This is a genomic window from Nonomuraea typhae, assembly GCF_009760925.1.
In the GTDB taxonomy this organism is placed as follows: domain Bacteria; phylum Actinomycetota; class Actinomycetes; order Streptosporangiales; family Streptosporangiaceae; genus Nonomuraea; species Nonomuraea typhae.
The window spans coordinates 1-56,434 of sequence record NZ_VRLV01000026.1 but is presented as its reverse complement, the minus strand read 5'-3'; the positions used below and the strand labels follow the sequence as shown (position 1 = coordinate 56,434).

Annotated in this window: 50 protein-coding genes and 2 pseudogenes (1 of these 52 cut by a window edge); 27 read left to right on the top strand and 25 right to left on the bottom strand. The window is 68.1% G+C overall.

All coding sequences use genetic code 11. The features are described 5' to 3' along the window. Together FVE25_RS52375 and FVE25_RS52370 are read left to right on the top strand one after the other, a co-directional pair. Positions 1–310, top strand: the 3' portion of a protein-coding gene (locus FVE25_RS52375) for a hypothetical protein (protein WP_157254911.1). It extends 17 nt beyond the left edge of the window; 310 of the gene's 327 nt are visible here — the last part of the coding sequence; the start codon falls outside the window, past its left edge; the stop codon is at positions 308–310. Positions 311–1,066: 756 nt separating this feature from the next. Continuing rightward, positions 1,067–1,282 (top strand): hypothetical protein, encoded by a 216-nt coding sequence (locus tag FVE25_RS52370; protein WP_157254910.1) that lies wholly within the window; start codon positions 1,067–1,069, stop codon positions 1,280–1,282. 130 nt (positions 1,283–1,412) lie between these two features. Here FVE25_RS52370 and FVE25_RS52365 read toward each other — a convergent pair whose 3' ends face one another. Beyond that, the gene (locus FVE25_RS52365; RefSeq protein ID WP_157254909.1) at positions 1,413–2,177 is read right to left on the bottom strand and encodes a GntR family transcriptional regulator; all 765 of its coding nucleotides are present in this window, start codon (positions 2,175–2,177) and stop codon (positions 1,413–1,415) included. A gap of 391 nt (positions 2,178–2,568) precedes the next feature. On the opposite strand from FVE25_RS52365, the gene fxlA reads away from it, so the two are divergent. The 4 genes and pseudogenes from fxlA to FVE25_RS54790 all read left to right on the top strand — a co-directional run bounded on the left by fxlA (position 2,569) and on the right by FVE25_RS54790 (position 5,375). Continuing rightward, complete coding sequence (fxlA, locus tag FVE25_RS52360) at positions 2,569–2,703, top strand: FxLD family lanthipeptide (protein ID WP_219826037.1); 135 nt, start codon at positions 2,569–2,571, stop codon at positions 2,701–2,703. Continuing rightward, positions 2,654–4,350 (top strand): annotated as a pseudogene (locus FVE25_RS57310) (lantibiotic dehydratase family protein). Before fxlA ends, FVE25_RS57310 begins: the two are co-directional and overlap by 50 nt. Next, positions 4,337–4,552, top strand: coding sequence for a hypothetical protein (locus FVE25_RS54795; protein WP_219826036.1), 216 nt, complete (start codon positions 4,337–4,339; stop codon positions 4,550–4,552). Before FVE25_RS57310 ends, FVE25_RS54795 begins: the two are co-directional and overlap by 14 nt. 577 nt (positions 4,553–5,129) lie before the next feature. Next, complete coding sequence (locus FVE25_RS54790) at positions 5,130–5,375, top strand: transposase (RefSeq protein WP_219826035.1); 246 nt, start codon at positions 5,130–5,132, stop codon at positions 5,373–5,375. 128 nt (positions 5,376–5,503) lie between these two features. Here the strand turns inward: FVE25_RS54790 and FVE25_RS52340 are convergent, their stop codons facing one another. The 3 genes from FVE25_RS52340 to FVE25_RS52330 form a co-directional block, all read right to left on the bottom strand. Further along, the gene (locus FVE25_RS52340; protein ID WP_157254905.1) at positions 5,504–6,751 is read right to left on the bottom strand and encodes a hypothetical protein; all 1,248 of its coding nucleotides are present in this window, start codon (positions 6,749–6,751) and stop codon (positions 5,504–5,506) included. 123 nt (positions 6,752–6,874) lie between these two features. Further along, positions 6,875–7,393 carry a hypothetical protein gene (locus tag FVE25_RS52335; protein WP_157254904.1) on the bottom strand — a complete coding sequence of 173 codons (519 nt, stop codon included), beginning with the start codon at positions 7,391–7,393 and terminating at the stop codon, positions 6,875–6,877. A gap of 662 nt (positions 7,394–8,055) precedes the next feature. Beyond that, positions 8,056–9,138, bottom strand: coding sequence for a hypothetical protein (locus FVE25_RS52330; RefSeq protein ID WP_157254903.1), 1,083 nt, complete (start codon positions 9,136–9,138; stop codon positions 8,056–8,058). A 426-nt stretch (positions 9,139–9,564) separates the two neighbouring features. On the opposite strand from FVE25_RS52330, the pseudogene FVE25_RS57305 reads away from it, so the two are divergent. After that, a pseudogene (locus FVE25_RS57305) lies at positions 9,565–9,690 on the top strand (N-acetyltransferase); the annotation flags it as partial. Positions 9,691–9,781: 91 nt separating this feature from the next. On the opposite strand, the gene FVE25_RS52325 reads toward FVE25_RS57305, so the two are convergent. The 3 genes from FVE25_RS52325 to FVE25_RS52315 form a co-directional block, all read right to left on the bottom strand. After that, positions 9,782–10,552 carry an excalibur calcium-binding domain-containing protein gene (locus FVE25_RS52325; RefSeq protein WP_219826034.1) on the bottom strand — a complete coding sequence of 257 codons (771 nt, stop codon included), beginning with the start codon at positions 10,550–10,552 and terminating at the stop codon, positions 9,782–9,784. 214 nt (positions 10,553–10,766) lie between these two features. Further along, on the bottom strand, positions 10,767–11,039 hold the full coding sequence (locus tag FVE25_RS52320) for a hypothetical protein (RefSeq protein WP_157254902.1): 273 nt from the start codon (positions 11,037–11,039) through the stop codon (positions 10,767–10,769). A 538-nt stretch (positions 11,040–11,577) separates the two neighbouring features. Further along, entirely contained in the window at positions 11,578–12,432 is an 855-nt protein-coding gene (locus FVE25_RS52315) for an SAM-dependent methyltransferase (protein WP_157254901.1), read from the bottom strand. Between the two features lie 265 nt (positions 12,433–12,697). On the opposite strand from FVE25_RS52315, the gene FVE25_RS52310 reads away from it, so the two are divergent. Further along, positions 12,698–13,870: a helix-turn-helix domain-containing protein gene (locus FVE25_RS52310; RefSeq protein ID WP_157254900.1), complete on the top strand. Its 1,173-nt coding sequence runs from the start codon at positions 12,698–12,700 to the stop codon at positions 13,868–13,870. On the opposite strand, the gene FVE25_RS52305 is transcribed toward FVE25_RS52310, so the two are convergent. Further along, entirely contained in the window at positions 13,867–14,694 is an 828-nt protein-coding gene (locus tag FVE25_RS52305; RefSeq protein ID WP_157254899.1) for an alpha/beta hydrolase, read from the bottom strand. The two genes, FVE25_RS52310 and FVE25_RS52305, sit on opposite strands and share 4 nt — an antisense overlap. Positions 14,695–15,919: 1,225 nt before the next feature. Here FVE25_RS52305 and FVE25_RS52300 point away from each other — a divergent pair. Further along, on the top strand, positions 15,920–16,990 hold the full coding sequence (locus FVE25_RS52300) for an AfsR/SARP family transcriptional regulator (protein WP_157254898.1): 1,071 nt from the start codon (positions 15,920–15,922) through the stop codon (positions 16,988–16,990). Between the two features lie 50 nt (positions 16,991–17,040). On the opposite strand, the gene FVE25_RS52295 is transcribed toward FVE25_RS52300, so the two are convergent. Continuing rightward, complete coding sequence (locus FVE25_RS52295; RefSeq protein WP_157254897.1) at positions 17,041–17,430, bottom strand: hypothetical protein; 390 nt, start codon at positions 17,428–17,430, stop codon at positions 17,041–17,043. A 284-nt stretch (positions 17,431–17,714) separates the two neighbouring features. Between FVE25_RS52295 and FVE25_RS52290 the strand changes: the two genes are divergently transcribed. Together FVE25_RS52290 and FVE25_RS52285 are read left to right on the top strand one after the other, a co-directional pair. Next, positions 17,715–18,443, top strand: a complete 729-nt coding sequence (locus FVE25_RS52290) for an ATP-binding protein (protein WP_157254896.1) — start codon at positions 17,715–17,717, stop codon at positions 18,441–18,443. A 17-nt stretch (positions 18,444–18,460) separates the two neighbouring features. Further along, positions 18,461–19,138 carry a hypothetical protein gene (locus FVE25_RS52285; protein WP_157254895.1) on the top strand — a complete coding sequence of 226 codons (678 nt, stop codon included), beginning with the start codon at positions 18,461–18,463 and terminating at the stop codon, positions 19,136–19,138. A gap of 1,119 nt (positions 19,139–20,257) precedes the next feature. On the opposite strand, the gene FVE25_RS52280 is transcribed toward FVE25_RS52285, so the two are convergent. Then, positions 20,258–21,700 carry a hypothetical protein gene (locus FVE25_RS52280; protein WP_157254894.1) on the bottom strand — a complete coding sequence of 481 codons (1,443 nt, stop codon included), beginning with the start codon at positions 21,698–21,700 and terminating at the stop codon, positions 20,258–20,260. Between the two features lie 450 nt (positions 21,701–22,150). On the opposite strand from FVE25_RS52280, the gene FVE25_RS52275 reads away from it, so the two are divergent. From FVE25_RS52275 to FVE25_RS52250, 6 genes are all read left to right on the top strand, one after another. Beyond that, positions 22,151–23,374: a hypothetical protein gene (locus tag FVE25_RS52275; protein WP_157254893.1), complete on the top strand. Its 1,224-nt coding sequence runs from the start codon at positions 22,151–22,153 to the stop codon at positions 23,372–23,374. 298 nt (positions 23,375–23,672) lie between these two features. Next, the gene (locus FVE25_RS52270; RefSeq protein WP_157254892.1) at positions 23,673–24,677 is read left to right on the top strand and encodes a DUF932 domain-containing protein; all 1,005 of its coding nucleotides are present in this window, start codon (positions 23,673–23,675) and stop codon (positions 24,675–24,677) included. Positions 24,678–24,926: 249 nt separating this feature from the next. Next, a complete protein-coding gene (locus FVE25_RS52265) occupies positions 24,927–25,385 on the top strand; it encodes a hypothetical protein (protein ID WP_157254891.1) in 459 nt (152 codons plus the stop codon). A 139-nt stretch (positions 25,386–25,524) separates the two neighbouring features. Further along, on the top strand, positions 25,525–26,139 hold the full coding sequence (locus FVE25_RS52260; protein ID WP_157254890.1) for a hypothetical protein: 615 nt from the start codon (positions 25,525–25,527) through the stop codon (positions 26,137–26,139). A gap of 65 nt (positions 26,140–26,204) precedes the next feature. Next, the gene (locus FVE25_RS52255) at positions 26,205–26,759 is read left to right on the top strand and encodes a hypothetical protein (RefSeq protein ID WP_157254889.1); all 555 of its coding nucleotides are present in this window, start codon (positions 26,205–26,207) and stop codon (positions 26,757–26,759) included. After that, positions 26,756–27,190: a ParB N-terminal domain-containing protein gene (locus tag FVE25_RS52250; protein ID WP_157254888.1), complete on the top strand. Its 435-nt coding sequence runs from the start codon at positions 26,756–26,758 to the stop codon at positions 27,188–27,190. Before FVE25_RS52255 ends, FVE25_RS52250 begins: the two co-directional genes overlap by 4 nt. 84 nt (positions 27,191–27,274) lie before the next feature. On the opposite strand, the gene FVE25_RS52245 is transcribed toward FVE25_RS52250, so the two are convergent. The 10 genes from FVE25_RS52245 to FVE25_RS52200 all read right to left on the bottom strand — a co-directional run bounded on the left by FVE25_RS52245 (position 27,275) and on the right by FVE25_RS52200 (position 39,647). Further along, positions 27,275–28,006 (bottom strand): GIY-YIG nuclease family protein, encoded by a 732-nt coding sequence (locus FVE25_RS52245; RefSeq protein ID WP_157254887.1) that lies wholly within the window; start codon positions 28,004–28,006, stop codon positions 27,275–27,277. A 207-nt stretch (positions 28,007–28,213) separates the two neighbouring features. Then, entirely contained in the window at positions 28,214–29,269 is a 1,056-nt protein-coding gene (locus FVE25_RS52240) for a C40 family peptidase (protein WP_157254886.1), read from the bottom strand. Next, positions 29,266–30,240: a replication-relaxation family protein gene (locus tag FVE25_RS52235; RefSeq protein ID WP_157254885.1), complete on the bottom strand. Its 975-nt coding sequence runs from the start codon at positions 30,238–30,240 to the stop codon at positions 29,266–29,268. Before FVE25_RS52235 ends, FVE25_RS52240 begins: the two co-directional genes overlap by 4 nt. 114 nt (positions 30,241–30,354) lie before the next feature. Further along, positions 30,355–32,919 carry a type IV secretory system conjugative DNA transfer family protein gene (locus FVE25_RS52230; RefSeq protein WP_157254884.1) on the bottom strand — a complete coding sequence of 855 codons (2,565 nt, stop codon included), beginning with the start codon at positions 32,917–32,919 and terminating at the stop codon, positions 30,355–30,357. After that, complete coding sequence (locus tag FVE25_RS52225) at positions 32,916–34,778, bottom strand: VirB4 family type IV secretion system protein (protein ID WP_157254883.1); 1,863 nt, start codon at positions 34,776–34,778, stop codon at positions 32,916–32,918. Before FVE25_RS52225 ends, FVE25_RS52230 begins: the two co-directional genes overlap by 4 nt. Further along, positions 34,775–35,740 (bottom strand): PrgI family protein, encoded by a 966-nt coding sequence (locus FVE25_RS52220; RefSeq protein WP_157254882.1) that lies wholly within the window; start codon positions 35,738–35,740, stop codon positions 34,775–34,777. Before FVE25_RS52220 ends, FVE25_RS52225 begins: the two co-directional genes overlap by 4 nt. Further along, positions 35,737–37,209, bottom strand: coding sequence for a TrbL/VirB6 family protein (locus FVE25_RS52215; RefSeq protein WP_157254881.1), 1,473 nt, complete (start codon positions 37,207–37,209; stop codon positions 35,737–35,739). The genes FVE25_RS52220 and FVE25_RS52215 overlap by 4 nt, the downstream gene beginning before the upstream one ends. A gap of 266 nt (positions 37,210–37,475) precedes the next feature. Beyond that, positions 37,476–37,874 carry a pilin gene (locus FVE25_RS52210; protein ID WP_219826033.1) on the bottom strand — a complete coding sequence of 133 codons (399 nt, stop codon included), beginning with the start codon at positions 37,872–37,874 and terminating at the stop codon, positions 37,476–37,478. 312 nt (positions 37,875–38,186) lie between these two features. Continuing rightward, positions 38,187–38,993 (bottom strand): hypothetical protein, encoded by an 807-nt coding sequence (locus FVE25_RS52205; RefSeq protein WP_157254880.1) that lies wholly within the window; start codon positions 38,991–38,993, stop codon positions 38,187–38,189. Positions 38,994–39,359: 366 nt separating this feature from the next. Then, the gene (locus FVE25_RS52200; protein WP_157254879.1) at positions 39,360–39,647 is read right to left on the bottom strand and encodes a hypothetical protein; all 288 of its coding nucleotides are present in this window, start codon (positions 39,645–39,647) and stop codon (positions 39,360–39,362) included. Positions 39,648–40,316: 669 nt separating this feature from the next. Between FVE25_RS52200 and FVE25_RS52195 the strand changes: the two genes are divergently transcribed. The 4 genes from FVE25_RS52195 (at position 40,317) to FVE25_RS52180 (ending at position 44,498) form a co-directional block, all read left to right on the top strand. Then, on the top strand, positions 40,317–41,312 hold the full coding sequence (locus tag FVE25_RS52195) for a hypothetical protein (RefSeq protein ID WP_157254878.1): 996 nt from the start codon (positions 40,317–40,319) through the stop codon (positions 41,310–41,312). Further along, entirely contained in the window at positions 41,312–42,193 is an 882-nt protein-coding gene (locus tag FVE25_RS52190; protein ID WP_157254877.1) for a TRM11 family SAM-dependent methyltransferase, read from the top strand. Before FVE25_RS52195 ends, FVE25_RS52190 begins: the two co-directional genes overlap by 1 nt. A 324-nt stretch (positions 42,194–42,517) precedes the next feature. Next, on the top strand, positions 42,518–42,802 hold the full coding sequence (locus FVE25_RS52185; RefSeq protein ID WP_157254876.1) for a helix-turn-helix transcriptional regulator: 285 nt from the start codon (positions 42,518–42,520) through the stop codon (positions 42,800–42,802). Positions 42,803–42,968: 166 nt separating this feature from the next. After that, entirely contained in the window at positions 42,969–44,498 is a 1,530-nt protein-coding gene (locus FVE25_RS52180; RefSeq protein ID WP_157254875.1) for a site-specific integrase, read from the top strand. Between the two features lie 1,374 nt (positions 44,499–45,872). Here FVE25_RS52180 and FVE25_RS52175 read toward each other — a convergent pair. The 3 genes from FVE25_RS52175 to FVE25_RS52165 form a co-directional block, all read right to left on the bottom strand. Further along, positions 45,873–46,082: a hypothetical protein gene (locus FVE25_RS52175; RefSeq protein WP_157254874.1), complete on the bottom strand. Its 210-nt coding sequence runs from the start codon at positions 46,080–46,082 to the stop codon at positions 45,873–45,875. Between the two features lie 371 nt (positions 46,083–46,453). Next, positions 46,454–46,663: a hypothetical protein gene (locus tag FVE25_RS52170; protein WP_157254873.1), complete on the bottom strand. Its 210-nt coding sequence runs from the start codon at positions 46,661–46,663 to the stop codon at positions 46,454–46,456. Between the two features lie 65 nt (positions 46,664–46,728). Next, entirely contained in the window at positions 46,729–47,253 is a 525-nt protein-coding gene (locus tag FVE25_RS52165) for an ATP-binding protein (protein ID WP_281367995.1), read from the bottom strand. 419 nt (positions 47,254–47,672) lie between these two features. On the opposite strand from FVE25_RS52165, the gene FVE25_RS54190 reads away from it, so the two are divergent. From FVE25_RS54190 to FVE25_RS52145, 4 genes are all read left to right on the top strand, one after another. After that, positions 47,673–49,118, top strand: coding sequence for a helix-turn-helix domain-containing protein (locus FVE25_RS54190; RefSeq protein ID WP_181019992.1), 1,446 nt, complete (start codon positions 47,673–47,675; stop codon positions 49,116–49,118). Positions 49,119–49,134: 16 nt separating this feature from the next. Beyond that, positions 49,135–50,028 carry a phosphotransferase gene (locus tag FVE25_RS52155; protein ID WP_157254871.1) on the top strand — a complete coding sequence of 298 codons (894 nt, stop codon included), beginning with the start codon at positions 49,135–49,137 and terminating at the stop codon, positions 50,026–50,028. 349 nt (positions 50,029–50,377) lie between these two features. Further along, the gene (locus FVE25_RS52150) at positions 50,378–51,520 is read left to right on the top strand and encodes a serine hydrolase domain-containing protein (protein WP_157254870.1); all 1,143 of its coding nucleotides are present in this window, start codon (positions 50,378–50,380) and stop codon (positions 51,518–51,520) included. Positions 51,521–51,629: 109 nt separating this feature from the next. Beyond that, the gene (locus FVE25_RS52145) at positions 51,630–51,818 is read left to right on the top strand and encodes an AfsR/SARP family transcriptional regulator (RefSeq protein WP_157254869.1); all 189 of its coding nucleotides are present in this window, start codon (positions 51,630–51,632) and stop codon (positions 51,816–51,818) included. Positions 51,819–51,918: 100 nt separating this feature from the next. Here the strand turns inward: FVE25_RS52145 and FVE25_RS52140 are convergent, their stop codons facing one another. After that, a complete protein-coding gene (locus tag FVE25_RS52140) occupies positions 51,919–52,869 on the bottom strand; it encodes an NADP-dependent oxidoreductase (protein ID WP_157254868.1) in 951 nt (316 codons plus the stop codon). Between the two features lie 82 nt (positions 52,870–52,951). On the opposite strand from FVE25_RS52140, the gene FVE25_RS52135 reads away from it, so the two are divergent. After that, positions 52,952–53,524 carry a TetR/AcrR family transcriptional regulator gene (locus FVE25_RS52135; protein ID WP_157254867.1) on the top strand — a complete coding sequence of 191 codons (573 nt, stop codon included), beginning with the start codon at positions 52,952–52,954 and terminating at the stop codon, positions 53,522–53,524. Between the two features lie 184 nt (positions 53,525–53,708). Here the strand turns inward: FVE25_RS52135 and FVE25_RS52130 are convergent, their stop codons facing one another. Further along, complete coding sequence (locus FVE25_RS52130) at positions 53,709–54,098, bottom strand: YunG family protein (protein WP_157254866.1); 390 nt, start codon at positions 54,096–54,098, stop codon at positions 53,709–53,711. A gap of 351 nt (positions 54,099–54,449) precedes the next feature. Between FVE25_RS52130 and FVE25_RS52125 the strand changes: the two genes are divergently transcribed. Continuing rightward, the gene (locus FVE25_RS52125) at positions 54,450–56,267 is read left to right on the top strand and encodes an IS481 family transposase (RefSeq protein ID WP_219826032.1); all 1,818 of its coding nucleotides are present in this window, start codon (positions 54,450–54,452) and stop codon (positions 56,265–56,267) included. Positions 56,268–56,434: the final 167 nt, after the last annotated feature.

The following is a 56,434-nucleotide window of genomic DNA, read 5'->3' as shown; positions in this document are numbered from 1 at the left end:
CTCATTTCCCGATGAGCTGTCCCCCGTCGACAGGGTCGCCCATCAGCTCCATACCGAGCTCTACACCGCGCACAGACTCGTCTCCAGGGTGCACATCATGGGGGACGTGGCGGTCCTGCTCGTCGAGGGGATGCTGGTCGTCTATGGACACAGCTCGCTGTGGCATTGGTGGAGCGGTGAGATAGAGCAGAACGGGCGATGGATGTACCACACCGCCCCGATCGCCAACGCGGGCGCCTCGGCCCGATTAATCACCGCCCGCTTCACCGAACTCATCGCCGCCCAGCCTCACGAGGTGGGACGGCGATGAAGACGCACGGCTGCCTGGTCTCCGCAGCCCACCCCGTTGCGGTACGAGTCGACCCGCCCCCGGGGTCGACTCCCGGGCAGCCGTCGCCACCTCCCCCAGTCGCACCCTCCGATTCACAGGCAGGCCCCATGAACGCGATCATGCTCCTGGCCTCCCAAGGCCTCCCGCCACGCATCGCGCCCGACTGCCCGCCCCTTGGCGTCCAGCCGCTGGCGCGACCGTCTGCGGCTGAAGGTCAGGAGCGCCAGCCTTCCACGGCCCTCGCCCGCCGGGGCTACCCGCCACCCCCACCAAGCTCTCCAACGTCACAGTCGCCAGCAATCGAGTGGAAGGTTCTGCCCGCGCCCGACGCGTCTTGGCGAACAGACAGTCAGGTGCTTGAGCTGGTCTTCGACGTCGTTGCGGACCGAGGGCCCGAGGAGTCTGCGCGGGTAGCGCTCACCTCGCTCGGAGAACAGTTCGTCCGCGATCTGGCAGCCCAAGGGCGGGAAGTGGCAGAGCCAGCGCGCTTGGACGTCCGCTACTTCCGCAGGTCAGCCGGGCAGTGGGAGTCGTGTCGGCCAGAGGAGGCCAGTCGGGGCACCGCGTGCATTCGGGTGCGGACCAGGCTCGTGGGTCACGAGCCGCAGCCCAGCCTCGGAAGCCGGGCCATCCACCTATGAGAGGAGCGAGAGTGATGGAGCAGGCATGGAGGAGCTCCCATCGGGGCCGGGACGCCCCAGCTGCCTCGCCGGCGGGACGTGCCGGTATCCGGCTATGGATCCTCGCTTAGCCCTCGTCCTGGCCATCGCCCTGCCGCTCGGGTTCCTGCTGGGTGTGGCCTTCGGTGACCGCAAGCGCGCCATGGCCGACCTGAAGCGGACGGCGGACGCGCTGCCGGTCCTGGAAGCCTTACTGAAGTCGCACAAGCGCAGGTTCTTCATCCTGGTGGTGGCCATCCTGCTCCTGGTCTGGGTGCTGCTTCATGTGTAGCGGCACATGCCTGTGATGGCCAGAACCTATGCCGAGGCGCCTCGTGGGCGTGGCGGCGCTCCCGCACCAGGTGGATGCCGATGGCAAAGGAGGTTCGATGTTCGTATGGGGCTGGATCGACCACGACAACTCATCGAGGGTCGACCGGGTAGCGGTAGCGCAGCCGCCATTGGTGGGTCGGCAGGACGTAGATGTTGACCTTCACCGCGCGATCGTCCTCAGTAGACCCGATGTGGAAGACCTCGTACACCCGCTGGTCGGGTGTCATCCGAAGGAACCGCGCTTCCTCGGACGTGGGCGGCCGGACGTCGATGTCCTCTTGGATGTCGGCCTGCGCGTGGCCGAGTTCGGCCAGGCGGCTGCTGATCCCGCCCACGCCTGGGTCACGTTCGGCCATCGGGGTGCCGTCCGCGATCGAGCATGGGAGGTATGTGGTGACGATCTGGATTGGCCAGTCCTCGGCGTACATGCGCCGGGCCCGGATGATGACGCTGTCGCTGTCGGGGTCGACGCCGAGCACCTGGGCGACGGCGGCGGGTGGGCGGCCGGGTCCGATGGTGGTCTGGTTGTCCATGGTGTAGCCGAGCTGTTCGAGTTCGCTGGCAAACGCCCCCCGTACGCCGTCGCGTTCGCGGTGCGCACGGCTGTGCCGTACCGCGGCGTCGCGCAGCAGAGGTGGCAGCTTATGGACGTAGGTCCCTACCCCCATGTGCACGTAGAGCAGTCCCTCCGCCTTGAGGATCTTCAACGCTTTGTTGATCGTGGCCCGGTGAACGCCGAGGTCGGTGGCCAGAACGTCTTCATTGGGCAACAGCGAGCCGCGCGGGTAAAGGCCGTCGTGGATGGATTGGCGGATGGTGTCGGCCACCTGGCGGTAGCTGGCTGTGCTCGTCACACCCTCACCCTACCGATAGTACGTACTACTTACTCATTGACCTCTCCCGGTCAGGCAACTATGAAGTATGTGGTACATATTCAGGTTTGGCGGCTCCACTGCTTCTCGGAACATCGCTCACGCTGCCGGGGCCGCCGAAGCGAAACCCGCACCAGCAAGCCCAACACCAGGCCAGCGGACATGAGCGCACGATCGTCGAGCACAGCGCCACCGAGCCGTCGCATCGGCGAGCTGGTACCGCCCGGTGGACGCCGGCTCCTGCTCTCAGCCGCAGCCAGAAGGGAGCTCAACAAGCCCCCGCCGTAGGCCCACCCCGAACCAAAGGACCTTGGGTGGCAAGACGACTCCGGCGCTCCACCGCGCCGGCCATCCCCACTGAGTGGAGGACCTTGTGACCACCCTGATCAACGATCCGTTCCGGCTGAACGTCGAGCTTCTGGACTTCGCCGACCCCGAGGGCAACGTCAGTCCGACGGATGACGGTTGCACCAGCACCTGTGGTGCGTGCGTCACCGGCGCGGCATAGGCATCAACCCTCATACCCCCATCCCCTGAGCAGACGGAGGCACCAGGTGAGTCGGAAAGAGTCTTCCCCCACCGGGTACAGGGCGGCGCGCACTGTCATGCTGCGCGCCGCCTGCCTCCAGGTGGCGGCACCCGCCGGGCCAGAGCCTGATGTGGAGGGCGAGGTCACCGCCGAGGCGTTGGCCGGGTGGGTACAGTGGCTGCGCGCTGTCTGGACGGCGGCCGAGGTGGAGGAGGCGTTGGAGCACGCCACCCCTGCCCTGGCCGATCAGGTGTGGGCGCTTCTCGCCGACCCAGCACCACCAGCGCCGAAGGTGCGGCGTGCGGTGCTGTCGACGGCCCGCTATTTCAGACGGATGCGCCGACCGACGCCGTTGGGGTTGCTGGCCGGGGTCAGCACAGCGACGTTCGGCCAGCGGTTGAGCTTGCGCTGGGGAGAGCATCACGAGCCGGTGGTGCGCGCGAACGCCGAGTGGCTCTCCCAGGTGACCGCGAGACTGGAGGCCCTGCCGGGCGTGGTGGCTCGCCTGGAGGTGGTGGCGAATTCCAGTGTGACGGTCCGCGGTGGCCGTTTGATCGTCCCTAACCGAAGCGCGGGAGGTCCGTCAGGACCAGTCGCCGAGGCGTGCCTGGACTACCCGGTAGGCATGCAGGCGGCGATGGAGGCGGCCCGTTGCCCGGTCCGGATGAGAATCTGGCCGCCAAGCTCCACACCCGCTTCCCGGGCGCCGACGCGAGCCACATCGCGGCGATGCTGAACGGGCTAGTCGCCCATGGAGCGCTGATCACCTGCCTGCACGCACCAGGCACCACTCCCGACGCGTTCGTGCACCTGCTCACCGAGCTCCACCGGGCGGGTGCTGGCACTGTGGTTGAGGTAGCCGGTCTCATCGAGGAACTCGGCCGCATCCATGACTTGCTCGCTCCGCACAACCAGCAGCATTCGGGCCCGAGACGTGAGAGTGAAAGCGAGGCAAGGGCGCGGCGTTGCGAAGCCTCCAAGCGGATGCGTTCCCTCTCCTGCGGGCTGCGCAGGCACCCGTTGGCGATCGACAGCCGCTTGGACGTCGACGCCGTCCTGCCGGCCGAGGTCGCCGCAGAGGTCGGACGCGCCGCTGAGGTGCTGACACGGCTCTCCGCCTTCCCCGTTGGGGTCGCCGTTTGGCGCGACTACCATCAGCGCTTCTACGAGCGGTACGGGATCGGCTCGCTCGTCCCGGTCCTGGAGATGGTCTCCGGCGCCGGGATCGGCTGGCCGGACGGCTATCCCGGCACCCTCACTCCCGAGCCCTTGCCCGTGCTGTCGGAGCGCGAACACCTGCTGCTGGGCCTGGCCCAGCAAGCGGCGCTGGACGGCCTGGAAGAAATCGCCCTCGACGAGACGCTGATCACCGCCCTGGAAGGCGACGAGGCTCTGCGCCGGCCGCCGCATCTGGAGGTCGGCATCCGGGTGCACTCTGCGTCTGCCGACAATCCTGTCCGGGCAGGTCATGGCCTCGCGGAGCCCGCAGATGGCATGGACGGTCTCTACCCGTCCGTGGAGGAGCACCGGTGCGGCATGATGATCGTTTGTGCTTCCTCGTCTGGCCTATCTGGCCGTCACGAACGCCTTCGCCGCCTTGCGGTTACTGCCGATGAGCGATCGTGACAAGGATGTCGAGATTCTCGCTCTGCGTCACCAGGTCATGATCCTGCAACGACAGCTCGGCACCGATGTACGGGTGAGATTCACCTCCGAAGACCGCCTCTTCCTGGCGGCACTTCTGACCTCGCTTCCCGCGCAGTCTTGTGTCGACTCCGGCTTGTCGTCCGCCCGGACACCATCCTGCGCTGGCACCGCGAAATCGTGAAACGGCAGCATGCCCGGACCCTGCCGGCCGAAGCGGCGAGGGCGCCCGTCCACGGTCCGCTCCATCCGCGCCCTCGTCCTGCGTCTCGTCCGGGAGAACCCGGCCTGGGGATATCGGCGGGTGCACGGCGAGCTCGCCACGCTCGGCATCAAGGTCGCGCCGTCCACGGTCTGGGAGATCCTCAAGCAGGAAGGCATCGATCCAGCACCCGAGAGAGCCTCCACCACCTGGGCCGACTTCCTGCGCTCGCAAGCCGACGCGCTCTTGGCCTGCGATTTCATCGAGACCGTCACCCTTACCGGGCAGCGCCAGTACATCCTGGCCGTCATCGAGCACGCCACCAGGCGTATTCGTGTGCTCGGCACCACCGCCCATCCGACCGCGGGCTGGGTCAGCCAGGCGATGAGAAACCTCGTCATGGACCTGGAGGACGTGAGCTGCCAGGCACGCTTCCTGATCCGCGACCGGGACGGCAAGTTCCCCGCACTCGTGAACGAGATCCTCGCCGAAGCCGGCATCCAGACCGTGCTCACCGGTATCCGGATGCCGCGAATGAACTCCGTCATGGAACGGTGGGGTGCAGACCTGCCGCCGCGAACTCCTGGACCGCTGCCTGATCTGGAACGAACGTCACCTACGCCACGCCCTGGCCGAGTACGAACGCTTCTACAACGAGCATCGCGCTCATCAGGCCCTCGACCAGGCGGCACCACTCCGCGCCGTCCCCGACCCGATCACCGAACCGGCGCGCCTCATCGCCCTGAACGTCCGCCGACGCGACCGGCTCGGCGGAATCCTCCACGAATACTCACACGCCGCTTGATCTGCACGGACGGAATTTTCGGCAGGCGCAATCTTGCTGCATTGAAGATCACTCAACGCCACCACCGAATACGGGCCAGAGCCCTTCGCGGCGCTGAACACTCCCCCCGGGACATCCCTCAGAGAGGTTCAGCGAATCGCAGCGAGGTTGAGGACAGTAAGTTCCTCACCACCGCCAACGAATCTGGTCCCACAGCGTCTAGCGCCAGGATCAAGGCTGGGCACGGGCCGTTGAGGTTCAGCTTTAGATTCGTGTGTCGTGCTTGAGCCGGTCTCCTCGGCAGGAACTTGAGGGGCGGTTGAACCTGCCGCTGGAGAGCAAACCTGTGTCCGCTTTATATCCGCGTCCCAGTAGATAACTGAGGCGAGCGATGAAGAAGCTCCGAAGGAGAACCCGGACTCAGTGCCGACACCGCCAACCGCTCCACTTGGTGGGTGAAATAGTATAGCGGAGAATTCTTCTTCTTGAGAGGCGTCTGATGTTGACTGCGACTTACCTGAGCGTCCTCTTATGAGCCCGAAGTCGTTACCGAGCGGCTCCATTCCTTGGCGTGTACGTATCATGCCCAGGACCTGTCTCGGTGCAGCAGTCTGTGGCTGGATATTCAGCTCTCCAGAATTGGACGCGAAGCTGCACCATACTGGAGTGCACCGTATACCCTGAGCATCGGATAGTACGCTGATCGGGGCCGCTTGCCCCGAGACGAGATTTACCAACCTTGTTTGTTTGGAACTGGCTGTGCTATGCCTGGGAACGTCGGTGGCCCACGGCCATGAGAGTATATGCAAGCCCTCGCTTCCGAGGATCCTGTGCGGAGCTCCTCCAGCGATACCTATCTCATATACGCCCCCAGAAGAAACGGACCAGACGATCGTTTCTTCGAGGACCTCCAGTCGTTCGATATCACCGGTCATGCCGCTGGTCTCGATGACCTTTGAGGGTACTCCTCCAGAGCGGGGCATAACCCAAACATCTGCCCACTGCTGGTTTGTATTCGGGGTGGCACCCCACCAGGCTATATATTTGGGCGAGACTGCTACATCTTGCACGAAGTAACTGTCTACTCCGCCAGGCTCAGGCATTTTGGCAAGAATGCGACTCTTGGCGGTCTTGACGTTGAATACCTCTAGGCGTCCCGTTTTCTCGAAGGAGGATTCAGCTGCCAGGAGGATCTCGTCAGGCCCGAAGCCTGTGATCGGCCGATACTTCCAGCCGTCGGGAGCCGTGGCAGGTATCTTCGCTACGGCTTGGGGCCACACCTGCGCTGCTGGCGCGATGGTAGGAGAAGCTCCTATTGAACTTCCTGTCGTCACGCGGTCTGCATCGGAGCCGCGGAAGGAAACCAGCAGCGTTGTTGCTGTGATGACGGTGAGCACGCATGCTCCCACGAGCATCGCGGATCTTCCTCGATGTCGGTCGGAGGATTCCCTTAACGGTGCTAATGGCATTGTGGTGCCCTCCTTGCTTGGTGGCGAGTCTACGTGGATTACAGGTCAGCTTTAGCGGAATCGCGGCATCAGCCAGTCCCACGTGCATCGACGGCTTGCGCCTGCATCGCTTGTGCACAGGTTAAAGTACAACTGCCCCGGGTAGTCGGTTCGGCTAGAGAAGTCGATCCATTCGTAGATCGCCACTGAACAAAGGTAGCCGCACGTCACTTCCTCGATCATCGAGTGAGTCACATCCCCGCCCGACCATGTCTCCTCGCTGAGCCAGACCTCGCCGCGGCGTCCGTCCCGTTCTGTGTCCTGGATGTAGCTGCCACTGCCCCGATACCATTCGGCTGTGTCGGCACCAGCCGAACATTTAAAGAAGGCCGTGTCCAGCTCGGTCTTTGTACCAGTCATCGAGCCGGCAGCGAAGTCGGCATAGTAAGTATCTGCTCCGTCCCTGCATGACGCGACCTGGGCAGTTGAGCTGGTTGACGCTAAGGCAGTGAAGGCGCCGAGGGGGAAAATCGAAACAAGGAGCATAACAAGTAATGCGAGACTATTCATTCGCTTGTGGATAAAGTTCAACAGGTACAGCTCCCTTCGCTATTCGTCTTTCACGAGTTGGCCGGACCGGGTTGCGGTCAACCACGAACCCAAGCCGCTACGTGAGTAAGCCAGATGCACATCATGATAGGTGTAGCCGTTTCCGTCGCGTCAACCCGCTCAGCGCCAAAGCTAAGCGGAGAACCGGGAGGTTGAGAATGACACTAGGGAGTCGCGCATTTAATCCATACCATTATGTTTTGCTCTGGAGCGTCCTCGGTAGATCGGACGTGAATTGTTGCCAGTTCTGCAGGAATGGACGTCTTAAAGCGCAGATCTTCGGGATTTGCCGACGTCCGACGAAGGCACGGCGGTATGCTGTCGTTACGATAGGTCCTGTCAATAGGACCTATCCAAGCGGGCCGTAGGTCAAGCGTTGAGAGCTTCCCAGACTCTTCCTTGAAGGTGAATTGTCGATCAACTAGATCGACGGCCGTCACGGTTACTTGCCGGACCTGCACAGGAGCCAACGGGCGGATAAGACCGCCGAGCAAAAAGGCGCCGCCGCCTACGATAGCCAGCGCAGCTATCCAGAGGTAGGTCGCTTGCCGGGTGCCCATGAGCCATTCCGATCTGTACGATCGGAGGTGCGCGGTCAGGCCATGAACGCGCACCCCACGATGCTTGTTCATCCTACGTGCATCTTATGGATAGCACGTCCGGGACGTGTTGTCCGATGAACAGGTCCAATGGCTTCCCCAGTAATTCTCGGTTTCGACGAACTGCCAGCTGCGCGTGTTGGGATTGAATCCGTTGTTGACAGCGAAACCGTTCGTCATCTCTAGGCCCCGCCCACGACTTAGGATCTGGGTGGGGTTTACCAGCCAATTGAGCTGGTAGTCTCCAGTCCCGTTCGTTTGAGGCGTGATGGAGTTGCACTCCAGTGGGAAGGTGATGGTGAACTCAACGACTAGGCTCAGCCCGGCATTGATGTTGCCGCAGTAGTTCGTGGCGCCTTCCGTCGGCCCCCACCGGTGGTACCTGATATTGGATACGGTCGTAGCGTCGGCGTAGCTTCTGAGTTTCATCTGCCGAACGAGGTGAAGCGAGTTTGCCGGCTGAGCGTTGCCCCAACGATAGTACGTGAAGTAGTCGCGCGTGGAGCTACCGTCATCGCGGAGCTTGTATTTCTCTGTGCCGGTATAGAAGGTAACCTGGCCGTCGATCTTCACGGTATAGTTCGCCGTGAAGATCGGTGATCCCTGTGCCCAATCGGGGGCTGCGATGCCGTTCTCGCCAGCGGGCCCGGCCGGCAGAGAGCTTCTGCCGGGGACAGGTTCGCTCGACTCCACTTCGAGGCCGGTGATGGCCCGCGCTTCCTTGGTGCTTCCGCTCCCCCTGTGCTCGACGAGCTGGGTGACCTTGACCTGCTCGACGTCCAGGTCCCGAGGAACAACGAAGTGAAGGTCTCGGTCCAGGTCGATGTACTCGATCTCCTTTGAGGAGACTTGATAACCCAGTTCCCGTTGCTTCTTGATGTGCTCTTGTTTCAGGGCTTCTCGCTCACCGGCGCGTGCATCTGCGATACCTGACCGCTGCTGAGCGGCTTCTTGATCGCGTGCAGCAGTACGGGCGACTTGGAACTGACTCTTGGTGTAGATCCATTCCCGATACCCTGCCTTCGGTAACCAAGGCTCTTCACCGGCCGCTGCGGGCGTGGGTAATCCGAAGGCCATCAGCAGCAGGGCGGCTGCGGATGGTAACCAGAGACGTTTGAGCGCCATCACGGTAGACTCCTCCTTGCTCTTCGGAGCCCCATGGGCAGGCATCATGATCTGCCAGAACCTGGTCCTGCCCGTGGGACTATCTGGCTTCCCCGGCTCGCCGGGCCATCCGCCCCTCGCCGCTAACGAGCCATCCAGACGGTATCAAACGAGGACGTGACGATTCAATGAACATGCATCCTTGACTTCTATGCCTGCCTGTAATATCGCCTTCTATATATTCTCTACATGCCAAGATTGAATCTTAGAGTGAAAATCCAAATTTTCACTTGAGCTGGGTGTACCTTCGGGTGCTTTTCGCTGACAGTAATTGACCAATGACGGTTAATGTCCAAGTTGCCGACTTGGTCCATCGGCAGGGCTGTTGCGTTCTCGCCTGGTGAGACTGCTGCACTCCTGAGCCGGATGGGCACGTAGGGCGCCTGGTGGATCTGGGACATCGTGAGCGACGCCGACAAGCGGGGTCGGGGCTTGGGGCGAAGGGCGATGGTCCTCGGCGAGGAATACGCCCGGGCGGAGGGCGCTCATCCCCTCGGTCTCAGTGTCTTCGGGTTCAACCCCAGCTCGCGCCAGGGCGGTGACGTTGACGATCAAGCGCTGACATGCGAAAGCCCGCCCCGATGGGGCGGGCTCGTCGTGAAGGGGTTCAGTGTTCGCAGACGACGCCGTCGCCGTCGCGGTCCTCGTACCAGGCGCACTCCGGGTCCTTGCCCTTGTAGTAGGGGCCGTACCCCGCGTTGTTCGCCTGCTCGCACGTCTCGAACCTGGGATCGGTCGGGTTCCCAGGCGAAGGAGTCGGGGTGGGGGTCGGGCCAGGCTTGTCGTCGTCTCCGTCGTTGGAAGGCTGATCGTCGCAGGCACCCGACCAGATCCGGAGCTTCTCCTGCTGCGCCTTCTTCTGCTCCGCCCGCATCACCTTGATGTAGAGGTCGTTCGGCTCGAACAGTACGGCCTTGCCGTACCCGTACCGGACGAGGTTGCGGTTGACGAAGACGCCCTTGCCGCTCCACACGTAGAACAGCCTGTCCGTTGCCAGAACTGATGCAGAGGGTCTGACCTGGCCTTCTAGGCTTGGCTCTCGTGCTGTTTCGACTTCTGACAGCATCAAGTCTGCCGACTCATCGTGCAGGAGTAGGACGTCGATGGAGGCGAGCAGCGTGTGATCGTAGGCGTCGCCGGCCTTGGCGAGCATCGCCGGGGATCGGTCCACGCCGATGCGGGTGAGCTGCGGTAGGGCGGTGGCGAGGAGTTGGCCGCCGATGCCGGCCCCGGCGCCGAGATCGACGGCCACTGCGCCCTGGTGCGGGCGCGTGTGCATGGCCTCGGGCAGGATGCCGGCGCGCCAGGTGTGGTCGGCCAGTTCGCCGAGCAACGTGTGATAGTCGTCGGCCAGCGCTTTGTAGGGCTCTGCCGTCATGGTCTGCTCCTTGTAGCCGAGCCAGCGCATCAGAGGGTAGACCCAAGGGTGTTGTGGGCCGCTGGGGACGTAGAAGGGGTGGGTGATGAAGGGATCCAAGGGGGTTTCCTTCGTTGGCAGGGCAGCTGTGGGACGACGTGGGGCGTTCTGCCGTCCCGCGGCTGGGGCCGCCCTGGACCGGGCGGAGGCGAGGGCGGCGCCGGAGGCAAGCGGGTTACCTGCCTTCAGGTGATGCGGGCGCGGCGCGGAACATGTGGGCGAGGTGCTGCTGACAAGACAGCGCAGGGGTCAGCGTCTGGCAGTCGGGGGCGCGGATGACGGATTTGACGCCCGCCTCCTCCATGGGCTTGGTGATCGTGAAGTGAGGCACGGCTCGCCACACCTCGAGGCCGTTCTCGCGAATGCGCATAATGTTCCAGCCCGGGTACTCGCGGCGAAGGGCGCGAAGTTGCAGGTGCGCCCGTGTGGTCGGGTTGTCTCGGCCCATATGTGATCACCGTTTTGTGCTCGTGGCGCGGAGGATGCTGGATTCGGCCATGGGACGGCGGATGAGCGGAGGCAATCGCCGTCCCATGGCCCCTTCACCCCGGCTGGGGAGAGCGCGAGATGAAGCTGCGGCGGATCCGAGACGGGGGATCTCGGCCGTGGCTGAGCGGTCCAGGCTGCTGACGTCAAGACGCGAGGTAGCTGCCCCGGCTACGAGCGGGGACGTTTGCTCGGCCGCGTCTCTCATCGCCCGGCCGCCCTCCACAGGGCTTGGGGAAGCTCTTCACTCAGCACAGGAGGCACAGGCCGTACGCCGTTCCTGGCCGCCCAAAGCCGGCTCTGGTGCTGCGTCTCGCGGATGCACGCCCACAGCGGCTCGGGGTCGTGCAGGTTGCCTGAGTGGTAGACCCCAGCCGTGTTCCAATACCCCCGGTAGAACGCGATGACCAGTTCCTCAATCTGGAGAACAAGCCACCAGCAGCCGGTCTCCAGCTCAAGCTGGTCGGCCCACGCTCGGCCTGTGCGGTCGCGGACCTGCTTCACGGCGCCTCCGCCAGGGATGAGGAGAGCGGCCCGAAGGTCGCAACGGCGGCGAGGAAGTGGGCGCGGCCGACGTCGAGCGACACCGCACTATCGGGTCTCCACACGGACGCCTCCACCAGGCCCGGCTCAAGAAGGTCCAGACCGTCGAAGAACATGGACCTGATCACGTCCATGGAGCGCGGGTAGATGTCGGCCGTGGGCTTATAGTCGGCGATCAACGTGGCCCGCTCCTCCGACGAAAGGAGATCGTCCCGAGCGTGACTGAAGATGAAATACACAGATGGGAAATGGGCCATGTAGCGGCGCAAGATGCTGGCGGGACGTTCCTCGTCCGGTAGGAAATGCGCGAGCGCTGTGGCGATGAGCCCGATGGGCTGGCTACGGTCGAGCAGGCCGGCCTGCTCGTGGTTGAGTACCGCGTCCACGTCCCATGCGTCGCCTTCGATCACGTCGGTGGCGTCGCTCACATGCAGCAGGGCCCGGCCGTGGACCATCACGTGCGGGTCGTTGTCCACGTAGAGGACGCGAGTGTCCTTGTGGTGCCGGATGGCCGTGTCGTACGTGGTTTCGCAGCCGTGCTGCGGCAGACCACATCCCAGATTAAGCCACTGGCGGATGCCGTACTCCGCCGCGCCCATACGGGTAGCGCGGGTGACGAATTGCACGTGGGCGCGGGCGGCCGTGCGGATCTGCTTGGCGGTCTGTTCCAGTTGGTCCAGCACATCGCGATCGGTGGCCAGGTTGTCCTTGCCGCCGGTGGCGGCGTTCCAGACTCGGGCGATGGACGGCCTGGTGAAGTCGTAGAGGCGTTCTTCGGACGCGCTACGCGAAGCCCTTTCGCCGGGGCTCATGAGACTTCCTCGTAGCGGTGCCGCGGGGGCGGGATGGCTTTACTCTTCTGCATGGGTCAGGACCTCGATTCCTGATCAAGGCCCCGGAACTCCCCCCGGTGTTCGCGCGCCGGGGGCCGGGGCCGCCTTTTGTCGTGAGGGCGCTGGTAGAAGCGACCCGCAGGAGTAGCGTCGTCAGTGCCGCCAGTCAGGTCTAGGGGTGGACTGTCCGCAGAGCCGTACGCAAAATTGCGGACAATCATGCGGACAGGACAAGGAGCACCGCATGGGCATAGAGACGTTCGGCGAGGCGCTTCGACGCCTGCGTGCCGGTATGTCCCTTCGTGAGTTGGCCGGCTTGGCCCACTGCAGCAAGACCCATATCGCCGATCTTGAGAGCGGGCGGCGCTTCCCGAGCATGCAGGTCGCTGTGTGTCTTGATAAGGCGCTCGGGGCGGACGGCCAGCTTGTTGCCCTGGCTGACCGGAGGCAACGTGCTGTTCTGTGGCCGGCGGCGAGCATCGCCGCGCTACCACCTGTTGCTGCGCTCCTGGCTGACCTTCGCCGCCTCGTGGATGGCGACGTGGTGGAGGAACTGCGCGTTCAGCTCGAAGCGAGCAAGGCCGAAGACGGCGCCCTCGGCCCGTCAGCGGCTCTGCCCAGGGTGCAGTCCGTGCTCGCGGTTGTACAGCACTCTGTTTGCGAAGTTCGGACTCAGGCTCGGCCCCAACTACTGACTGTGGGAGCGGAGACTGCGGAGTTCGTCGGCTGGTTGTATCGGGATCTTGGAGACCTGTCCACGGCAACGTATTGGTACGACCGGGCAATCGAATGGGCGCAAGAGGCGGACAACGGCCCGATGCAGGGCTACGTGCTGCTGCGGAAATCTCAACTCGCCTATGACCAGCGCGATGCCATGAAGGTGCTTACCTTGGCTGAAGCCGCTGGGCTCGAGCGCTGGCAGTTGCCAAATCAGGTCAGAGCAGAGGTCGCGCAACAGCAAGCCCGTGGCTACGCCATGGTCGGTGAACCGATGGACAGGGTGGAGCGGGCGCTCGGCGAGGCCATCCGATGGCTTGACAGGTTTGAGAGCGACCCTGACAAAGGTGGCACCCAACTAGGCAGCAACTACAGCCTCATCGATCTGAATCTACGAGCCGCTAGTTGCCACATAGAGGCCGGACAACCGGCGCGGGCGGCTGAGCTGTACCACGAGGTCTTGAAAGGCGAGTCGCTATCTCGACGCGACCAGGGGTACTTCCTGGCCCGCTGCTCCTACTCTCTGGCGCTGGCCGGGCAGCCCGATGATGCCGCTGTCGTTGGAATGGAGTCGGTGCAGCTTGCCAACGCCACGAATTCCCTGCGTACGAAACGCGAGCTGGGGCGCGCCGTTCGAGCCCTTGCCCCCTGGGCTACACGGCCCGGGCCGAGGGAACTGGATGAGGCGTTGCGTGCCTAGTGGCGCTTTTGCGTTAGCCACTCGGCTACCGTCCGGATGACGAAGGCTTGCCACTGCTGGCTCTGCGGGTTGAGATATTGCGGGTCATCGTGCACGGCGAAGCCATGCTGTGCACCTTCGATCTCGACCAGCCGGCATGGCGCCCGGAACTGCGGAACCGCAGTTTTGGACTCTTCCACTGGTACGAAGGTGTCCTTCGTGCCGTGCACGATGAGCGTCGGCGCCTTTATCTCGCATAGCACTTCGTGGGGACGTAGCCAGAACACCTCGTTGTAGATCGCCCGTCCGTGCTTGAGAGTGGACGAGTGGAAGAGGTAGCCCTGGGCGCTGAGCTGTGCGGCCGCCTCGTCTGTCAGATAGTCGTTCTGCCAGAAAGGACGGCTGTCGATGGTGCGCTCTTTGTAATTCAGCCGAGGGTTGAGTAGCACCAGGCGGGAGATCTCGTCCGGGTGCTTGGCTGAGTAGTAGGCGGTAACTCCGCCGGTGAAGCTTGTACCGAGAAGGCTCAGACTGGGGGCTCCGATCGTGTCACGGGCGTGTCGCAGCGCGACCCGGATGTCGTTGAGGATGGCTGAAAGCGTCAGTTCTTCCTGCTTGCCCTCGCTCTCCCCGTGACCGCGCAGGTCGAAGCGTAGAGACGCTATGCCGAAGTCGCTGAAACCGGCAGCCAGTCGGTTGAAGAACCCACCCTCGTGGCGCGTCACTCCGCCGCCGTGGACCAGGACGACGGCGTGCTCTGGTGGTTCGCCTGGTGTGACGAGCGTTCCGGCGAGATGGAGGCCGTCGAGCGTACGGAAGGTGATCTCATGCTCCGTTGAAGTCACCTACAGCAGCATAGGCGCGGCCCTGAACCGGTGAAAGCGTTCGCATCGGCGGAGGGAAGAGGCGCTGTTCAGGGCTAGATAAGCGTACGTGCTGGTTCACGACGCGGTCGCGCCGTGGGTTCGCTGGAGGGTTCACCAGCTCGAAGTGACTCCCACGCTCGTCACGGATGATCGTGTGGACGGTCAGCAATATCCCCACCATGACGATCTATATAACGCGAGTGATGTCGCGGACCGGTGCCCCCCTTGCTGAGGTCGAAGAGGTTCGTCTCGGCCTTCTAAGGGGCCGGATGGCCATACTGACGTCGGCGTAGCAGGTGCTCGAGTCGATCCGAGACAGCACTAGTTCCATACGACCGGGATGGTGGCGTGGAGCGGCAGTCGCACAGAGAACAGCAGCAGGGCACTCTTCGCCGAAATGGCGGGGCAGGGGTAGGTAAATCACGCAAATGCAGGCCCCGTTGATCTTGATCATTTATGTTCTCTTTTTGGAGTCTAGCTAGAACGACATAGCGGTAGGTCGGAGGTATATTTGTCAACCCCCTCCGGAGGTTTCCTGATGATTCGGGAGGATCATTCACAAGACGGAATAGTGCGTGGAATCGGGCGATTGCTTCCGTATGCACGTCCAGCAGCCGCAGTCGCAGTCGCGTTCTTCCTCACTGCCTGCCCTTCGACTGGAGCCGCGGCTGAAGCGGAACCGTACTGTCCGCCGGTGTCCCGGCAGGCGCACGAGATATACGACATCGACCTATGGTGTGCCTCGGTGAACGGCGATCTGGACGAGGGCCGTGTGCCGAATTTGGGCGAGCGGCTGGAGCAATCACGCCGCAAGCCCGTGGAGGCGTCGCCCGTTCCGCAGCCCCGGGAAACCTCGAAGTCAGGCGATGCTGTTTCTGAGATCAGGCAGCCCGAGCCCGGGACGCCAGCAACGACAAACGGCAAATCAGGCAAGCCTGATGATCGCACCAAGACGGGCCGGGCACCGGATCTGACGACCGATCCAGAATCCCGCGGGCTGGGTGATCCACAGCCGGAGACGCATGTGATCCCGGTGGCGACGGGAGCTCCGACGCCTGGTCCGGCAACACCGTCCCCTTCCCCTGCTCCCTCGGCGTCGCCCTCGGTTCCGGCACCTTCTCCTGCGCCTCCGCCGGGTGCTGGGGCGGGGCGGCCTGCTGCAGGGCCTCGCTCCGGGGTGACGGGGCCATTGGGGGCGGCGCTGGTGTTCGGTCTGCTGGTGATGGTGCTGGCCGTTGCGCTGATCGCCCAGGTGAGGTCCCGGCTCAGGTCGGCGGGCGTGGGCCCCACAGCGGGCGATGGTCTGCTTCGAGGCGGCCGGAGCGAGCGGGCGACTTCGCAGGTCGGGCTGACTGCTGGTGCTTGCGCTCCTGCCGTCGTACCTGGCGAGGTAAGCACGGCCGGCGACCTGGCGAGCCTGAAGACGGACGCGCCTGCGCCCGCGCAAGGCGGCGAAGGGCCGCAAGCACCCACTCCAGCGGCCGACGCTGCGATAGAGGCAGCGTCGCTCGCGCCGGTGGCGTCGGGCTTCGTGGCGGCGCCCGGTAAGGCCAAGGTCGAGGTGTTCGGGGTGCCGCGGATGGCCTGGGCCGGGAAGGAAGTGGTGTTCGGGCGGGCGGAGGCGCGGGATGTGTTCGCGCTGTTGTCGATCTCGGCGGACGGCGTGCCGGCGGAGGCCATCGTGGAGACGTTGTGGCCGGGTGATGGGGAGCGTGGCGGGCGCCGGTTGGAGTCGGCGGTGCGGGAGATCAACCAGGCGATGCGGCAGGCGAGCGGCTGCGCAAGTGGGGTGCGGTTTGTGATGAAGTCCGGTGAGCGGCGGCTGCTGCCTGCGGCATGGTTCGATGCGGACTTCTGGCGGTTCGGCGAGGCATACCAACGCGCCTCCACCGCGGCTGACGACGTGACCCGAACGGCGGCTTTGCACGAGGCGCTGGCGTTGTATCGGGGGCCGCTGCTGGAGGGTAGCGATGATCTGTGGGTGCTGCCGATACGGCAGGCCGCTCAACGGCAAGCGGTGGATGCGGCCGAGCGGCTGGCCGAGCTGGTGCGCGCGGATGATCAGGGCCGGGCGTTGGACGTTTTGCGGCTGGCGGTGGAGCGCATCGATCCGTACGACGAGATGTTGTGGTGCGAGCTGATGACGATCCAGGCAGAACTCGGTCGTCTGCCTGCGGTCAGGCGCTCGTTCGAGTTGTTGAAGGCGCGGCTGGCGGAGATCGATGCTGTGCCGAGTGCGCAGGCGCGGCAGGTGTATGAGCGGCTCCTTCGCTGATCAGGGCGCGGGAGACAGAGCCAGTGGGTCTTGGTGGCGACGACGGGACCTCACCTGTCCTCGCGCAGGGCGCGCTGGTCTCGTGTCAAGTAGCCCGCGAGCATCTCGGCGGTGAGCAGGTGGATCGGCTGGGTGTCGTAGATGCGGGCCAGCATGCGCAGGGTGGAGATGGAGGGGCGTCGGCCTGCCTGGGGCCAGTTCTCGTAGTCGTAGAGGCGGGACTCGCGTAGTCCCGCGCCGGTGGTGCCGGAGAGCCGGTGAAAGGTCTCGACGGTCTGTGCCGCGGTGAGCCCTGCGGCGTAGCGGTGCAGGCGGAGCGGGGTGGCGGGGTGGTCGAGGGCGAGGATGAGGGCGATCTGGCCGGTGGTGAAGCCGTGCTGGCGTAGGTAGCGGCTGCGGCGTCGGCAGTCGAGCAGGGTCTGGTATCCGGTGCCGGACATGGCCTGGTGTCCCTTCGCGTAGGCGCATAGTTGTGCGCGGCGGCCCCGTGCCTCGGGGTTGGGGGACGGTAGGCGGCCTTGTGGGAGGGGCTCCAGTCTGGGTGTGGGGTGGTCGATGTGCCGGTCGTCGTGGGGGTGGCGGCTGTCGTGGTGGTGTTGCCGCAGGCCGGGGCGGTGTCGGCGTCGGGGGTCGGGTTGGGGGTGTGATTCGGGCGGGGAGGTGGGTGATCGTGATGGCCGCTCCCGGCATCGGGCCGGGATGCGGACCGGAAGGGACACCCTGCATGGACACGCATACGCAGCACACGAGCCTGGCCGAGCTGAGCAGCCCTCTCCATTCGCCGGCCTTCCTCCTTCACCGGCAGGAGCCGGTCGGCGAGGAGTTCCCGGACCTGGCGCCGGGACTGATGATGTCCACACTCCGGGCCGCGCGCTTGTGGGGCGGGATGGCGTGGCGGCGGGCCTTCCCCGGACGCGGCGACCAGTCCGCTCTGGCCCGCGGCATGGTGGGCCAGTTGCTGGCTGACACCGCTCGGGTGGAGGACGCGGTGTGGGTGACGGCTGAACTGGTCAGCAACGCGCTACAGCACTCCTGCTCGGGCCGGGAGCGGGGCTTCTTCGTGGTCGAGGTGCTGCGCGGGGCGGCGTCGGTCCGGATCGTGGTCTATGACCTGGGCGGCGGCCCTGCCCCGGACTTCTCACGGACGCTCGGCACGCTGCCGGAGGCTGAGGAGGGGCGGGGACTGGCAGGGGTGGCCAAGCTCGCGGCCCGGACCGGGGCGGCGGGTGACGAGGTGACCGGGCGTGCGGTCTGGGCTGAGCTGGCCTTGGCCGAGCAAGCGAGGGGATCGGCCTCGGATGTTACGGCGGCCGGTGTCACAGCCGGGCACAATGCCGACGCGCAAGAGCGGGGCGGCACCCGGGAGTTGCTACCCGCCGAAAGACCGGGCTCCGGCCGTCGGGAGGAGGGTGTCCGCCTGGACCCTTCCGCGGCTCTGCGGGAGGCGAGCTGAGGAAGAGGGCGGACCAGGTGTCCGCGTTCGGGCAGGAGCCGTGGGCGCAGGAGGCGCTCGCCGAGCTGCGCCATGACTGGCCCGACTGGGCCTTTCTGGTGGTGGGTTACCGGTGGCTGGCGTTGCGCGGCAAGCAACAGGTGATCAGCGCGAGCGGGCCCCAGGAGTTGCGGTACGCCCTGCCACCCCTCCCGCCGGAGCGACCCGAGCCGGGTTCGGCCGAGGCGGTTCCGGCGTTCGGCTCGGCGTCGCCTGGCCCGGTCGATCATGGTGTGCCCGGGCCCGGACAGGTGAGGCTGCCGACGTTGGCCGAGCTGCTGCACGGTGCGCCCGGCGTGAGCTGGACCAGGGCGAGCACGCCACCCTCGACCACGGTGCCCACGTCAGGCGCGGGCGCACACCCGGATGATGCGGGTGGGGGCGATGGTGCCGGTGCGGGGCTGAGCGGCCCGCTGACAGCCGCAGCGCCGCCGCCGGGGGTGATGACGGCGGAACGGTCGGTGACGGATACGTGGGCCGTTGCAGGCATGGGCGTGGGCGGGGCGCGGGTGGCGTGGTGGCAGGCCGGGTGGTGGCCCTGGGGCCGGGGTCGCGGCCGGCCGCGACCAAACTCACCGGTGGGGAAGTCGCTGCTTCGGCGAGCCGGGCCGGGCCTGCGGGCGGTGGTCGGCGTCGTCATGGCCGTACCCGGCTGAGACCCGCAGTGGCGGTGAGGCCGGCCGCGGCCTGAGGGTCGGGTCGGGTCGCGTCCCGGTGCGGGGGCCGGGGCGGGGCTTGACAGCTGGGGTGCAGGTGGGCGTCGATACCGGTCCGCCCGCCCGTCCGGTGCGGAGGGGGGCCGGGTGGGCGGGAGTAGGGGGTGGGTTCGCCTCGTGTTGGGGATGAGGCGAACCCACCGCATCTCCTCCCGATCCGGCCGGGCTCTTGCCTCAGGAGGGTGAGAAAATGGGGGCAGACTTCCGTTCTGGAAATTGGGGTAGCGTTCCGGTGCGCGGTAAAGATTGCTACCCCTAGCAGGGGTCGTTTTCGCAGGTCTTCCCGTTTTCGGACAGTGCGTTGGGCGGCCCGACTCGTCTATAGACGACTCCTTTGAATATGTGTGCGCGCGTCCTTGTGGATGCCTGCACCATCTTCTGTTCTCTCCTTGCGCCTCTGCGTCTCCGTCCCGTCTTCCTTTCACCAGCAGTTGCCGGCCCGCGGCCAGGCCACGGGCCGGCCCTCGCGCTGACCTCGCTGTGAACGTCGAGCCGAACCTCCGAACGAGCAGGCGACGCGGGTCCCGGCGGTGCGGTCCCGGCCGGGTGGGGTGCCCTGGAACCACTCCCGGCCCCGGAGTCGGCGGGCCGTGGAATCCCGCCGGGAAGCTTTACCTTTGGCCGCGAGATAAAGTCCCGCACCCCTTTTTCGTCGACGTTATCGAGATAAAATGGGAATGTCAGTGAAAAAGAGGTAGAAAGGCGGAAGAAATGGCGTGTAACGCGAATGAATTCGACGGTCAATTCATGGCGGTTGCGGCGGCGGATGTCCGTCCTACGGATGTGGTGCTGAACCCCGCCCGCTACGTCACGCGGACGGCGGACCTACCCGCCGGGGTGATCGACATCTTCCGTCCGGCTGACCCGTCGCGGGCGTGTGACGGGTCCGACGCCGGGGCGGGGGAACCGTGCGGGGTGGGGTGTTTGGGGTTGGCGGCGTTGGATGACGCCACCGGGTACGGGTTCGCCGATGTGGACTGACCGGGCCGGGCATGCGTACGGCCCCGGTGCCGCCGTGGGGGCGGTGCCGGGGCCGTGGGCATACCCCGGGGGAGGGGGTTATGCGGTGGCGGGCGTCGCGGCGCTGTCAGGCGCTTCCGTGCCGTCCGTGCCGTCCGTGCCGTCCGTGCCGTCCGTGCCGTCCGTGCCGTCCGTGCCGTCCGTGCCGTCCGTGCCGTCCGTGGTGTCGGGTGTGGCGGGGGTGGGCGGGTGGATGGCGAGATGTGCGGCGATCAGGTCGGCGACTTCGGTGGGCGGGGTGTCGTTGGGGAGGTCGGTGGTCGGGCAGGCGTCGCCGGGGGTGGTGTGGCCGAGGTAGGTCCATCGGATGGTGAGGGGCGGTGCGGGGGCGGTGGCGGGGTTGGGGTTGATCGGGATGATCACCTCGACGAGATGGCCTTCGGGCGAGCGGTAGTCCAGGCCGTAGGCGTCGTGTAGCACGGCGCGGGCGTGGTTGGCGTCGTAGTAGTGGCCCTGTGTGTGCCGGTGGTAGCCGTGGGCGCGGAGGGCGCGGGTGTAGGGCAGGGTGCCGGGCATGTAGGAGGCGATGACGTCGATGCTGAGGTGGTGGTCGCCGAGGATGTCGGTCATGTCGCGGGCGATCATCTCGAAGTCGGGCTGGTCGAACATGCACGCGTCACAGGTGCGGGCGTGGTTGCAGGTGTCGCACGGGCTGAGGGTGAACATCTCCTCGTAGAGGCAGATTTCTAGCAGGGTGCCGTCGTCGCCGCGTTCGGGGCGGGCGATGACGGGGTGGGCGTGATCGTCGTTCCACATGATCGCCCACCCCGGCCCGTGCGCGGCGAGCGCGCGGGCGTAGGCGGGGGCGATCGTGAGCTGCTCGGGGGTGTCGGGGAAACCGGTGTCGTTGCGGTGGCGGTAGGCGTCGGTGGTGTGGGGGGTGAGTCCGGCGGCGGTGACGATCAGCGCGGCGACGGCGGCGGGCGGGGTCCGGCGCGGCACGGTCGCGGTGTAGGCGGGTGCCGGGGCAGCCCCGGTGTTCGGGCGGGGGATCGTGATGGTGATCGGGGACCGGGCGTCACGGAAGTAGGGCGTGGACAGGGTGGCGACGGCCCCACCCGGCATCAGGTAGCGGGTGACGACGTCCCCGGTGGCGGGGTCGAGGTCGCTGAGGTGCTCGCGGTGGATGCCGTAGGGGCGTAGGGCGGCGGTGTAGGGGCCGCTGACACTCATGAGCGACTCGATCTGCCGCCGACCTTCGAGGCGTAGGCGGGCGGTTTCGGTGACGCTGTCGGCGATGATGTCCAGGGTGCACGGCACGCCGGGCCGGGCGTCGTTGGCCAGGGTGGCGGCGATCTCTTCCTGAGTGGTGATCTCCAGCAGGGTGCCGTCGTCGGCCATCGCGCCGGGCCCGATGAACACATCCTGTCCGTCCCACATCAGGACATGGCCGGGGCCGGTGTCGACCAGCCCTCGTAGGTGGGCGCGTTCCACGGTGATGATGTCGGCGGTGTCGGCGGCGGCGTTGGTGTTCGGTGTCATGCGGGTGTGCCCTTTCGTCGTGGCCCCGGAATGGCGCGGCGCGTTATTCCGGTGCGGTATTCCGGCGGTGTTTCCCGCCTAATTCCATGGACGCTCGACCCCGGCATTGATGTCAACCCGAATGCGTATTCACCTCGAAGATTCTTCAAGAATGCATTCGGGCAATTGGGCATCGTCCGCCGTCGTCGTCTCATTAGGTGAAGAGCCGGGCCGGCCCGGGATGTCAAGTCGAAACCGGATCCTTCTCGCGAGATGTTTTCGCAGATCAATGGTTATCTTGTTAGGGCAGCCTCTCCAGCCGTCAGGGTGACAATATTAGTGGCCGGGTCGGCTTGCCAGACGCGTTATTGACGAGGGATGGTCGTGACACAAACGAAAAACACCGGCCCGCACCGGGGCCGGGAATTCGATCGGAAAGGGTGTCACACAATGGCTATTCACACCCCGGAAATGACCGCCACCGAAACCGTTTCCGCCGATGCGGAAATCGCCGTTACCGGCCCGGCTGACGCCGCGCCCCTGACGGCCCCTGACAGCCCCGACGCCGCCGCCCCGGTCACTGACCCGGCGACGGATGGGGACGGGCGTGTGGGGGCGGTGTGGGCGGCGCTGACCGCCGAGCCCGGCGGGTCGGTCACGATGATCGGGGCGGCGGCCGACCTGAGCCGGGTGGTCGCGGGCAAGATCCTCGGCCAGCTCGAAGCCGACGGGCACGCCCGCCGTGAGCCGGGCGTGAACGACGGCGGACGCGGGCGCGCGGCTGACCGGTGGTACCCGATCACGACGGACCCCGCCGACTCCCCGGCGGACACCGTCGCACCGACCGACACCGCCGACGTGCCCGCACCGACCCCCGAAACGCCGGACGCCGCACCCGACGAGACCCCCACAGACGCTACGGACGCCACGGACGCCACGGACGCGGACGAGGTACCCGCTTCGGAGGGGAAGGTTCCCCCGTCCGCCGCCGTTGCGGCCGACCCCGCCCCGGCGGATGAGCCGACCAATGACGAGGAGGACGTTGTCGACGACGAGGGGGCGACGGGTCAGGACTCAGCCGGGATCGACGACGAACTCGACTCGATTCCCGACGCCGACACCGACGAGCTGGAGTCTGAGCCGGTGGCGGATGACCCGGCGTGGGCGCGCGCTCACGCCGAACTGACCGAGCTCGCCAATCTCTTCGGTGGGGTGCTCACGGCGAAAGAGGAGGGGAACGAGGTGATGGCGTTGGGGTGCCTGGAGATGGCGATGACGAAGGTCGTCTCGGCGCACCGCAGTGCGCGGGCGGCGCTGACCGGCACCGCCACCCCGGCCCGTGCGGCATCGGTGGCCCATCCGGGGGCCGGTGGCGGCGCGGGTACGGGTGGCAGCACCCGGCCGGGTGCGTTGCGGGAGGAGATTTACGCGCACCTGCTCGAGTTCCCCGGCAAGGAGTTCAGCCCGCATGACATGTCCAAGGCGTTGGGCGGTCGTTCGTCCGGCGCGGTGGCCAACGCCCTGGACCGGTTGGTTCAGCTCGGGGACGCGGTGCTGACCACGGAGCGGCCCCGCCGATTCGCGCTCGCCCCCACCGTCAACCACGCCCCGGCCAACGCCCCCGCCGTGGCCCCGGCCGATCCCGCCGACGCTATCGCCGGGGACGGCGGGGCGGCTGACACCTACGGCGACTGAGCGGGGGCGCGGGCGGGCCGCCCTGACCGGCCCGCCCACCCCCGGCCCGGTAGCGGGCGGGACACCCCTACAGCCCCGCACGCCACCCCCACACAACCAACCCGCCCCGCACGGCCCCACCGTCCGGGGCACCCGGCCACGCGCCGGACGGGCACCCGTAGTCCGCACGGATCACCGCCCACCGGCCCGCACCGTGCCGGGGCCCGCACCCCCACAGCACCTATCGCGGCATCGCGTCTGTTCCGCATGCCCGCACACCACAACGCCGCACGTCGGCACCTCAGGAAGGAACACCGTCATGGCTCACGAAATCGAAGTCTTCGCCAACGGTTCGGCCGGGTTCGCCGCCGCCGGAAAGCCCGGCTGGCATGGGCTCGGCTACACCGCGCCCGGCCCGATGACCGCCGAGAAACTGCTGTCCAATGCCCAGCTCGCCGGGTGGAACGTGCGCAAGCTGCCGGTCGGCCAGGTGATGGACCCGGTCACCGGCCAGCCGGTCGTCACGGACGAGGACTTCCTGACGGTGCGGACCAACCCGGTGACTGGCAAGCCCGAACGTCTCGGCAGAGTCGGCAAGGAGTATCAGCCCCTGCAAAACGAAGAAGTCTGTGACTTCCTCCAGACGCTGGTGGATGAGTCGGGGGCGGTCTTCGACACCGGCGGTTCGCTGAACGGCGGGCGGCGGGTGTTCGTCACCATGCGGCTGCCGGAGCCGCTCATGGTCGGTGGGTTCGATCAGATCGACCTGTACCTGGCGGCGTTCTCCCGCCATGACGGATGGGGCGCGTTCACCACGGTGGCCACCCCGGTGCGGGTGGTGTGCGCGAACACCGAACGCGCGGCGCTGGCCAACCACGCCTCCAGGTTCACCGTCCGGCATACCGGCAACGTGGCCGGGCGCATCGCCGAGGCGCGTGAGGCGCTGAAACTCACGTGGAAGCACGGGGAAGCGTTCGCCGCCGAGGCCGAGAAGCTCCTCGCGGTACCGATGGACCGCAAGGAATTCCGGCAGTTCGCCACCCGGCTCCACCCGCTACCGGCGGACGCGAAGGACCTGACCAAGCGCAATCACGACCTGACCATGCGGGAGCTGGAGTACCTGTTCAACGAGGCCCCCACCCAGGAGCCGATCCGTAACACCCGGTGGGCGGCCTACAACGCGGTGACCGAGCGGCTGGACCACAAGAGCCCCGTCTTCGGCAGCCGCGACATTGCCACCGTGCGCGCCGAGCGCTCCCTGCTCGACGACCACGACAACGCCAAGATCAAAGCCCGCGCCTTCCGGCTGCTGGCCACCGCCTAGCGCACCCGGCGTCCGGTACGGCCCCGGCACGTGGGCCGTACCGGAACCCGTCGGGCGGCACAGCATCACGCGGGCGTACGGCCCGCCACACGCCCCGGCGCGGCCCGACCCCGGCACCTACCCCGGTCTGGTGCCCGCGCCGCTACCCCGCACCGGCCCCACCCCCGGTACGCACCAGCGGCCCGGCCCCAGGTGCCCAACAGCCACCCATCACGCCCCGTCACCCCGACGGTGAAGGAGATCATCACCATGAGTCGACTCGAAGACCTTGTCATCCAGTACGCCACCAACGCCCGCCACGCGCTGAGCGAGGCTCTCGACCGTGTCTGTTCCCTTGATGACGAGGGAAAACTGGGTGACTACGACCTGGGCCGGATCGCGGACCGCTACCACCTGATGACCTGGTGGCAGGAGGTCACCGATCTCACCCACGGTATCGAGGACACCGTCGACGGCGGAACCGCCGTGTTGACCGTGCGGCAGCGCGCCCAGCAGTTCCTGCTGGAGGCCCGCACCCCCTACGGCGGGGCCTTCGCGCTGGCCATGGCCGAATCACGCCGCGCCGCCGCCCAGAGCTTCCTCGACAAAACCCGGCAACTCGCCGACGCCCTCACCCCACCGCACACGCCAGCCGCTCGCCCAGACGACACCTACGGCGGACACGCCGGGCCCCTGCCCGACCCGTGGACCTCACCCCCCGTCTTCTAGCCCCGGCCGGGATGCGGCAGTGACCTCATCTCCCGTCCGCCCGGCAGCGCGGGGACCGCCCCGTGCTGTCGTCCCGGGACGGCCCACCCATGACCTCACCTCTGGCAAGTCCATGTCACCGACGAAAGGACCACCTTCCATGGACAACCTGCACCCACCCGGCCCCCTTCCCCCCTACGGCGCGCCCGGCCGCGCCGCGACCGCTTCGGACCTCACCGCCGCCGAACCGGTCGAGGAGGCAGGGTGCTCGGTCGATGAGCTGACCGCCGAGAAGATCACCTCCGCCCGGCACGCCTACTACACGGCGGCGGCCGAGGCCGTCGTCGCCCTGCAGAACGGGGAGTTTCTCTCCGCCGAGCAGGTGTTCGCCGCGACCTACGCCCAGACCAGCCGCGCCTGGTGGGACGTGGTCGACGGACAGATCACCCTGAGGAGGCTGGCCTGCGACCACGCGTTGCGGCGCGTGCGCTCCATGGCCCGCCACTTCCTGACGAACGAGGCCCCCGCCAGACGGCCGGGAACCCTGTTCGATCATGCCCTCGCCCACGCCGCCCGCATGGCCGCCCGGGACTTCCTCACCGCCAGCGGCGAACTCCTGGCCCAGCACCTGGCCACCGAGCCCGGCGACGGAGCCGACCATCCGGGGCCGGTCCTGCCGGTAAGCCACCCCGTCCCCGGCCACCCGGCCGCATCCCCGGCCGCATCCCCGGCCGCGTGCCCGGCGCAGCCCCCGACAACGGCGCACACGCCGTGAATCCCCAACCGGCCCCGTCAGCGTCGCCCGGCGTTGATGTCACCACCCCACGGAAGGACGCCCTTGTGAACGACCACCCGCAGCACCCCGACACCCCGAAACCCGCACCCGACACCGAACCCGACACCACCCCCATCACCGTGCCCGCGCCGGGCGAGGCGCTGTCGGTGGAGGCGATCATCGAGCAGGCCCGCACGACGCGGCGGCGCAGCAGCGAGGACCTCGCCCGGAAGCTGGACCGGGGGGAGTACCTGAGCGGCGAGGAGTTCTACGACACCCTGCGCGCCCAGACGCTCGCGACGTGGTGGCTGCTGGTCGAGCGGCACATCCGACACGTGGGCGGCGGCCTGCCCCTGGAGCAGACGCTGGCCAAGTTCGTATGCTGGATCAGCTCCTACCTCGACAACAACGACGCCACACCGGATGTCGCCCTGTCCGTGGGCGTCCTCGGGCCGGAGATCGAGCACGAGTTCGCCCTCATTCACTTCAACCGGGCCTGGGCCCTGATCCGGCGAGACGCGGCCCGGACCTTCCGGGCTCAAGTCGAGGCACTCGCGCCGGCCTCCACGGGGCCCGAGCAGGCTCCCTCCAGCTCGGCCGGGCAGGAGCCGACGGCATGAGCGGCCACACCGCCAGCGGGGAACCCGCCACCGCCGCCTCGCAGCCGGGTACGAGGGTTTCCGCATCTGGGCGGGCCGACCGTTCGCGGGTGGAGTTCTTCCAGATGATGGCCTGGCGATGGGACATCACCATCGCCAAGAAGCTCACTGAGGGCCGTGCGCCGGAGGGCCGGATCGAACCCCGGGAATGGGCAGGCATGCTCCAGCTGGTTTCCATCAACCGGGAGCACGCCGCCCAGACGGATGTGTCCGTGCCGTTGATCGTGGCCACGGTGCCGAACGGCGGCATGCTGATCATCGACGGCTGGCACCGCCTCTATAAGGCGCTGACCACCGGAGTATCCGAGCTGTCGGCCGTGGTGCTGACGGCTGAGGAGGAACTCGCCTGCCGGATGCACGGCGGGGAGAAGGGCCAGGGCTACCTGAGGTAGCGCCTGAGCCGGTGGCATAGGGGGTATGCCCCGCCCAGCACAATTGCAGTGTGCTGGCCGGGGCATACCTCCTGCACCACCGGCTCAGATGGGCCTGGTCGAGTCCTGTCTCTGAGCTCGAGTTTTCCTTCTTGCATCGAGTTGCGCGATCCTCTCCAAGACTGCCTCGATGGTGGGGTTCTGAAGGAGATACCGATTGGGGCTGACCTGCACGCCGAGTGCGTTCACGTGGGGCCTGGGCTGCTGCACGGGCACCGGCGTGGGCGCTACCTGCCTCGTGGGAGGAGCTTCGGATCGTTGTGGCTGGAGAGGGTGGCCGATGAGGTGGAGCGTGGACTCGATGGGGAGCATGTAGTCGCGCAGGCTGGCCTCGTCGTCGATGGACAGGGTGGCGTCTTGGGGCCGGTTGCGGTTGTGCAGGTCTACTGTCTCGGCGCTGTCGAGGCAGTAGTAGATCTCGCCTTCGAGCCATCCGGCTTCGGCGCTGTTGAGTGTTTCGTCGTCGTTGGATTCGTAGCGGATGACCAGGGCCCGGTACCAGTGGTCGCGGTCTTTGAGCTGCTGTTGGACGCGGTTTCGGAGGCCGGGGTTGGTGGCTTTGCCGACGTAGGCTCCCCACCGGCCCTCTGCATCGGGGCGGTCGAGCAGGATGTAGGCGCCGGGGACGTTCCAGCTTCGGTCGAGGCTCTTGACCTGGTGGCGGTAGAGCAGGAGCATGCCGGCGACCTTGTGCTTGGCTCGGATCTTGATCGGCTCGCCGGGGTCCTCGGAGAGGGTGACGACGAGCGGGAACGCGGCGAGCCGTACAGCGGACACGGGGGGCTCCTTCATCTAGAACTGCTGGGGGATCTCCCGGCCAGTATCGGTCACATCGCTCTGCGTGACCACAAGTTTCCAAAAGTGGCAAGTCGCTCACCTGCGGATTTACGCCGATGCGACGCCGGGCCCATGTGTCACCCGCCGCCGTCACGGCGTCGGGTGGGTAGGCAGCATGGTGCGGGCGGTTGTGTGCCCGGTACGGCCCTACGGCGGCCGGTACGGCGTTCCGCACTCCCCCCGGTTGCCGTTCTGCCACCACGGGGCCGTGGGCGGGTCAGCGGGGTCGGGGTGGCCGGTGTGTGCGTGCGCGGCCGGGCGGGTGAAGCCGATCAAGTCACGCCGCTGGTAGGTGTCGATTTTCACGACGGTGCGCTTGTTGGGCGCGTGGATCATCTGGCCTTTTGCGATGACGAGGCCGACGTGGCCGGGCCCGTCGGCTTCCATGCGGAAGAACGCGAGATCGCCGGGCTGCTCCTGACCACGTGGAACGGGCGGACCCCAACGCCACTGATCGGCCGCAACGCGCGGGATGGTGATCCCGGCGGCCTGATAGGCGCGCATGGTGAGCCCGGAGCAGTCGAAGGCGTTGGGGCCTTCAGCTCCCCACACATACGGTTTGCCGAGCTGAGCGTGTGCGTAGGCGATGACGGCGGCGACCTGCTCGCCCGGGATGAGAGTGACACAGGTTCCCGCCAGCGCGTCAACGACGCGCTGGGCCAGCGCCTCCCACTGGGCGTAGGCGTTGGGATATCCGGAGAGCTGGACGGCTTGCGCGGCTTGGGTGAGCGGGAGCTGCTCCCACCGCTTCACCTTGACCAGACGGTCATAGAAGGTGCCGGTGGCATAGCGCGGGTCGAGGACCTGCTCACGCGTTCCCCAACCCTGCGAAGGGCGCTGCTGGAACAGGCCCAAGGAGTCGAGGTGCCCATAGGTCAGGTTACGGACCTTGGATTCCTGCAGCGCGGTGGCGACGGCGATGACGGCTGCTCGTGCGGGCAGGCCACGCTCCATCGCAATCTGCACAATCAGCGCCGCATGGGTCTGCTGTTCGCCGTCCAAGGTCAGCGTGGAGGCGGCGATGGTAGTGGTTGGTGCAGCCGCGACCGGCTCGCCCGCCGTACTGCTCATCGTTGCGTCGGGTGTGATCGCGCAGGCCACCCCGCCAGGCGTGCCCGAGCCGGTCAGGATGCTGGTGGCGGCTGCGAGGAACGCCAAGACGATGAGCAGCAGGAGGGCGGCGCCGGCCGCGGCGGCCTTCACCTCGCCTCGTCTCCCGTGCGGAGGCCGAGCGTACTGCCGTCTTCGTAGCGGTCCTGCTCATTGGTGGGCGGATCTTGGATGCGGCCGAGGGGCAGGTGCGGCCAGGCGTGGGCGAGGTCGGCCAGCCGCATACGTTGCTGTCCGGCCGTGGCGGGGGCGGGCAGCCAGATGGGTCCGGCGGGTCCGTCCCCGTCGTGGGTGTGGACGGCGGTGGCGACGGGAAGGTCGGTGGCGGTCAGGAGGTGGCGCAGGTTGGCTTCGCGGATGGGGTTGGGCAGCCAGAGCAGGATCGGGGTGTTGATGGCGGTGTCGTCGGCCAGATCGCGGTAGTCGTGCAGCTTGTCGGTGACGCGCTTGAGGGTTTCAGTGCCAGTGTCGTGTTCGAGGAAGAAGTCGATCTCGTTGCCGTCCTCGCGCCACCGGGCCCAGGCGTCGGGACGGGCCAGGTCCCCCCATTGCTTGGTGCACTCCTGTTCCGACCACCATGCCTTGAGGGCGGCTCCGGTTCCCGACCCCGGTTCCCTCGCGGCTCCGGCACCGACTTGGCGGGCGTAGTGGTGCAGGTGGGAGAAGAAGTCGTTGACGCCGACGTGATGGTTGAGCCGGGACGAGAATGAGATCTTGGTGTCGGGGTCGTAGCCGAGGTCTTTGACGTCGATGCCGTGGCGGGCGGCCAAGGCGTGGGCTCCGGCCTTGCCGAGCGCCCAGTGGACGGGGGCCGAGCCCGCGCCGTATCCGGCCCAGGGCCGGAAGCCGGTGACGGCGTTGAGCAGGTAGAGGGTTCGCATGCGCTTGCGGGTGGATTGGGGGATGCCGAAGAAGATGCGCTGGATCTGGTGAGTGGTCAGAACGCGGTGGCGGTGCAGGTGGGTGAGGATCTGGTAGTCGCGTTCGGTCAGCCGGGCTGACAGGGCGGGGAGCGTGGCCCGGTCCAGGCGGGGTTGTCCGCTGGGGATGGCGAGCAGGTTCATGAGTCTGTCCTTGCGTGTTGATCGGGTGGTGGGCCGGTCGGAGCGGATGCGGGGCTGTTGTGGCATGGCGATGTCCCTTTCGGGTGTGCGGGTGGCGTGGCTGGTCAGCGGCCGTTAAGGACGGGACTCGGCGGTGGGTTCGCCGGAGCGCGGGTCGGAGCTGGAGGCGCTGCCGCGTGAGCGGGCGCGACGCGAAGCAGCGATGCCGTCGGGGGCGGTGAACTGCTCGCGCGAGGCGTTCCGGATCTCGGCTTCACGGCCGTGGACGGCGTCGGGCAGGGGCCGGGTGCGCAGGGTGAAGGCGGAGGTCTGCTGGCCGTCCACAACCAGGCGGGCGACGGCTTGGTAGGCGCCCAGATGGGTGAGATCGTGCGGGCTGAGCAGCGGCGCGATGTGGTGTTTAAGCTCCCCTGCGTCTTTGGGCGAGGCGTTGAAATACACCTTGTTGCGGGCGTCGGCGGACAGGGCTTCGCGTAGGTCGGTGGGTAGCTGGTCGAGGTGCTGGTGGGCCAGGACCAGGGAGAGCCGGTAGCCGCGCGCCTCGGCCAGCACGTCGTTGATGTGGCCGGGCAGGTTCAAGAAGTTGTGACACTCGTCGATGATCAGGGAGGAGTCCGGCCGGTCGGTTTCGGCCAGGCCGGAGCGGCGGGTGGTGGCTTGCCAGGTGTGAGCGAGCAGGATGGAGCCGAACAGCCGGGCGGCGTCGTCGCCGAGGATGCCCTTCGGCAGGCGTGCCAGGACCAGGCCGCCCTCATCGAGGAGCTGGCCGATGGGGACGGTGGTGTCCGGGTTGGCCAGCGCCTGCCGCACGAACGGCCGCAGCAGGACGGCGCGCAGCTTGTTCATCACCGGGCCGATGACGGTGGCCTGCCCGGCCGGGGTGAGGGCCTCATAGAACTGCCAGAACCCGGCCAGCAGCTCATCACGCAGCTCGGCCGTGGTCCGGGTACGGAACGCCGAATCGGTCAGCAACCTCGGCACGTCCGCCAGGGTCGCCTTGCGACCCATGACGCTGGTCAAGGTGAGGCAGGTGGAGCGTAGGAGATCGTCCACGCGTGGTCCCCAGGCGGTGGAGAAGCAGCGGTGGAAGATGCTCACGACGGAGTCGACGGCGAAGGCGGGGTCGTGCCCGGCGAGGATGTTGATCGACGGTGGCGGGGCCGGGTCCTGCGGGTCGAACACCACCGTTCTCCCCATGGCTCGTGCCGGGAGCCGGTTGAGGATGTCGGTGATCAAGTCGCCTTTCGGGTCGATGACCAGGGCGCCTCGCCCGGCGGCTGCGTCGGCGAGGACCATGTTCGCGAGGAGGGTGGATTTGCCGACGCCGGTGCCGCCGAGCACGTGGGTGTGGTGCCGCCCGTCCGCGACGGGTAGGGCGACGGGCCGCCGGGGGCCGCTGTCGGCGTCGCCCAGGACGCGGACAGCGCCGCCCGCCGCGTTGCGGGGCACTGTCGGGGACGGGGCCACCGGGCGGGCTCCGGCGCGGGCGACACCGGGGGCGTCGATGTCCCACGGCAGGTGCGCGAGCGCCGCCAACTCCGAGACCGACAGCAGGCAGCCGCGATCAAGACGCCGCGAGCCGATCACGCGGGCTGGCCGCCAGAGGCGGGCTCGCCGTAGGTACTGGTGGCTTCCGGTGAACAGGGCGAAGACGCCGGCCAGGGTGTGAGCTTGACCTCGCAGCCACCCGCGGACCAGATCACGCGAGCCCGAGCCCGAGTCCGCGTTGTCTGGGCGGATGCTGGCGGGCGTTGTGGTGGAGGTGGGTTCGCGGCTGGTGGAGACGGCGTAGCGGATGGCCACCTCGTAGCGGGGCTGACCGGCCTTGGCCAGGATCATCCGTACTTGTTCGGCGCGTTCGGGAAAGTCGCGGGCCAGCTCGCCGGGCCGGTGCTCACGAGTGTCGGCAGGCATCGGGAGGATCGCGTCGAAGAGGCGGCCGAGGTGGTTTCGGCTGCCTCCGCCGCGCAGGTGGGCGGCGGCTCGGTAGGCGTGCCGGAGCCGTCGTCCGGTGGTGGGGCGGGCGAGGATCTGCACGACGGCGTGCTCGCCTTCGCGCAGGCCGCTCATGGCTTCGAGCAGGGATCGGGCTGGGTCGTGGTCGTGGTCGGTGGTGAGCGGGAAGTGCTCGGGTCCGGCCAGCATCAGCTTGCCGCCCGCGACCTGCGCGCCGTCGGGTAGGGGCGAGGTGGCGGGCGAGATGGTGGTGGTCGCGCCGGGCCAGGCCGCGTGGATGGCTTTCTCCACGACGGCCGGTGGCACAGTGCCGGGCATCCACAGCCGGATACGAACTCCGGCGTCGCTGCCGTGGTACTCCCAGACCAGGTGCGGCTGCCCGGTGAAGAGCCGCGCCCAGGCGGGCCGTAGCAGCCCGACCAGCTGACGCCACAAGACGAGGGCGCCTTCGGGGTCGCTGCGCGGTGGTGAGGAGATCTCGATGAGGCGCGCTTGGGGGGTCATGCCGGCGTGGTGGGCCCAGCCGAGTAGGTATCGCCCTCCACGGACCACCGTCCAGATGGCAGCCCAGGCAGCGGCCAGGTAGGGCCCGTAGGCGAGGGCGAACTCCGGCAGCCGAGCGGGCAGCTCGGCCAGGAAGTCGAGAGTCTTCTGGACGTCGTGTTCGTCGATCCCGCACAGCAGGCACGGACTCTCGGGGTCGGTGCTGATCGGGTGGTTCATAGCGGGTCGCCCTCCTCCTCCTCCTCGTCGTCGTGGTTGTTGTGGTCGGTATCGGTGGTGTCGGTGAGGCTGGTCGGAGGAGGTGGCGGTGTTGGCGGGAGGGGTGCCGACTCGTCGAGTCCGGCCAGGTACTCCGGGCTGGTCGTGACCAGCTCCGCCTCGGAGAGAGAGGCGATGACGTGGAAGGCGGCCCGGCTGGCCGGCCCGGCCACCAGGAGCGCCTCGCCGCGCTCGGCGGTGAGCAGGAACTGCCGCTCGCCATCGGTCAGGTCGAAGGAATCTCCGACCGCGCCGATGGCCTGCGGCGCCTGCCGGAGCAGGATCTGGTTGGCGGCGTTGGCGACGATCGCCTGCCCCAACTCGCTGCCGAGCAAGTCGGCGGCATCCTGGGTGATGACCGCGAGCCCGGCCCAGTGCTTACGGGCCGCTTTCGCCATCCGGAACAGGAACCGGGCCCCCTCGGGCTCCTTCATCAGCAGCCACGCCTCGTCCACCACGACCAGCCGCTTCTTGCGATCGCGGGGGTTGGCCACCCGCCGCCAGATGGCATCCAGGGCGAGCAGGGTGCCGACCGCCTTCATCTCCTCCGGCAGATCCCGCAGGGAGAAGACCGTCAGGTGGCCGGACGGCGGGGTGGTGGTAGGGCCGTTGAACAGCTCGCGGTAGGAGCCGGACACGTAGGGGGCAAGCTGCGCGGCCAGCTCCGCCCCGGCCGGGTCAGCAACCTCCTGACTTTCGGTAAGGGTGGCGACCAGATCGGCGAGCAGGGGTGCGGGCCGGGTCCAGGTGATGGGGTCGCGGGTGATCCCGGCGGCTTGGTAGGTGGCCAGGATCGCCGAGTCCAGCGTGGCCCGCGCTTGGGCGGTGGGCTGGCCGCCGAGCATGGTGGCGATCAGGGTCTGCAGGAACATCGCCCGCCGCGCCAGCACGTCATCGCGCGGGCCGTGGCTGGCGGGCAGGTCGAAGGGGTTCCACCGCACCCCGGTCGCGCCCAGATGCAGGCAGGTGCCGCCGACCGCTCGCGCGAGGCGGGCGTATTCGTCTTCGGGGTCGACGACCGCGACCTCAACATCCTGATAGAGCAGACGCAGGGTTTCGAGCTTGGTGAAGTAGCTCTTGCCCGCACCGGACCGGGCGAGGACAACGGAGTTGTGGTTGTCCTGGGCGTAGCGATCCCACAGCACCACTCCGGAGCCGGTGGCGCTCAGCCCGTACAGCACGCTCGTCTCGCCGATCTCGGTGGTGAGGTCGGGTGAGGCGAACGGGAAGGCCGCCGCCAGGGCGGTGGTGTCGAAGGTGCGGGTCAGGTTGAGCGAATCGGCCCCGAGGGGCAGCGTGGTGGTCCATCCCTGCAGGGCGCGGAACGTGGCTGGTTGCGCATCGAGCAGGAGCGAGGAGGCCAGCGCCCGGACCCGTTCTACTTCGGCGGCAAGCTCGGGCTCGGTGTAGGCGTGGATGGTGAGGTAGAGGCCGACTTTGAACAGGCGGCCGTGGCCTCGGGCGAGGCTGTCGGCCAGGTCAGTGGCGTCGTCTGCGGCGGCTTCGGCGGCGAAGTCCTGCAGGCGTCCGTGCTGGGCGTCGGAGCGGCTGGCTGATTCCAGGCGGGCGAGCTGGCGGCGTAGCCGCATCGCGGCAATCTGCTGGGGGATGGGTTCGATGTGCAGGGACACATCCAGGTGGCCGGGGTAGGTGAGCAGGGGTTCGAGCCAGCCCGCGCCGACTTCGCGTGGGTAGCCGGTGACGGCGAACGACGCGGTGACGGCGTTGGGCAGGGTGAGGGTGCGGGCGCCAACGTGGATGGCGGCGGGCTGGGTGAGTGGGCTGGGCTGCTGGTCGGGGGTACGGCGGCGCAATTTCACAGCGTGCTCCTGGGCGAGGCGGTGATGAGTTCATCTGGCAGGGCGTGGCCGGCGGGATGCGCGGCGCCCGGGTCGAGGCACTCGGTGAGCGCTTGGGTGGCCTCGTTGGCGTCCAGGACGCGGGTGGTGACACCGAGAGCGGCCAGCGCGCGTTCGGCCTCTGCGGCTCGGCGCAATACAGCCGCGGCAGAGGCGTCGCGCCGGACTGCGCGGTGGCCCCGGCTGCTGGTGGGATGGTCACGAAGAACAACAAGGACTTGGCGGGTCAGCAGCTCACGCGAGGTGTTCAGGTCGGCCAGGTAGGCGGCATGCTCGCGGGCGGCGTTGGCTAGGGCAGGGTGCGGCAGAGCGTCCGACCGGGCCTCGATCGTCTCGACCAGGTCCGTCAGGTCCGCCTGCCGGGCTCGGGCCAGCACCTGTACGGGTGCCTCCAGCGAGTTCAGCCACCGTCCGAATCCGCCGACGAGGGCGGCCTGCTCGCTGGTGGTGCGCAGGTGGAAGGACAGGGTGCCGGTCCCCACCAGGACGGCTACGCCGCCGTCGGCGAGTTCGAGGGCGCCGTCGGTACGGATGGCCTTCACCGGCAACCTCAAGGGGGCAGGTAGCTTGCCCCGCAGGCGGCACCACCGAGGCGGCCCGGTCACTGCGTCGGGCGCGGCTACCAGCCGCTTGCTCGCCCGGCCATGGAGCAGGGCGGCCAGCGCGAATCGGTCCAGGCTCAGCCCGTCTCGCTTACCGAGGGCGATGGCGATGCCGAGGGCGATGATCGGGAGCAGGATCGCGGTCAGGATGACCACAGGCAGAAGCTGGTGGAAGAGGTAGTAGACGGCGGCGGCGATGCCGCCGGTCAAGGCGACGATGAGGAGTTGGCGGAGGTTGAGCCCGTAGGCGATTTTGTCCGGGGTGTTGATGTCGGCGGGGATACGGGCCAGCAGCGGCGGCGGCTCAACGTCGTGCTTCATCGGTTCCCGCCTTTCGGCTGGCGTTGGGCGTGTGGGGTGCGGCGGGGCGGCGGGTCGAGGCGGAGGCGCAGTTGGCCGGGGCGCGGTTGGCGGGTGGGCATGCCGGGCAGCCGGTCTTGCACCCACGGCGGCCGGGGCCGAATCCACGGTCCCGACGCCGTGGGCGTCGCCCTCGACGTAGTGCCGGGTTGGGCGGGTGGGCGCGGGACGCGGGTGACCGGGAATGGCAGGGCGAGCTGGGTGCCTTGCCGGGCGCGTCTGGCTGACGCGGCGGCGGCTTCCGGTGTGGGCGGGGGAGCGCTGTTCGGCGGCAGGTTGAGCGGGAGTTGAAGCTGCTGCCAGGCGGGTGTGCGGTTGGGCATGGCGGCTCCCGTCGACGGGCTGGATGGCGTGGTGGGTCCAGGGCGCTTGGGCTTGTTCGGACCGCCCGGGCTCGGGCTTCCGCCCGCGCCGCCTCGGCCTCGGCCTTGGCCGGGCCGTCCGCCGTGCTGGTGTCTGGCTCGCGCGGCGTTCTTGCCTGCGGCGTGGCGGGTTGTGCCGAGGGCGCGGGCGGCGCCGAGCATCTTGTAGACGATCACGGCTTTGATCAGCCGTTTGAGCAGGTTCGGCTGGCCTTGCTGCCAGATGGTGCGGGCCACCCAGCCGGGGGTCTTGATCAGCACGAACAGGACGCCGATCAGGATGAGGACGTCCAGGGCCCGGTTGGCAACAGGCCGGGCCATCGCCTCGATCGCATCGCCCGTGTTCGGGTCGGCAGGTTGGATGGGGTAGGCGGCGGCCGAATCGGTGAGCACCAGCTTGAACGCCAGAATCAGGCCGATGGCCTGCAGGATCTGGACGGCCAGCAGCCCGCCGACGCACCGCCACCACAGCTTCGCGATGCCCTCGGTTTGCGGCAGCGCGTGACACAGCAGCGCCAGCGGCGCGGCGATGATGAGGAAGACCAGCAGGGTGATGCGGATGATGCCGATGAAGGCCAGCAGCAACCCCATCACCACGGCGACGGCGATCAGCAGGACCAAGAAGAGCAGGGTGCCTTTCGGGTCTTTGATCAGGTCATCGACTTGGGCGGCGATGAGGTTCCCGGCCCGGGCGGGGTCGACGCCGTCGCCGAGCAGCGCGGCGACCATCGCGTTGGCCAGCTCGATGGCGTGCTGGCAGATGGTGAGCGAGCCGTTCACGGTGACGACGGCGATCACCAGGCGGGGGATGACCTCGCCTGGGGTGGTGGAGGGTCCGGGGCTGCTGCCGTGGGCCATCACGATCACCCCGGCGGCCAGCACCATCAGCACCAGCAACGCGTTGGCGATCAACCGGACGTGGCTGTTCAGGTCGCGGACGCGCTCCAGCATCAGCGGGGGTGGGGCAGAGAGCAGGGCGGTGCCGACGGCGACGAAGGCGGGCTGGACGGCGTCGGTGACCAGGCTGGTGAACCAGCCGTTCATCGCCTGGTTGAGCTTGCAGCCCACATCCATCCACCCGCACTCAGCCACCCCACCCGGTGGTGTTGACGGTGTTGCGGGTGGAATCCAGGTCACCTGCGGGTCCGGGTCCGGGTCCGGGTTCGGGCTCGTGGCGGACGGCGTTGAGCGTGGCGCAGGCGTCGGGTCGGCCAGAGCGGGCGCGGCCGCGAGGGCCGGTGCGCTCAACGCGGTGATGGTGAGCAGCACCAACACGAAGCAGGCGCGGCGCAGCCGGCTCACCCCTTGGGGTCGTCGCCGCTGGTGGCGGCGGCTCACTCTGCGCCCACGATTCCTTTGAGGATGGTCACCAGGAGCGGGGCCAGGGCGGCGATGCCGTAGCCGAGCCCGGCATAGCGCAGTCCCTTCTTGGCGGCCTCGACTTCGCCGGGGTCGCCGCCGGCCAGGATGTAGCGCACCCCGGCCACGGTGAGGAAGAGCGTCGCGAGGGCGACGAGCAGACCGACGATGACGTTGCGCAGGTTGTCGATCACTGCGTTCAGCGACTCCGGCGCGGCCAGCACCTGACCGTACGTGGGAGTCGCGCTGGTGGCGTGTGCGAGGGCGTAGCTGAGCAGGATGCCCAGCGCGAGCGTGAGGAGGACGAACAGGGCGGCCAGGGCGATCTTCAGGCTGTGGGCTTGCGAGGTGGTGGCGCGGCGCGGGCGGATCATGGGCTGCCTCCCGGTAGTTCTGGCGCGGGTCGAGCTGGCGAATGTGGTGCGGGGTGTGGGCGGCGCGGAGGGGGCCGGGCCCGGCTGCGGGGCCGGGTGGGCGTCCTCCTTCGAGGGCGTGGAATGGGTGGGCTGGGCCGGGTGACAGGGACCGGTGACCAGGCACGGGCCCCGGCTGCCGGGCTCGGCGCCCCTTTTCCGCGCTGCCTTCACTTGTCCAAAGACCTGGTCGAAGAGCCGAGTTCAGACATCGGAGCCAGCGGATTTGGCGTGATCTTTGCTCGCGTCTTCGCGCTGGCGCTGGTCCGATCGCTACAGGCGGTGCTGGAGAATCGCCTGGTAGAGGGCGTGTTCGGCGCGTTGGCGGCGCTTGAGCACGGTGCAGTACAGCAGGCCGCGACGACGGCAGTAGGACGACAGCGGGATGCTCTCCAGCCGGGTGAGCCCGATCAGCTCCGCCTCAGCCTGGGTGATGACGCCGTCGGTGACGGCTTGGGCCAGCAGCAGGTCGGGATGGCCGGCTGGGTAGGCGAGGGTCTGTGGCCCGTTCTCGGTGCTGTCGACCTGGTCGGGCTTCGGAAGGAGCCGCGGCGGCTCGACGGCCAGCGCCCGCAGAACCGTGAACTGGGTGAGCCGGGACAGCCGCAGCAGCGGGTGTGACCAGGCAAGCTTTACCCGGATGAGGGCTTCCATGAAGGCGGTCAGGACCTCGGCTTCCAGGTCTTCCTGGTCCATGCGGGCAAGCCGGGCCGGGTGGTCGGCCTGGTCGGGATGTGCTTTGTCGGTCAGGGCGGTGATGAGGCGGCCCAGCATTGGGCGGGCGAGGGCGACGGCGGCGACCATCCACGCGCCCCGGTGGGTGCGGGCCTGGGTGATGAGGTGCCGCCACACCTGGTCGCGGGTGGTGCGTGTGCAGGAGCGGTGCATCAGCATCACCCGCAGTTCGTCTATCGGGATCGGCCGGGCCGGGAGGCCCGCCCCGTCGATGGACAGCGGTTCGGGGCCGCGCATGAGCAGGTCGAAGGCGTGCCCGGCCACGTCCAGCGGTAGCGAACCGGTTGGAGCTACAGCGGTCGAGGTGGTGGTGTCCGTGCAGAAGTGCTCCGAGGTGTGGAACATGGCGGCGCTCCCGAGGTGGAGAGGTGGTTGGGACGTCGCCATCCGGTCAGAGCGCCCGTACAAGATCCGGGCAGAAAATGGTCAGACATCGGGCACGGCAAAGATCACGCCAGCATTGATTCACTCTCCGGAACCATGTGTGACCTGCGGAAATGGCTGAACTGAAGGTCTGGGCCCGCCTGGCGGCGGAGATCACCTGCCGGGAGCCAGAGCGCGGAAACCTGTGTTGACCTGCGAGAACGTTAGGCGTCCGAGATTCTTGGGTCAAGCTTGCGTCAAAGTGGTAGACGCCCCTGACCTGGGGCGCGGCTCGCTACACGATCACTTGCGGCATCGCCATCGCGGTCGATGGCGTTGGCCAGGCGTTCAGAGGTCCTGGTCGGGGTCGTCCGGCGGAGTCGGGAGGGTGCTGGGCTGGCTGGTACGGCGCATGCGGGCTTCGTTCTGGGCGCAGGTGATGACAGCGGCGGCGGCTTCGGCCGCCCGGCGCGACGCCAGCATCCGAATCTCGTGGGGCGGGTCACGGTCATCCATCACCAGCAGGGTGCCGTCAGTGCCGTCCTCGCTGACGTGGGTGCGGACCTTCCAGCCGAGCTGCCGCCCGGCGGCACGGGCCGCCTTGCGGACCTCAGCCACCTCACCCAGCTCGGCCACCTCCTCAGGAGTGAGCAGAAGCTGACCGTAGAAGCCGCGCTACTCCGGCTTCAGGTTGGCGGCCAGCATCGTCTTCACCTGATCGGCCAGCTTGGCCAAGCGGCGCGCGGCCAGCTCATCCTCGCGGCTCGGCAGGCCGGCCATCTCCCATCGCCTCATCCGTGCAGCTGTCCCTCAGCAGGGTAGGCCGCCCCTGCCAGTCGCTGCCCGGAACTTGTCCGAAATCGCTGTGACCTGCGAAAACAGGGTCGAACATGGATGGTGCTGGTGGTTGAGCTGCGGTGGTGTGAGGCGCTGGCCCGGCGCGGAAGGCGACCGGGCCAGGACACCCCGGACGGGTCGGACCCCCCTCCAGCGTCCGACCCGTACACCGCACCAGTGTGGGTGTAATCGGCCAGACACGTTGAGTGAACGGCGTATTTGAGGTGCGGTAGCGCAACCGATCGGATGCCAGGGCCGAACTCGATGATGCGTGCAGGCGGGCAGTCGGCGAAGGCTGTCCACAGGCCGTGAACAACCGAGGAAGGGACCCCGGACGAGGGCTCGGACGAGCGTGGCCGGACCGGCATGACGTGATCTTTGCTTGCCGTCGTGTCCCAACTCAGCCCTGGCCGCAGGTATTTGGATAAGTGACAGGGATCAGTGACCCGGTGCCCGGGCCACACCCACATGACCGAACCCACCACCCACGCCACCACCGACTCCATCACCGTCCCCGGCCCCGTCACCACAGACTCGACCACCAGCGGACCGACCGGCCACACCCGCGGCGAACTCGCCGTGAACCGCGAGGCGCAGGACCCGGCTCGGGGGCATCTGCCGCTGACGGTGTGGCTGACCGCCGCCGACACCGAAACCATCGCCACCTGCAAGGCGGGGTGCTGTCACCCGGTCAGCGGCCCGCTGGCCCGTCACCTGATCGCCGCCTGCACCCGCATGGGCGAGACCGTCATCCATCTGGGCGCCAGTGACCACCAGGTGGTCTCGGCCGCGCTGACGGCGGGCTGTCTGCCTGTGGCCGTCTTCACCGACCCGGGCCGTGCGGGCGTGAGCTGGACCCGGCTGGCGCGCACCCACCCGGACTACGACCTGCAGGTCACCGACCTACGTGTCACCGATCTGCACGTTCGCGATCCGCACGACGACGATGATGAGGAGGCGCCGCCGCTACTGGCCGACCTCGCTCATGGTGCCGCACTGGTGGTATCGGAGCAGAGCTGCGACCAGCCCAGCCCCAGACACGGGTGCTCGGACGACGACGCCCAGGTCTACGACATCGTCTCGGCGGCGGGCCTGGTCAAGCCGGGCGGGCACCTGGCCGTGGTCACCGGCCTGCTCCACCACGGCGCTGTGGTCGATCCGCTGCCGGAGATCATCGCCCTGGCGCGGCAGGCGGGCCTGGTGTATCTGCAGCACATCATCGCCCTGCGCCAGCCCGCCCGCGCAGACCACGTCGAGTCAGGCCACTCCCACCGCGACCTGGCTCGACGGCAGCAGCTTCCGGGGTGCGCCGGGCTGCCGGCGAGCGCACGGGCGCACAGCGACGTTCTGCTGTTCAGCCGGGCGAGGACATCGCTGCCTTCAGCACCACCGCGAACTCCGACCGCCGACGCTCTCGACGAACCGACCGACACCACCAGGACGCAGATCGGCGGGGAGCGTTGATGACCAAGACGACATCGGATGACAAGGCGACGGGCGAGGTGACGACCTCGGTGTGGGCGACCGGTCAGCAGCCCTCGCGGGTGCAACGACGAGGCCGGTACGTGCCCGAGTCGATGCGCCACCCCGGCAAGATGCTGCCCTCCATCGCGGCCCGCGTGGTCGGCACCTACGCGAGGCCGGGCGAGCTGGTGGTCGATCCGATGTGCGGGATCGGCACCACCCTGGTCGAAGCCGCGCACCTGGGCAGGCACGCTGCGGGCGTGGAGTACGAGGAGAAATGGGCGCGCCTGGCGGTCGCCAACCTCGCCCACGCCCGTAGTCAGGGCGCCGATGGGTTCGGGCGGGTGGTGGCCGGGGACGCCCGCAACATCGCCCGCCTGCTGCCCGATCTGGCCGGGCGGGCGGCGCTGGTGCTGACCTCACCGCCGTACGGCGCGGCCACCCACGGCCACATCCGCTCCACCCGCGACACCGGCCAGCCGGGGGTGCGCAAGTGGAACCACCACTACTCAGCCGATCGCGCCAACCTTGCCCACCAGCAGCTCCCCGCCCTGCTGGACGGGTTCGGCCGCATCCTGGCCGGATGCGTGCAGCTGCTGCGGCCCGGCGGCGTGGTGGCGATCACGGTCCGGCCCTACCGGGTGCGCGGGGAACTGGTCGACCTGCCCGGCCACGTCCACCAGGTCGCCCAGGAGGCCGGGCTGGTGTTCGCCGACCGGATCGTGTGCCTGCTGTGCGGGCTCGGCGACGGCGCCTTGTTGAACCGGGCCTCGTTCTTCCAGCTTCATGAGGCGCGTAAGGCGTGGGTGCGCGGCGTGCCCATTCACGCGGTAGCGCATGAGGACCTGCTGGTCTTCATACGTCCGCAGAGGTTGCCGTAGCCACCGGGGCCGGCCACTGCGCCTGGCTCCCATCTTCGAGACGGCCGCGAGCTGGGGTAGCGCCGCGTGGGCCCGTGTTCCTGGCCCGGATGCGGGCCGTGAACAGGGGTTCGTGCCCTGACCTGCGGATTTCGCTTGACACGGGCCAACAAGGTGGGCGTCGATACCGCCGCCACCAACCCCACCCACCCCCGGCACCCCGGCCGGGTGACTGGCGGGGCCGGGGTGGCGGAGTAGCGCCCATCACAGCCCGCCCGGCCATTCCGGGCCGAACATTCCGCGCGGCCCACCAGACCTGACTTTCAACGCTCATGGAGGTGATGAGTGACCAGCACAACCCCGACCAGCGTCTCGGTAGCTGAATCTGCCGGGACGCCGCAGGCGCCGGAGGTGGTCGGCCTGCTGGCGGCCGGGCGGCTGCTCGGCATCGGCCGCACCACGGCCTACCGGCTGGCCAAGACGGGCGCGTTTCCGTGCCGGGTGCTGCGCATCGGCGGCCGCTACGCCGTACCGGTGCGCGCACTGCGGGCGCTTCTCGACCCGCCAGATGAACTAGTCGATCACACCAGTCCGGACAGCGCCAGCCGTCCGGCGGGACAGGAAGGATGAGCACGATGGCCACTACCCCGGCCACGACGGCGAAGGCGACAGGTAGGGAGGGCGTCGCCAAGGGCACCACGCATAAGATCTGCGCCTGCGTCGATCCCGAGACCGGCAAGAACATCGGCAAAACGTGTCCGAAGCTGCGCACCGCGCACGCAGGTGGCGGCAAGCGGTGGAGCTCGACGCACGCACCTGGGCCTACCAGCTCGAGCTGCCCGCGCACGCCGACGGCAGGCGCCGTACCCCGCTGCGCCGCAGGGGGTTTGCGACGCTGGAGGATGCCGAGGCGGAGCTTGATCACGCCCGCGGTCTGCTCGCCCTGGACTCCGACCCGGCCGTGCGCAGGCAGATCGTCGCGCTGATGCTGTCGGTGCTCAAGGACACCACACGGCTGCCCGACACCGAGGAAGTGCGGCGCAAGGTCCGCACGCGTCAGGATCTGAACCGGCACGTCACCGTGGCCGAATGGCTGGAGGAGTTCCTGGGGCGCAAGCGCGCCATCGAACCGACAACCCGGCGCTCGTATGAATCCCACATCCGGCTGTATCTGATCCCGTACCTGGGCGATATCCGGCTGGATCGGCTGCGCGTCTCCGACATTGCGGGCATGTTCGACGCGATCGAGGAGTTCAACGACATTATCGCGACCGAACGCGCCAGCGGCGACCCCGCCCGCGTCCTCGCGGTGCGGTATCGGCGTCCGGTCGGCCCGACCACCATGCACCGCATCCGCGCCACCTTGCGGCACGCGTTGAACGTGGCGATCCGTCAGGATCGGCTGCTGGACTTCAACCCCGCCGCTGTCGTCGAGCTGGCTGCGGCTTCCCGGCCCAAGCCGCTGGTGTGGACCGAGGAGCGCGTCGCCCAGTGGCGCCTCGATCACGCGGAACATCTGGACCTGCTCAAGGGGTCCCGTGGGGGAAAGCGGGTCGACCCGGTCGTCGCCTATATCGGTGCGCCGCGTCCGTCGCCGGTGATGGTGTGGACCCCGCAGCAGACCCAGCAGTTCCTCGCCTACGCCAGAAAGGATCGCCTGTTCGCGCTGTACCGGCTGTATGCGATCAACGGCCTACGCCGAGGGGAGGGTGTCGGCATCCGCAAGCCGGACGTCAACTACAAGACCTGCAGGATCGGGATCCACTGGCAGATCACCCAGCTCGGCTGGGACCCCATCCAGGGCACTCCGAAGACCGACGCTAGCGACCGTGAGATCGCCGTCGACATCGAGTCGATGACCTGCCTGAAGGAACACCAACGACGGCAGGCCAAGGAGCGGCTGGCCGCAGGACCGGATTGGGTGGAGTCGGGGTTCGTCTTCACCGACGAGATCGGCCGGCCGCTGCACCCGCAGCAGGTGACCGACCGCTTCTACTGGATCTGCTACCAGGCCGGCCTGCCGCCGATCCGGCTGCACGACCTGCGCCACCTGGCCGCCACCGCCATGCTCGCCGCCGGGGTGGACATCAAACTGGTCCAGGAGAGCCTCGGCCACAAGACCGCATCCTTCACCCGCGACACCTACACCAGCGTCTACCCCGAAGCCGCAGCAGCGGCGGCCGAAGCCACCGCCGCGTTCCTGACCGGGACACCCGCGCCCGTATCCCGGCCGGTGCCGCCCGGTCGGCGCACCACGCGCGCCATAGGAAAGTGCGAGGCGTCAGGCGAGGCCGGTGGGACGGTGATCCACCTGCCCACCAGTTAAGAGCTGTGAGCAGGTAACAAACAGGGGAGACAGGTCAGCTGGACGTTGGCCTGCCTCCCCTTTCCTGTGTCTTCCTTCCCCTGGGGGAAGGGGAGGGCCTTGGGACGGGATGAGCCGCTCACCGGGGAGGGTGGCTCCCCGGTGGGCTTCGTCCCGAAGGCCCTCAGGCCCGGCAGCGGTGCACGAGGGAGGCAGTGCGCCCGCTGCCGGACGTTCTGGTTGCGCCTCTGTGTGGGGGTGGGCGGCTCCAGCGGTTCGTGTCGTGGCCCGGATTCCCACGCACGTGTGACCCGGCTGGAGCCGCCCGTGACGGCCTGGTGAAGCTAGCGGCTGCACCGACCCGTCGGCCCTTGGCCGACCGGGTTCCATGCCGATCAGCCGAGGACGTGGCTGCTCTCCGCCGGGCGGGCCTGAGCAGCCACCTCCCCTCTCCGGGGGAGAGCCGGGTCCGGGAGCGGCCGCCGCGGTGACCGGCAGGTGCTGCTCCCAGACGTTGTTCAGCTCCGGGGGTGGGCGGTCCTGCGCCTCGCGGCCCCAGCCGCCGCGATCCGCACCAGCGCACAGGACCGCCCACCAGACGACCAGGCGAAAAGGGGAACCGCCCGATCGTCTCGGAAGGAGTGGCTGACCGGCCCTCCTGAACGCCGGTCAGCCACCCAAAGGTGACCGCGTCCGCGGTTGCCGTAGGCGCTCGCGGTCACCCATCCTCGGGAGCGCGGCCGGGCGGGTCTGCGCATCCGCCGGCCGCATCGGTCCCGAGAAGCCTTCACATCTCCCTTCGAGCACGTCCGGGAAAGGGGCGGCCCCTCCCCATCGCGGAGTCGGCATTCGCGATGGGTTCCCTCCACAGACGAGGGGCCGCCCCCGGGCGGCGATCAACGCGAGCGGGGGACCCGCGTGATCGCCGCACCGGCGGTGACTGGCCGCCGTGCGGAGCCAGCCACCGCAGGTGACCACGCCCTTAGCAGCGCGCGGTCACCTCGGACTCGGAAGGACGCCGGTCACGCCGGTACATGACCTGGCGCCCACTCCGAGAAGCCATTGCGGGTTGGCCTCACCCGCCCGGGCCTCCCATTGGGGTGCCACCGCCGGACACGCACCCCGATCGCGGGAGCGCCGGTGAGGGCGCTGCCACCGTCGGCCCCGCCCCCAACGGCCGGTCACCGTGATGACAGCGCATGTTGCCCGGCCCCCGGCCGCTGACGCCCACGACAGGGCGGCGACGGGGCCGCGTCACGGCGGGCGGCCACGGGTCCCGGTCGGTGCGGTCCGTGCGGGTCAGGCCGCGTGCGGGCGTGCTACCGCCAGTACCCGGCCGATGCGTTCGGCCGCGCGATCGGGACGGGCGACCTCGACGATGGGCTGTACCCAGGACTACCAGAAGAACCACTCGCCCTCCCGCGGCGCCGCTGACAAGACCTCGACCAGCGCGGTGGCCTGCGGGTTGATCACCCGTAGGCGTGGCAGGCGGCCCTCCTCGGTCAGCACCCGAGCGAGTAATCCCCGCTCGCGCAACAACTGCTGCAGGGCGGTGAGGTAGACGGCGGCCTGGTCGGCGATGGCGGACGGAACGGGATCGGGCATGGTCGACTCCGAGGACGGTCAGGGGAAGAGAAGACGACGCGCGGGCCACGTACGGCGTCGGTCTGTCGGGGTACGGGGGTGACGGCCTTCAAACGGACGGCTGGTTCTGGTTCGGCCTTGGACGCCGCCACACGAGGTAGACCGCCCATGCCACGACCCCGAGGACCCAGGCCGCGATGAGGCCGAGCACCGTCAGCGCCACCGGCCGGATCACCTCGGCAGGAGCTGCTACGGCGAAGAGCGCGAAGGCGGCGGTGATGGCTGGCCGGCAGTAGCCCGTTGACCAGCTTGCGAGGAGACACGACGAACTCCAATCGGGAAACGAAAAGGGGAAGGCGCGCAACGGGAAGGGAACTGCGACGGGTACCGGTTCAGGGGCCGAACAGTGAGCGGCTGCGGGCCACGCGGCGGCAGGCCCGCCAGCGATGCTCGAGCACCGCACCGAGGAAGAGGCTCGGTCCACCGATGAGCACCGCAACCACCACAGGCGTGGGGATGGTGCCGGGGGCAGCGGTGATCCAGCCGACATAGGCGGCTGCGACCAGCACCGGGGCGAGCATGAGCAGGTGGTGGCGGCGCATGACGGTTCTCCGCCCTTCTGGATGGCTGGCGTGAGCTTGGGAAGGTGGGTGACGAGGTCGGCCGGCTACGCCGGAGTGAGGAACAGCTCCTCGATCTGGGCCGGAGTCGGGTCGAGATCGAGATGGCACCACACCACGCGTCGTTCGGTGACCGGCAGCCGGAAGCTGCCCCACCGGCCGCGTGACAGCGCCTGCACGATCGCCAGCCCTCGGCCGCGCTCGGCCTCCAGGCTCGGCGCCTGCAGCGGGATGGCTGATGGCTGCGAGCAGGATGAGCCGGGATCGGTGACGCCCAGCCGCAGGTAGTCGCTGCCCTGACACAGCTTGAGCGTGATCAAGCCGCGGCTGTTCTCACCGTCGACCCCGCTGTCCCCGCTCTCGCCGCCGGGGCGGCTGGCGTCGGCGTACCGGACGGCGTTGGTGACCAGCTCCGAGGCCGCCAGCACCGTGATCTCCCGGGCGGGATGCGCGGCTCTCAGCCACACGCTGACAGCCTCCCGGGCCAGATACGGGGCCCGGTCGCTGCATGCCAGGTAGAGGATGCCGACCGGCTGAAGCGGTTGTGTGGGTGGAAAGGAGTAGATCGCCATCGTCGTCTCGCTAACTCTCGATCATCAACGGTGTCCTCCTCGTGTGCTCGGCTAGCACCCCGAGCTGGCCGAGCGCTACCGGGTCCTCGCCCCACGGATGACTGAGGCTCGGCTAGCTCCCAGTCCCGCACAAGGCGATACGGTCCCGAATCGACGGTCCGAAGGAGCCAGGCGATGTTCTGACTTCCGGGCCGGGTTGCTGCCACCCACCGCGCCTTGGTCACGCCGGGTGACGGTCACCAATGGAACCCGCTGCCGGACGTCCTGCGGAAGGGCGGCTGCAGGGCGTTGACCGCGCCCAGGTGACGCCCGATAGGCGAGGTAGGGCGTTTGCAGGGCGTTTCCCAGTCAGGCTGGAGTCGGGGGTTGGAGTCGGCGCATGCTGTGTGGTCCCCTAGGCGCTGAGGGAGCGTGGCGTGGTGACCCACCAACCAGAGCAGCGAAACCCTTCCCCCGAGGACGGGCCGGTCAAGCAGTCCCGCCCCGGCCTGATCCGGGCGCGGCTGCAGCGTGGTCTGACCCAGGAACAAGCCGCAGGCCAGATCGGCGTCTCACTCAGCACGTGGGCGCGGTGGGAACGCGGAACCCAGAACGTGCGGCCGTTCTACCGCAAGGTGCTGGCCGAGCAGTGGGACGCCAAATCGGGTGAGGTCGATGCCTGGTTCCAGGTCACCGCGTGCTCCTCCCTCACGCCGTGTGCCGATGTGGCCATAGACGATGCGGGGCTGGCCGAGCCCATGTTTCAGGCATCCAGTGTGGAGACGGCCAGGCAGTTGTGGAGGTTGGAAATGGACACATCACGCAGGCACCTGCTGGCCGCACTGCCGTTCATGCCATCGCTGCTGAGCGAATGGCTCGTGTCGTGGGCTTATGACGCACCCACGACCACAGGTTCCGGTGGTGTGCGGACCGAGCACAAGCAGACGGTCAGGCAGGTGGGGGCTGCGGATGTGGCGCGGGTCCGGGAGGCACGCCAGGCGTTCTCGCAGATGGATCACCAGTTCGGTGCCGGGCTGGTCCGCCCGGCCGTCACCGACTTTCTCGACTCCCAGCTCAGCGCCATGCTCGCCGGCACCTACAGGAACGACACCAGAGGTGAGCTGTTGTCGGCCGCCTCCAGCATGACGCAGCTAGCCGGATGGATGGCCTACGACCTCGGACATCACGGTCAAGCTCAACGCCACTACGGCCAAGCCCTCAACCTCGCCAAGGCCGCCGATGATCAGCTCATCGCCGCCTATGTACTCGCGGCTTTGGCCCAGCAGGCATGCGACCTCGGCCACGGCCGGTGGGCGCTACGGCTTGCCACAGCCGCTCGGGACGCGGGCCGTCAGGCAGGCGCACCACCCAGAGTCGAGGCGCTGCTGATGCTCCGCCAGGCCCGAGCCGAAGCCGTCACCGCACAGACCGCAGACCAGCGTGGCGCCCACGCCCGCCGCCAGGTCGGTCTTCTCCTCAGCCAGGCCGAACGCCACTTCTCCCAAGGCCCGAACGACCGTGACCCGTTCTGGAGCGCCTCCTTCGGCCAGGCCGAACTGGCCGCGGAAGCGGGCTACTGCTGGCAATGTGTGGGCGAACACCGCAAAGCCGCCGACCTCGCCGAACAGGCATTGGCCGGATTCGGCACCAGCTACGCACGCTCCACCCAGTTCAACCGCGTGCACGCCGCCCACGCCTACCTTGATCTCGGCGACCTCGACCACGCACTCGCCCTAGCCACCCCCGCCATCCCCGCAGCCAAAGAGCTCACCTCCGCCCGCGCCGTCGCCCACATCCGCGACTTCGCCGACCGGCTCACCCCGCACACCCGTGTGACAGACGTCCAGGACTTCAACGACATGCTGCACGACAGCCTCGCCAGCTAACCGACCACGAACAGACATGACCCCGGCCAAGACGCCACCCGCCGAGGCGGCATGCCGGCTGCTGGGCCTGGACAGCACCGGCATGCGGCTGCTGCATCTGCGTGCCAACGCCGTCTTCCACCTACCCGCGGCCGAGGCCGTCCTGCGCTTACGGTACGCCCCCGGCAACACCACGGTGGCCGCCCGTCTGCACACCGCCGTCACCGTCACCCGCTGGCTCGCCCAGCAAGGCTTCCCCACCATCACTCCGCTAGCCGTGGACCAACCGGCCGGCATCGACGGCTGGCTGGCCACCGCCTGGTACCACGTCCCGCAGATGGCTGGGCGGGCGGCTTCACCCGAAGAACTCGCCACGATCATCCGCACCCTCCACACCATGAGCCTTCCACCGATAGCACTTCCCCGCCTGCAGCCTCTGGGGAGCCTACGAGCCGACCTCCACGCCATGGACCCGGCGAGCGCACCGGTAGACCCCGGACAAGCTGTGTGGCTTGTTCGCCGGTGCGACTACCTCGAGCAGGCCCTGCCCGCCCTGATGGCCGAGCTGGATCACGGTCTGCTGCACGGCGACGCCCACACCGGTAACCTGTTCGGCGCTCCCGGCCGTTGGCGGCTGGGCGACTGGGACTCCGTCAGCCACGGCCCCCTCCTGCAAGACGCGATCCCCACCCTGATCGGGCACCGCCGCTTCGACCGCCCCCGCACCCGCTGGATCGGCTTTTGCCGCGCCTACGGCCTCGACCCCGAGGTCGAAACCGCTCCGGTCACCCATCTCCTGGCCGAGGCCAGGGAACTGCGATCCCTGGCCTCATACATCCGCGCCGCCGATCACACCGCCATTCACTCTGAGCTGCAGCGCCGCCTCGACTCGCTTATGAACAACGAACCCTGCACCTGGCACTTCATCTAATCCCTTGGCTTGTCTGTTGCGCGACCAGTTAGTGACAGCGAGCTGCCGACAAGATAGTGACAGTGGGCGCTTTGGAGCCGGGCATCGAATCGCTCAGAGGCGTCAGCAGCCGCTCCTGAAGCCGAGCTCGCCGGGTATGCCTCGGTGAACGCGTGTAGCGCTATTGGTTCGATGCCCGCTGGTACGAGCCCGTGCGTCGCTGTCCGGCCTGGTTCCGAACCACCCAGCAGGTCTCCCCTCTGACGAGGGGCGCGTCGAGCCGTACGGCTTGTGAGTGCCGCGTCAGCGGCTCGTCATCAGGGCTGGTCATCGTTGCTGTCCATCAGCGGATCGCAGAAGGGACTGCATCATGACCGACATCAGGGACAAGGTTCAGGAGGCGCTCGACTGGTCGGCGGCCGAGCTGGGCGTTGTCGGCATCGTCGCCCATATCCAGGATGAGGACGGCATCTGGTTCGGATCGGCGGGGGTGGCCGACCTGGAAACGGGCCGTCGGCGTGATCCGGCCGACCAGTTCCACATCGGCAGCGGCGGCAAGGCATACACCTCCGCCACCGTGCTGCAGCTGGCCGCCGAGGGCAAGCTGAGTCTGGACGACACGGTGGAGCAGTGGCTGCCCGGCGTGGTCAGTGGCAACGGCAACGACGGCAGCAAGATCACTATCAGGAACCTGCTCAACCACACCAGCGGTCTGTGGGTCGTCGGCTGGGACCGTGACCTGGTGCTCAACTTCCACACCCGGGCCGGGTTCGCCAAGCACCGCCACTATGTCTGGACCGTTGAAGAACTGCTGGAACTGCAGATGTCCAAGCCGCCGATCTTCGAGCCGGGCACCGACTTCGCCTATACCAACGGCACCTACCACCTGGCCGGAGCGATCATCGAGAAGGCGACCGGCCGTACGTTCGAGCAGGAGGTCGAGCGGGCGGTCATTCAGCCGCTCGGCCTCACCGCCGGCACCTACGCGCGCCCCCTGCCCGAAGCGGGATTCCGAGGGCAGCACGCCCACCTGTACTCGAGGATGTTCATCAAAGACGGCGTCGATCCGGCGATCTTGACCACGGAGAACTACCAGTCGCATCTCCAGGGACCCGACACCGACCCCGTTGACGTCTCCGATTCGACGTTCTTCGGGTGGGCCGCCGGAAACGTCATGTCGACCACCGGAGACATGCTCCGCTTCACCCGGGCGATGATCTCCGGCACGCTGCTGGCGCCGGCCCAGCATCGCGAGATGTGGACCACGGTCCCCACCAGGGACTGGCTGCCCAACACCCGCTACGGCACCGGTGTGTCGCAGTGGACGCTGGCCGATGGCAGCGTGCTGCACGCCGTGGTCGGCATGGCCAACGGGTCGGCCGCCATCACGATGGGCACCCCCGACGGCCGGCGCCTGGTCTCGATGAACACCAACTGCGACTGGAATTGGCTGCCGGCCTTCAATCGCATCATCGAGGCGGCGTTCGGCTCGCCCCTGCCCAAGGTGCTGTAGGGCCCTCAGGTCCCGCCCGCGGACGTCGCACCGGCACCCGCGGGCGCCCATGCCGCCGCCCCATACCCGGCCGCCCAAAATTGCGCCGTATGAGCACCATAATGGCGTCATGCGAGTGGCGCTGCTGGGACCGGTCCGGGCATATGCGGACGACGGGTCCCCGATCGACATCGGGGGAGCCAGACAACGCGCCTTCCTCGCCCGACTGGCGTTGTCGGCCGGGCAGGTGGTGCCGGCCGGTTCGCTGGTCGACGCCCTTTGGGGCGAGCATCTGCCCGCTGACGCCGTCAGGTGTTGAGCGACAGGAGAACGTCAGCTGGCGTGACACCTGACGTCGGTAGCAGAGTGATCGCCGATCCTCGTCGAGGTGGTCTCGCTTTATCAGGTTGGCAGGGCGATCATAGGACGAGCATGAGTTTGCCGCCGGGGCGGCGGGATTGGCTGAGTTTGGCCGCTTCCTGGATCTGGTCGAGGGTGTAGGTGCGGGCGACCGGTACGACCAGGATGCCTTCGCCGGCGAGCCTGGCGAACTCATGCATCTGGGCGTAGCGGATCTCGGTGGTGATCCGGACGCCCAGTTCGGCTGCGGCGGCGAAGTCCGAGACGGTGAGGACACGGTCGGGATCCCCGGTCAGCTCGATCAAGGCCGGTAGCGAGCCGCCGGCCGGACTGGGCTGGTCGGCGCGGTCGATCCGGCCCCCGGTCGGCGCGGTGTCCAAGGCGCGGTCCACGGGGCCTGGGGTCAGTGCGCTGACGCGTTCGGCCATGCCCTCGCCGTAGGCGGTCACCTGGGCGCCGATCTCTTCCAGGGCGGCGGCCCGAGTCGGCCCGGCTGTGGCGATCACCCGAATACCCCGGTGCAGCGCGAAGCGCACCGCCGCCTCACCCACGGTGGTGCCCGCGCCGTGGACGAGCAGCAGCTCACCCGGCCGGACGCCGAGGTCGTCGAGCGCGCGCCACGCCGTCTCGGCCGCCATCGGCAGCGCGGCGGCCTGCTCGGCGGTGACGCCCTCGGGAATGCGTGCCCAGGCCGGCATCAGCGCGTACTCGGCGGCGCCGGCCGTCGGGCCGTCGAAGGTGGCCGGGCCGAACACACGGTCGCCGATCTGGACGCCGGTGACACCCTCGCCGAGCGCGTCGACGGTGCCCGCGACCTCGAGGCCGAGCCCGCGCGGCAGCGGCGGCAGATGGTCGGCGAGGAGACCGTCGACGACGTGCCAGTCGGCCGGTGTCAGGCCGCACGCCCGCACGGCGATCCGGATCTGGCCGGGTCCCGGCTCCGGCTGTGGGACGTCGCGGAGCACGATCACGTCCGGGGAACCGAACCGGTCGAATTGCAGAGCCTTCATGACATCTCCTGGCTGATAACAGCATCTGTTGTCATTGACCGTACCAGCTGATAACAGCTCCTGTTGTCGTACCCTGGTGGGTATGCCGCGATGGGAATCCGACGCACAGGGCCGGCTCGAACGCGCGGCGCTCGAGCTGTTCGAGACGCAGGGGTTCGAGCGCACCTCAGTCGCGCAGATCGCAGGCGCCGCCGGTCTGAAGGAGCGCTCCTTCTATCGCTACTTCCCCGACAAGCGGGAAGTCCTCTTCGCCGGCAACGAACTCGAGGCCCACCTCGTCGCCCAGGTCGAGGCGGCCGACCCGGGCCTCACCCCGATCGAGGCGCTGCTGACCGCGCTGGGAACCGCCGAGGAGATCTTCCGCCCACGCAAGTTCCTGCTGCGCCGGGCAAGAGTGATCGCCGCCAACCCGGCACTGGCCGAGCGCGATCTGATCAAGCTCGCCGACATCGCCGACGCGCTGGCACCGGCGCTCGAGCGCCGCGGCGTCGAGCCCGGCAAAGCACGCTTCATCATCGACGTGGTGCTGGCGATCCACCGGCGCGCCATGCCCCACTGGCTGGCCGACCCGGACACCACCCTCGCTCAGCTCATGGCCCAGGCCGCCGCCGAGCTGCGCGAGGCGGTCACACCGCCAGCTCCGACAATCCGCTGAGCCGGCTGTTGCCTGCAGGAACTCGGCTTCACCCTGGATGAGGTCATCGACACCCACGCCCCCGGCCGCTCATCCGGTGCGTCTGGCACTCTACCGCCCTGACCGCCCGCCACGACCTGCCCCCTCACCGACACCCCCTAGGCGCAGACCGCCACTCAGCTCATCGACGCCGCCGGGGGCCTGCTCAGTCGAGTCGCGGTGAGGCCAGGGCGGTCAGCACTCGGTGCCGCAGCAGCTCGTACTGCTCGCGGCACCGGCGGGGTGCATCCGGTGGCCGATGCTGTACGCGACCATTGGCGACGACTTCGCCGGGTTGGAATTGATCGAAGGTGAAGTCCACTTCGGTACCGTCAGGCAGCCGATTCCAATAGTGGTTCCAGACCTTGGCCCCATCGACGTGGACCTCGCCAAGGATCAGGTCTCCTCCGAGTAAGTCCTGAACTACCAGTGCCGTTGTCCCGCACTGCCCTCTGCCCGGGTTGTCGCGCCGCCACTGTTCACGGCCTACCGGGTCGCAGGTGTCAGGCCCCCAGGCGGTCCGCAGCAACGGCCGCAACAGCTCCACGTTCAGCATTCCGGGAGTGTCGCAGAAGGCTGCGACAGTCCACGGCGTCGCGATCCATTCGCGTTACTGACATCACTCTAAGTAATTGATCATCGAGTGCGAGCCAGAGCCCAAATCTCGTCGCGCAACATTGTCCTCGCGATGCTAAGGACTCGCCGAAAAATAACTCGTAGCATCCCGGATTCCGGTTCGATGGTGTGGTATGGGCATACTGGCAGAGACTGTGGAGATGCTGGCGGCGAAGTTCGAGGCGATTGTCGCTGTGAGGTCTCAGGACATGCTTCACCGTTCGTTATCGGGACATAGTTGACGCCCGCCGCTCGTTCATGATCTTCTTCCTCCGGCTTCTTGATCAAGCGCGTGAGGGGTGCGTTCGTGGACCGGCAGGCGACGGTGGAGTACCGCTATCGGGCAGTCCGCGAGGTGCTGGCGGGATCGCCCATCGGGGAGGTCGCGGCGCGGTACGGGACCTCGCGGCAGTCGGTGCATGCCTGGCGTAAGCGATTCGAGGCCGAGGGGCTGCCGGGGCTGGAGGACCGATCACGACGGCCCAAGACCAGCCCGACACGACTCGCCGCTGAAGTGGAGGCGCTGATCTGCCAGATCCGGCGCCAGCATCCGCGCTGGGGAGCCCGCCGGATCAGCTTCGAGCTCGGGCAGCAGGGGCTGGAGCCGGTCCCGTCGAAGGCGACCGTGCATCGCGTCCTGGACCGCAATGGCCTCACCCGGCGCCAGGAGCAAAGTCGTCAGCGGGTCTATCGGCGTTGGCAGCGCGAGGCGCCGATGCATTTGTGGCAGATGGATCTGGTCGGTGGAGTGCCGTTGGCCGATGGCCGGGAGTGCAAAATGGTCACCGGCATCGACGACCACTCTCGCTTCGTGGTGATCGCGCAGGTGGTCGCGGTGCCCAGCGGGCGCGCGGTCTGCCAGGCCTTCACCACGGCGATGCGCCGCTACGGGGTGCCGTTCGAGGTCCTCACCGACAATGGCAAGCAGTTCACCGGCCGCCACACCCGCCCGCAGCCGGTCGAGGTGCTGTTTGAGCGAGTCTGCCGGGAGAACGGCGTCACCCAGCGCCTCACCAAGCCCCGCTCACCCACGACCACGGGCAAGATCGAGCGTTTCCATGGGACCTTGCGCCGGGAACTGCTCGATCACGTCGCACCTTTCGAGTCGATGGCCGCAGCTCAGGAGGCGATCGACGCCTGGGTACACGCCTACAACCACGCCCGGCCGCACCAAGCGCTGGACATGCGGATCCCGGCCAGCATGTTCCGCCCACACGGCCCAGCCCGTGACGAACTCCCCGGCCCAGCGCCGACAGTCGAGGCGAACCTGCCGGGTGAACTGGCCGACGTGGTCGAGCCGCCACCCGCCACCATCAGCGAGACCGCGATCGAGTGGGAGGTCCGAGTCCCGCCCAGCGGCACACTGACCCTGGTGCCCGGCAAGCAGACCGCGAAGATCCACCAAGGGCTCGCCGGACGCACGTTAACCGTGTGGGCCGACATCCGCAGCATCCACCTGCTGCTCGACGGTCACCTAGTGCGAACCCTCGCCTCCCGGCTCCTCCCGCAAGACCTCGCCTACATGACCATGCGCGGCGCCCGGCCCGCCGGGCCGGAGCCGGCGACCGCAGCACTGCCCCGCGCCATCGGCCGGACGATCCTCGCCGCCGGAGAACCAGTCGAGGTCGAACGCAAGGTCCACAGCCGCGACGGCCACGTGAAACTGGCCGGACAGAAGATCGTCATCGGGCCCGCCCACCTCGGCCACACCGTGGTGCTCCGCCTGGACGGCCACCTCATGCACGCCATCGCCGACAACGCCCTGATCGGCACCTGGCCCTGCCCGATACCCACCGACGAACTCGCCAAGCTGACCGGAGCCCGCTCGGCGGCCACGCCACTACCCCCGCCTCCACTGGCACCGGGTTCCATCCGCGTCCAGCGTCGTGTCCACGCCCAGGGCCGATTCATGGTCGCCGGGCAGTTCATCAAGGTCGGCCCCAGGCACGCCGGCAAGCTCGTCACCGTCATCATCGAAGACACCCACTTCCGGGTCCTGCACGGCGAAGAAGAACTCGCCATCAGACCACGCAAGAACACCGCCCCGATCACCCGGATCTACGTACGTGGCATGGGCACCCAGACCAACGACTCGTCAACCAAGTCCTGAAAACGACTGGTTAACCATGTCCTGAGACCTCACATTGACAGCGATCTTGCCGCATCTGGATGAGCGGCAGCGTCGACTGCTGCTGGGCGCCGAGGCCCGAGCCTTGGGCCATGGCGGGCTCCGGGCGGTGGCCCAGGCCGCAGGCGTGCGAGAAGCGACGGTGTCAC

What these genes read in the sequence shown, in the direction of transcription:
- FVE25_RS52370 (WP_157254910.1), top strand. Translation starts at nt 1,067, where the DNA reads ATGGATCCTCGCTTAGCCCTCGTCCTGGCCATCGCCCTGCCGCTCGGG.
- FVE25_RS54795 (WP_219826036.1), top strand. Translation starts at nt 4,337, where the DNA reads ATGAGCGATCGTGACAAGGATGTCGAGATTCTCGCTCTGCGTCACCAG.
- FVE25_RS52325 (WP_219826034.1), bottom strand. Translation starts at nt 10,552, where the DNA reads ATGACGGCAGAGCCCTACAAAGCGCTGGCCGACGACTATCACACGTTG.
- FVE25_RS52320 (WP_157254902.1), bottom strand. Translation starts at nt 11,039, where the DNA reads ATGGGCCGAGACAACCCGACCACACGGGCGCACCTGCAACTTCGCGCC.
- FVE25_RS52315 (WP_157254901.1), bottom strand. Translation starts at nt 12,432, where the DNA reads ATGAGCCCCGGCGAAAGGGCTTCGCGTAGCGCGTCCGAAGAACGCCTC.
- FVE25_RS52310 (WP_157254900.1), top strand. Translation starts at nt 12,698, where the DNA reads ATGGGCATAGAGACGTTCGGCGAGGCGCTTCGACGCCTGCGTGCCGGT.
- FVE25_RS52295 (WP_157254897.1), bottom strand. Translation starts at nt 17,430, where the DNA reads ATGTCCGGCACCGGATACCAGACCCTGCTCGACTGCCGACGCCGCAGC.
- FVE25_RS52290 (WP_157254896.1), top strand. Translation starts at nt 17,715, where the DNA reads ATGGACACGCATACGCAGCACACGAGCCTGGCCGAGCTGAGCAGCCCT.
- FVE25_RS52280 (WP_157254894.1), bottom strand. Translation starts at nt 21,700, where the DNA reads ATGACACCGAACACCAACGCCGCCGCCGACACCGCCGACATCATCACC.
- FVE25_RS52275 (WP_157254893.1), top strand. Translation starts at nt 22,151, where the DNA reads ATGACCGCCACCGAAACCGTTTCCGCCGATGCGGAAATCGCCGTTACC.
- FVE25_RS52270 (WP_157254892.1), top strand. Translation starts at nt 23,673, where the DNA reads ATGGCTCACGAAATCGAAGTCTTCGCCAACGGTTCGGCCGGGTTCGCC.
- FVE25_RS52265 (WP_157254891.1), top strand. Translation starts at nt 24,927, where the DNA reads ATGAGTCGACTCGAAGACCTTGTCATCCAGTACGCCACCAACGCCCGC.
- FVE25_RS52260 (WP_157254890.1), top strand. Translation starts at nt 25,525, where the DNA reads ATGGACAACCTGCACCCACCCGGCCCCCTTCCCCCCTACGGCGCGCCC.
- FVE25_RS52250 (WP_157254888.1), top strand. Translation starts at nt 26,756, where the DNA reads ATGAGCGGCCACACCGCCAGCGGGGAACCCGCCACCGCCGCCTCGCAG.
- FVE25_RS52235 (WP_157254885.1), bottom strand. Translation starts at nt 30,240, where the DNA reads ATGAACCTGCTCGCCATCCCCAGCGGACAACCCCGCCTGGACCGGGCC.
- FVE25_RS52230 (WP_157254884.1), bottom strand. Translation starts at nt 32,919, where the DNA reads ATGAACCACCCGATCAGCACCGACCCCGAGAGTCCGTGCCTGCTGTGC.
- FVE25_RS52220 (WP_157254882.1), bottom strand. Translation starts at nt 35,740, where the DNA reads ATGAAGCACGACGTTGAGCCGCCGCCGCTGCTGGCCCGTATCCCCGCC.
- FVE25_RS52210 (WP_219826033.1), bottom strand. Translation starts at nt 37,874, where the DNA reads ATGATCCGCCCGCGCCGCGCCACCACCTCGCAAGCCCACAGCCTGAAG.
- FVE25_RS52205 (WP_157254880.1), bottom strand. Translation starts at nt 38,993, where the DNA reads ATGTTCCACACCTCGGAGCACTTCTGCACGGACACCACCACCTCGACC.
- FVE25_RS52195 (WP_157254878.1), top strand. Translation starts at nt 40,317, where the DNA reads ATGACCGAACCCACCACCCACGCCACCACCGACTCCATCACCGTCCCC.
- FVE25_RS52190 (WP_157254877.1), top strand. Translation starts at nt 41,312, where the DNA reads ATGACCAAGACGACATCGGATGACAAGGCGACGGGCGAGGTGACGACC.
- FVE25_RS52175 (WP_157254874.1), bottom strand. Translation starts at nt 46,082, where the DNA reads ATGCCCGATCCCGTTCCGTCCGCCATCGCCGACCAGGCCGCCGTCTAC.
- FVE25_RS52170 (WP_157254873.1), bottom strand. Translation starts at nt 46,663, where the DNA reads ATGCGCCGCCACCACCTGCTCATGCTCGCCCCGGTGCTGGTCGCAGCC.
- FVE25_RS52165 (WP_281367995.1), bottom strand. Translation starts at nt 47,253, where the DNA reads ATGGCGATCTACTCCTTTCCACCCACACAACCGCTTCAGCCGGTCGGC.
- FVE25_RS52155 (WP_157254871.1), top strand. Translation starts at nt 49,135, where the DNA reads ATGACCCCGGCCAAGACGCCACCCGCCGAGGCGGCATGCCGGCTGCTG.
- FVE25_RS52150 (WP_157254870.1), top strand. Translation starts at nt 50,378, where the DNA reads ATGACCGACATCAGGGACAAGGTTCAGGAGGCGCTCGACTGGTCGGCG.
- FVE25_RS52145 (WP_157254869.1), top strand. Translation starts at nt 51,630, where the DNA reads ATGCGAGTGGCGCTGCTGGGACCGGTCCGGGCATATGCGGACGACGGG.
- FVE25_RS52140 (WP_157254868.1), bottom strand. Translation starts at nt 52,869, where the DNA reads ATGAAGGCTCTGCAATTCGACCGGTTCGGTTCCCCGGACGTGATCGTG.
- FVE25_RS52135 (WP_157254867.1), top strand. Translation starts at nt 52,952, where the DNA reads ATGCCGCGATGGGAATCCGACGCACAGGGCCGGCTCGAACGCGCGGCG.
- FVE25_RS52130 (WP_157254866.1), bottom strand. Translation starts at nt 54,098, where the DNA reads ATGCTGAACGTGGAGCTGTTGCGGCCGTTGCTGCGGACCGCCTGGGGG.